This window comes from Kistimonas scapharcae (genome assembly GCF_039540975.1).
Taxonomy (GTDB): Bacteria; Pseudomonadota; Gammaproteobacteria; order Pseudomonadales; family Endozoicomonadaceae; genus Kistimonas; species Kistimonas scapharcae.
Genome location: NZ_BAABFL010000472.1, coordinates 1 through 53,232, shown reverse-complemented (window position 1 = coordinate 53,232; position 53,232 = coordinate 1). Strand labels below are relative to the sequence as shown.

51 protein-coding genes, 1 tRNA gene, 1 rRNA gene and 1 riboswitch are annotated in these 53,232 nt (G+C 52.5%); of the genes, 21 read left to right on the top strand and 32 right to left on the bottom strand.

Going from position 1 to position 53,232, the window contains the following annotated elements; translation table 11 throughout:
• Positions 1–170 precede the first annotated feature (170 nt).
• From ABD892_RS24045 to ABD892_RS24030, 4 genes are read left to right on the top strand one after another with little or no spacing between them, the layout of a single operon-like run.
• Complete coding sequence (locus ABD892_RS24045; RefSeq protein WP_345198800.1) at positions 171–563, top strand: ABC transporter substrate-binding protein; 393 nt, start codon at positions 171–173, stop codon at positions 561–563.
• A gap of 3 nt (positions 564–566) precedes the next feature.
• A complete protein-coding gene (locus tag ABD892_RS24040) occupies positions 567–1,586 on the top strand; it encodes a FecCD family ABC transporter permease (protein ID WP_345198798.1) in 1,020 nt (339 codons plus the stop codon).
• Positions 1,583–2,614, top strand: coding sequence for a FecCD family ABC transporter permease (locus tag ABD892_RS24035; RefSeq protein WP_345198797.1), 1,032 nt, complete (start codon positions 1,583–1,585; stop codon positions 2,612–2,614). The genes ABD892_RS24040 and ABD892_RS24035 overlap by 4 nt, the downstream gene beginning before the upstream one ends.
• Entirely contained in the window at positions 2,611–3,411 is an 801-nt protein-coding gene (locus ABD892_RS24030) for an ABC transporter ATP-binding protein (protein ID WP_345198795.1), read from the top strand. Before ABD892_RS24035 ends, ABD892_RS24030 begins: the two co-directional genes overlap by 4 nt.
• Positions 3,412–3,516: 105 nt before the next feature.
• Here ABD892_RS24030 and ABD892_RS24025 read toward each other — a convergent pair whose 3' ends face one another.
• On the bottom strand, positions 3,517–5,493 hold the full coding sequence (locus ABD892_RS24025) for a BCCT family transporter (RefSeq protein ID WP_345198794.1): 1,977 nt from the start codon (positions 5,491–5,493) through the stop codon (positions 3,517–3,519).
• A gap of 349 nt (positions 5,494–5,842) precedes the next feature.
• The gene (locus tag ABD892_RS24020; RefSeq protein ID WP_345198793.1) at positions 5,843–6,097 is read right to left on the bottom strand and encodes a DUF406 family protein; all 255 of its coding nucleotides are present in this window, start codon (positions 6,095–6,097) and stop codon (positions 5,843–5,845) included.
• A gap of 415 nt (positions 6,098–6,512) precedes the next feature.
• On the opposite strand from ABD892_RS24020, the gene ABD892_RS24015 reads away from it, so the two are divergent.
• Entirely contained in the window at positions 6,513–6,809 is a 297-nt protein-coding gene (locus tag ABD892_RS24015; protein WP_345198791.1) for a hypothetical protein, read from the top strand.
• 17 nt (positions 6,810–6,826) lie between these two features.
• On the opposite strand, the gene ABD892_RS24010 is transcribed toward ABD892_RS24015, so the two are convergent.
• Positions 6,827–7,285 (bottom strand): YcgN family cysteine cluster protein, encoded by a 459-nt coding sequence (locus tag ABD892_RS24010; protein ID WP_345198790.1) that lies wholly within the window; start codon positions 7,283–7,285, stop codon positions 6,827–6,829.
• A gap of 65 nt (positions 7,286–7,350) precedes the next feature.
• Positions 7,351–8,676 carry an amino acid permease gene (locus ABD892_RS24005; protein WP_345198789.1) on the bottom strand — a complete coding sequence of 442 codons (1,326 nt, stop codon included), beginning with the start codon at positions 8,674–8,676 and terminating at the stop codon, positions 7,351–7,353.
• Between the two features lie 211 nt (positions 8,677–8,887).
• On the opposite strand from ABD892_RS24005, the gene dauA reads away from it, so the two are divergent.
• Both dauA and ABD892_RS23995 read left to right on the top strand, forming a co-directional pair.
• A complete protein-coding gene (gene dauA, locus ABD892_RS24000; RefSeq protein ID WP_345198788.1) occupies positions 8,888–10,597 on the top strand; it encodes a C4-dicarboxylic acid transporter DauA in 1,710 nt (569 codons plus the stop codon).
• A 232-nt stretch (positions 10,598–10,829) separates the two neighbouring features.
• A riboswitch (glycine riboswitch) is annotated at positions 10,830–10,947 on the top strand.
• A gap of 133 nt (positions 10,948–11,080) precedes the next feature.
• Complete coding sequence (locus ABD892_RS23995) at positions 11,081–12,445, top strand: alanine/glycine:cation symporter family protein (RefSeq protein WP_345198787.1); 1,365 nt, start codon at positions 11,081–11,083, stop codon at positions 12,443–12,445.
• A gap of 63 nt (positions 12,446–12,508) precedes the next feature.
• On the opposite strand, the gene ABD892_RS23990 is transcribed toward ABD892_RS23995, so the two are convergent.
• Positions 12,509–13,036, bottom strand: coding sequence for a DUF2058 domain-containing protein (locus ABD892_RS23990; protein ID WP_345198785.1), 528 nt, complete (start codon positions 13,034–13,036; stop codon positions 12,509–12,511).
• Positions 13,037–13,170: 134 nt separating this feature from the next.
• On the opposite strand from ABD892_RS23990, the gene ABD892_RS23985 reads away from it, so the two are divergent.
• Positions 13,171–13,626 carry an acyl-CoA thioesterase gene (locus ABD892_RS23985; protein ID WP_345198783.1) on the top strand — a complete coding sequence of 152 codons (456 nt, stop codon included), beginning with the start codon at positions 13,171–13,173 and terminating at the stop codon, positions 13,624–13,626.
• Positions 13,627–13,628: 2 nt separating this feature from the next.
• Here the strand turns inward: ABD892_RS23985 and ABD892_RS23980 are convergent, their stop codons facing one another.
• On the bottom strand, positions 13,629–14,435 hold the full coding sequence (locus tag ABD892_RS23980) for a crotonase/enoyl-CoA hydratase family protein (RefSeq protein WP_345198782.1): 807 nt from the start codon (positions 14,433–14,435) through the stop codon (positions 13,629–13,631).
• 297 nt (positions 14,436–14,732) lie between these two features.
• Between ABD892_RS23980 and ABD892_RS23975 the strand changes: the two genes are divergently transcribed.
• A complete protein-coding gene (locus ABD892_RS23975) occupies positions 14,733–15,650 on the top strand; it encodes a LysR family transcriptional regulator (RefSeq protein WP_345198781.1) in 918 nt (305 codons plus the stop codon).
• Here the strand turns inward: ABD892_RS23975 and ABD892_RS23970 are convergent.
• Both ABD892_RS23970 and ABD892_RS23965 read right to left on the bottom strand, forming a co-directional pair.
• Positions 15,633–16,604: an AEC family transporter gene (locus ABD892_RS23970; RefSeq protein ID WP_345198780.1), complete on the bottom strand. Its 972-nt coding sequence runs from the start codon at positions 16,602–16,604 to the stop codon at positions 15,633–15,635. The two genes, ABD892_RS23975 and ABD892_RS23970, sit on opposite strands and share 18 nt — an antisense overlap.
• A gap of 147 nt (positions 16,605–16,751) precedes the next feature.
• Complete coding sequence (locus ABD892_RS23965) at positions 16,752–17,246, bottom strand: GNAT family N-acetyltransferase (RefSeq protein ID WP_345198779.1); 495 nt, start codon at positions 17,244–17,246, stop codon at positions 16,752–16,754.
• 54 nt (positions 17,247–17,300) lie between these two features.
• Between ABD892_RS23965 and ABD892_RS23960 the strand changes: the two genes are divergently transcribed.
• Positions 17,301–17,753, top strand: coding sequence for a hypothetical protein (locus tag ABD892_RS23960; RefSeq protein ID WP_345198778.1), 453 nt, complete (start codon positions 17,301–17,303; stop codon positions 17,751–17,753).
• 8 nt (positions 17,754–17,761) lie between these two features.
• On the opposite strand, the gene ABD892_RS23955 is transcribed toward ABD892_RS23960, so the two are convergent.
• On the bottom strand, positions 17,762–18,832 hold the full coding sequence (locus ABD892_RS23955) for a patatin-like phospholipase domain-containing protein (RefSeq protein WP_345198777.1): 1,071 nt from the start codon (positions 18,830–18,832) through the stop codon (positions 17,762–17,764).
• Between the two features lie 131 nt (positions 18,833–18,963).
• Positions 18,964–19,206, bottom strand: a complete 243-nt coding sequence (locus tag ABD892_RS23950) for a GrxA family glutaredoxin (protein ID WP_345198803.1) — start codon at positions 19,204–19,206, stop codon at positions 18,964–18,966.
• 247 nt (positions 19,207–19,453) lie between these two features.
• Here ABD892_RS23950 and ABD892_RS23945 point away from each other — a divergent pair, with 247 nt between their 5' ends.
• The gene (locus ABD892_RS23945) at positions 19,454–20,596 is read left to right on the top strand and encodes a saccharopine dehydrogenase family protein (RefSeq protein ID WP_345198776.1); all 1,143 of its coding nucleotides are present in this window, start codon (positions 19,454–19,456) and stop codon (positions 20,594–20,596) included.
• Positions 20,597–20,686: 90 nt separating this feature from the next.
• On the opposite strand, the gene ABD892_RS23940 is transcribed toward ABD892_RS23945, so the two are convergent.
• From ABD892_RS23940 to alaE, 6 genes are all read right to left on the bottom strand, one after another.
• A complete protein-coding gene (locus tag ABD892_RS23940; protein WP_345198775.1) occupies positions 20,687–21,658 on the bottom strand; it encodes an ABC transporter permease in 972 nt (323 codons plus the stop codon).
• Positions 21,655–22,635, bottom strand: a complete 981-nt coding sequence (locus ABD892_RS23935; protein WP_345198774.1) for an ABC transporter permease — start codon at positions 22,633–22,635, stop codon at positions 21,655–21,657. Before ABD892_RS23935 ends, ABD892_RS23940 begins: the two co-directional genes overlap by 4 nt.
• Before the next feature lie 107 nt (positions 22,636–22,742).
• Entirely contained in the window at positions 22,743–24,299 is a 1,557-nt protein-coding gene (locus ABD892_RS23930; protein WP_345198773.1) for an ABC transporter substrate-binding protein, read from the bottom strand.
• Between the two features lie 59 nt (positions 24,300–24,358).
• Positions 24,359–26,140, bottom strand: a complete 1,782-nt coding sequence (locus tag ABD892_RS23925; RefSeq protein WP_345198772.1) for a dipeptide ABC transporter ATP-binding protein — start codon at positions 26,138–26,140, stop codon at positions 24,359–24,361.
• Positions 26,141–26,571: 431 nt separating this feature from the next.
• A complete protein-coding gene (locus ABD892_RS23920; RefSeq protein WP_345198801.1) occupies positions 26,572–26,775 on the bottom strand; it encodes a nucleotidyltransferase family protein in 204 nt (67 codons plus the stop codon).
• Positions 26,776–26,945: 170 nt separating this feature from the next.
• Entirely contained in the window at positions 26,946–27,410 is a 465-nt protein-coding gene (gene alaE / locus ABD892_RS23915) for an L-alanine exporter AlaE (RefSeq protein WP_345198771.1), read from the bottom strand.
• A gap of 485 nt (positions 27,411–27,895) precedes the next feature.
• On the opposite strand from alaE, the gene thiM reads away from it, so the two are divergent.
• Together thiM and ubiT are read left to right on the top strand one after the other, a co-directional pair.
• Entirely contained in the window at positions 27,896–28,705 is an 810-nt protein-coding gene (thiM, locus tag ABD892_RS23910; RefSeq protein WP_345198770.1) for a hydroxyethylthiazole kinase, read from the top strand.
• Entirely contained in the window at positions 28,705–29,187 is a 483-nt protein-coding gene (gene ubiT, locus ABD892_RS23905) for a ubiquinone anaerobic biosynthesis accessory factor UbiT (protein WP_345198769.1), read from the top strand. Before thiM ends, ubiT begins: the two co-directional genes overlap by 1 nt.
• A gap of 19 nt (positions 29,188–29,206) precedes the next feature.
• On the opposite strand, the gene ABD892_RS23900 is transcribed toward ubiT, so the two are convergent.
• Together ABD892_RS23900 and ubiU are read right to left on the bottom strand one after the other, a co-directional pair.
• Entirely contained in the window at positions 29,207–30,097 is an 891-nt protein-coding gene (locus ABD892_RS23900) for a U32 family peptidase (RefSeq protein WP_345198768.1), read from the bottom strand.
• A gap of 32 nt (positions 30,098–30,129) precedes the next feature.
• Positions 30,130–31,125, bottom strand: a complete 996-nt coding sequence (ubiU, locus tag ABD892_RS23895) for a ubiquinone anaerobic biosynthesis protein UbiU (protein WP_345198767.1) — start codon at positions 31,123–31,125, stop codon at positions 30,130–30,132.
• Between the two features lie 250 nt (positions 31,126–31,375).
• Here ubiU and ABD892_RS23890 point away from each other — a divergent pair, with 250 nt between their 5' ends.
• Positions 31,376–31,672: a hypothetical protein gene (locus ABD892_RS23890; RefSeq protein WP_345198766.1), complete on the top strand. Its 297-nt coding sequence runs from the start codon at positions 31,376–31,378 to the stop codon at positions 31,670–31,672.
• Here ABD892_RS23890 and thpR read toward each other — a convergent pair.
• The 7 genes from thpR to ABD892_RS23855 form a co-directional block, all read right to left on the bottom strand.
• Positions 31,666–32,262: an RNA 2',3'-cyclic phosphodiesterase gene (gene thpR, locus ABD892_RS23885; protein WP_345198765.1), complete on the bottom strand. Its 597-nt coding sequence runs from the start codon at positions 32,260–32,262 to the stop codon at positions 31,666–31,668. The genes ABD892_RS23890 and thpR overlap by 7 nt on opposite strands.
• Positions 32,263–32,376: 114 nt before the next feature.
• Positions 32,377–33,828 (bottom strand): o-succinylbenzoate--CoA ligase, encoded by a 1,452-nt coding sequence (gene menE, locus ABD892_RS23880; RefSeq protein WP_345198764.1) that lies wholly within the window; start codon positions 33,826–33,828, stop codon positions 32,377–32,379.
• Positions 33,804–34,838, bottom strand: a complete 1,035-nt coding sequence (gene menC, locus ABD892_RS23875; protein WP_345198763.1) for an o-succinylbenzoate synthase — start codon at positions 34,836–34,838, stop codon at positions 33,804–33,806. The genes menE and menC overlap by 25 nt, the downstream gene beginning before the upstream one ends.
• The gene (gene menB, locus ABD892_RS23870; RefSeq protein WP_345198762.1) at positions 34,838–35,680 is read right to left on the bottom strand and encodes a 1,4-dihydroxy-2-naphthoyl-CoA synthase; all 843 of its coding nucleotides are present in this window, start codon (positions 35,678–35,680) and stop codon (positions 34,838–34,840) included. The genes menC and menB overlap by 1 nt, the downstream gene beginning before the upstream one ends.
• Positions 35,681–35,683: 3 nt before the next feature.
• Positions 35,684–36,496, bottom strand: a complete 813-nt coding sequence (gene menH / locus ABD892_RS23865) for a 2-succinyl-6-hydroxy-2,4-cyclohexadiene-1-carboxylate synthase (RefSeq protein ID WP_345198761.1) — start codon at positions 36,494–36,496, stop codon at positions 35,684–35,686.
• A complete protein-coding gene (gene menD, locus ABD892_RS23860) occupies positions 36,496–38,217 on the bottom strand; it encodes a 2-succinyl-5-enolpyruvyl-6-hydroxy-3-cyclohexene-1-carboxylic-acid synthase (RefSeq protein ID WP_345198760.1) in 1,722 nt (573 codons plus the stop codon). The genes menH and menD overlap by 1 nt, the downstream gene beginning before the upstream one ends.
• The gene (locus tag ABD892_RS23855) at positions 38,217–39,566 is read right to left on the bottom strand and encodes an isochorismate synthase (RefSeq protein ID WP_345198759.1); all 1,350 of its coding nucleotides are present in this window, start codon (positions 39,564–39,566) and stop codon (positions 38,217–38,219) included. Before ABD892_RS23855 ends, menD begins: the two co-directional genes overlap by 1 nt.
• A 183-nt stretch (positions 39,567–39,749) precedes the next feature.
• On the opposite strand from ABD892_RS23855, the gene ABD892_RS23850 reads away from it, so the two are divergent.
• The 3 genes from ABD892_RS23850 (at position 39,750) to ABD892_RS23840 (ending at position 41,086) form a co-directional block, all read left to right on the top strand.
• Positions 39,750–40,094, top strand: a complete 345-nt coding sequence (locus tag ABD892_RS23850) for a hypothetical protein (protein ID WP_345198758.1) — start codon at positions 39,750–39,752, stop codon at positions 40,092–40,094.
• A 180-nt stretch (positions 40,095–40,274) separates the two neighbouring features.
• A complete protein-coding gene (locus ABD892_RS23845; RefSeq protein ID WP_345198757.1) occupies positions 40,275–40,817 on the top strand; it encodes a hypothetical protein in 543 nt (180 codons plus the stop codon).
• 17 nt (positions 40,818–40,834) lie between these two features.
• Positions 40,835–41,086: an acetyltransferase gene (locus tag ABD892_RS23840; protein WP_211829083.1), complete on the top strand. Its 252-nt coding sequence runs from the start codon at positions 40,835–40,837 to the stop codon at positions 41,084–41,086.
• On the opposite strand, the gene ABD892_RS23835 is transcribed toward ABD892_RS23840, so the two are convergent.
• Positions 41,077–42,036: an AEC family transporter gene (locus tag ABD892_RS23835; protein ID WP_345198756.1), complete on the bottom strand. Its 960-nt coding sequence runs from the start codon at positions 42,034–42,036 to the stop codon at positions 41,077–41,079. The genes ABD892_RS23840 and ABD892_RS23835 overlap by 10 nt on opposite strands.
• Positions 42,037–42,360: 324 nt before the next feature.
• Between ABD892_RS23835 and ABD892_RS23830 the strand changes: the two genes are divergently transcribed.
• Entirely contained in the window at positions 42,361–42,495 is a 135-nt protein-coding gene (locus tag ABD892_RS23830; protein WP_345198755.1) for a hypothetical protein, read from the top strand.
• 42 nt (positions 42,496–42,537) lie between these two features.
• Here ABD892_RS23830 and rocD read toward each other — a convergent pair whose 3' ends face one another.
• Positions 42,538–43,755, bottom strand: coding sequence for an ornithine--oxo-acid transaminase (gene rocD, locus ABD892_RS23825; RefSeq protein ID WP_345198754.1), 1,218 nt, complete (start codon positions 43,753–43,755; stop codon positions 42,538–42,540).
• Positions 43,756–43,874: 119 nt separating this feature from the next.
• Complete coding sequence (gene putP / locus ABD892_RS23820; protein WP_425559344.1) at positions 43,875–45,368, bottom strand: sodium/proline symporter PutP; 1,494 nt, start codon at positions 45,366–45,368, stop codon at positions 43,875–43,877.
• A gap of 254 nt (positions 45,369–45,622) precedes the next feature.
• Between putP and ABD892_RS23815 the strand changes: the two genes are divergently transcribed.
• Positions 45,623–46,687: a sialidase family protein gene (locus ABD892_RS23815; protein WP_345198752.1), complete on the top strand. Its 1,065-nt coding sequence runs from the start codon at positions 45,623–45,625 to the stop codon at positions 46,685–46,687.
• A gap of 101 nt (positions 46,688–46,788) precedes the next feature.
• On the top strand, positions 46,789–47,835 hold the full coding sequence (locus ABD892_RS23810; RefSeq protein ID WP_345198751.1) for a hypothetical protein: 1,047 nt from the start codon (positions 46,789–46,791) through the stop codon (positions 47,833–47,835).
• A 55-nt stretch (positions 47,836–47,890) separates the two neighbouring features.
• On the opposite strand, the gene putA is transcribed toward ABD892_RS23810, so the two are convergent.
• Positions 47,891–51,058 (bottom strand): bifunctional proline dehydrogenase/L-glutamate gamma-semialdehyde dehydrogenase PutA, encoded by a 3,168-nt coding sequence (gene putA, locus ABD892_RS23805; protein ID WP_345198749.1) that lies wholly within the window; start codon positions 51,056–51,058, stop codon positions 47,891–47,893.
• Between the two features lie 278 nt (positions 51,059–51,336).
• Here putA and ABD892_RS23800 point away from each other — a divergent pair, with 278 nt between their 5' ends.
• Entirely contained in the window at positions 51,337–51,981 is a 645-nt protein-coding gene (locus tag ABD892_RS23800; RefSeq protein WP_345198748.1) for an START domain-containing protein, read from the top strand.
• A 69-nt stretch (positions 51,982–52,050) separates the two neighbouring features.
• Here ABD892_RS23800 and ABD892_RS23795 read toward each other — a convergent pair whose 3' ends face one another.
• From ABD892_RS23795 to rrf, 3 genes are all read right to left on the bottom strand, one after another.
• On the bottom strand, positions 52,051–52,827 hold the full coding sequence (locus ABD892_RS23795) for an OmpA family protein (RefSeq protein WP_345198747.1): 777 nt from the start codon (positions 52,825–52,827) through the stop codon (positions 52,051–52,053).
• A gap of 200 nt (positions 52,828–53,027) precedes the next feature.
• A tRNA-Thr gene (locus ABD892_RS23790) sits at positions 53,028–53,103 on the bottom strand.
• A 44-nt stretch (positions 53,104–53,147) separates the two neighbouring features.
• Positions 53,148–53,232, bottom strand: a 5S ribosomal RNA gene (rrf, locus tag ABD892_RS23785); the annotation flags it as partial.

The window sequence follows — 53,232 nt, the reverse complement described above, 5'->3', positions numbered from 1 at the left end:
TTCAGGCGGTAATGGGAACATGGGGATGAGCTTAGGCGGCAGAACGTGAAATCGCCTTATGTACCGGTTTTTGAGTACTTACTCAGCAACTCCTCGCCAAACTTGACCAGCATATCGCTTCACTTTCCACTCGGTTGGATGAAGCAGGCTGGCTGGACCAGCAGGTTGCCGTGATCCGGTTCCAGGTCACCGGCGCACGCTTCTATTACAACGACAGCTTTGCAGCCAATCTGATCAAGGCGCTGGGATTTGAACGACCCAGCCTGCATGACACAACCGGTTTTGCCGAACCCCTGACCCGGGAGCGCATTCCCGAAGCTGACGCAGACATTCAGTTCTATTTCACCTATGCCTCGGCAGACCCGGCGAAAGGCAAACAGAATGCCCGAAGCTGGCTCAACAATCCGCTCTGGAAATCCCTTCGCGCCAGTCAGAAAGACCAGATTTTCCAGGTCAACAACGATATCTGGAACAAGTCCTACGGCATCATTTCGGCCCATGAAGTGCTTGATGATATTGAAGAGCAGCTATTGAAAAACACGTCCAACGGTGCCAAAGGCTAATCCATGACAGCCATCACGCTGGAACATACTGCCAACACTCTCCAGCGCAATGCGATCATTGTGCCGGGACTGCTCGTCGCCGTATGCCTGCTGGCTATCGCCAGTATGGTACTGGGCTATACCGATATCACGGGAAAGCACGCGATTGAGGCGCTGTTTTCTTACGACGGGAGTCGCGAGCATATTGTTGTTATCGATATGCGCCTGCCCAGGGTCATCATTGCCCTGATGGTGGGCGGCAGTCTGGCAGTAGCCGGCACCCTGATGCAGGGGCTGACCCGTAACCCACTGGCATCGCCAGCCATTTTCGGGATCAACAGCGGTGCCTCCCTGGCTATCGTTATTGCTACAGCGGTGTTTGGCATCACAAGTCTGGAAGGTTATACCCTGTTCGCCATGGTCGGTGCGGCCCTGGCCGCGTTGGTCGTTTACTGGCTGGGCATGTCAGGCGGTTCCCAGTCACCACTGAATCTTACTTTGGCGGGCGTTGCTATCAGCGCTTTTTTATCCTCATTGACGTCAGGACTGTTGGTGTTCAATGAGTCAGCACTGGAAGAAGTCCTGTTCTGGTTATCCGGTTCGGTGGAAGGCCGTCGACTTGATCTGGTCATGCCTCTGGTTCCCCTGCAACTCGCCGGATGGCTGGGCGCACTGGCCCTGTCTTCTGCCATGAACGCTCAGGCGCTGGGTGATGATGTCGCTAAAGGGTTGGGCCAACGCACCCTGCGGGTCAAGCTGCTGGCATCCCTGGTCATTGTATTACTCGCTGGCACATCAGTCGCAATGGCCGGACCCATCGCCTTTGTCGGGCTGGTTGCGCCACACCTTGCCCGAGGACTGGCAGGCACCAATTTTCGCTGGACGACACCTGTCTCGATTTTGCTGGGCGGCGGTCTGCTACTGGTAGCTGATATTCTGACTCGATTCATTGTCTGGCCCCGTGAGGCCCCGGTTGGCGTCACCATGGCGCTGATCGGCGCACCGTTTTTCATCCTTTATGCACGACGGAACCTGAATACATGACCGCCGGCTACCTTGTACTGCGTAATGCCTGGTTATCACACCTGATTCCCCGACAGGGACTGACACGTCTGGGGCTATTATTACTGGCTACCGCCACGCTCGCCATTCTGGCTATGGCGGCAGGCTCCATGCCGATACATCCCCTGCGAGTAGTACAGACATTATTGGGACAGGGCACGTCCACCGAGCAGCTGATTATCCAGCAATTTCGTATGCCACGGATGCTGATGGCACTCCTCGTCGGCACAGGCCTTGGTATCGCAGGCGCCATTCTGCAGGGACTGGTGAGAAACCCGCTAGCCTCGCCGGATGTACTGGGAGTCACCGACGGTGCCAGTGTCGTGGCTGTATTTGCCCTCACGGCATTTGCCGGACAATTCGCCATTATCTGGTTACCGGCGTTTGTCTTTGCTGGCGGACTGGTCACCGTGCTGATCATCTATGCCATGGCCTGGAAAGGCGGTGTCGGACCACGACGGATGATTTTGATTGGCATCGGCCTCGGCGCCCTGCTCGCAGCGGCACGCACCGTTGTTATGATACAGAGCTCCATCCAGCACACCGCTCAGGCCCAGGTCTGGCTAAGCGGCAGTCTGAATGCGGCCAACTGGCAGCAGGTTCAGATTCTGTCATTCTGGTATTTGTTGCTGTTGCCATTCCTGATACTCGCCATGCGCAGCCTTTCTGCACAAACGCTTGGTGATGATCTGGCAAAGAGCCTCGGCAGTCGTCTCAATCATGAACGATTTGGTTTGATCATGCTCAGCACCGCACTGGCCACTGCAGGTGTCGCATTCTGTGGCAGCATCGGATTTGTTGGATTGATGGCACCCCATATCGCCAGACGACTGCTGGGCAATATGCCGGAACTCCACCTGCCCGGCTCCGCACTGGTGGGTGCATTACTGGTACTGGGCAGCGACCTGGCCGGACGCATGATTCTGGCGCCCATGGAAGTTCCCGTCGGTATCTTTACCGCGCTGATTGGCGCGCCTTACTTTATTTATCTATTGGTCAGTAAAAAATGACGTGTGCCGTTCTGCAAAACCAGCAACTGTCACTGGGTTATGGCGGTGAGGTCATTATCGACAATCTCACCCTGGATATTCCTGGAGGAAAAATCACCACACTGATTGGTGCCAATGGCTGCGGCAAATCGACACTGTTGCGCGCCATGGCTCGGCTATTGAAACCCATGACAGGCACGATCCTGCTGGACGGCAAAGATATCACGCGTAGCGCGACCCGTGACATTGCCCGCAAAATGGCCATCCTGCCGCAGTCCCCTGTAGCTCCCGAAGGGATGACCGTATTGCAACTGGTTCGTCAGGGACGCTATCCGCATCAGAGCTGGCTGAAACAGTGGTCAGAAGAAGACGAGCGTTGTGTGAAACAGGCACTTGAAGCCACGCAAATGGCCGCTTTGAGTGAACGACTGGTGGACTCCCTGTCCGGCGGACAACGACAGCGGGCGTGGATTGCCATGACGTTGGCCCAGAACACCGATGTGATTCTGCTGGATGAACCGACCACCTATCTCGACCTGAGTCACCAGATCGAGATCCTGGATTTGCTGTTTGACCTGAACCGACACTCCGGGCGTACCATTGTCATGGTTCTGCATGATCTGAACCTCGCGTGTCGGTATGCGGATAACATTGTTGCCGTCAAAAAAGGGAAGGTATACGCCCATGGCGCACCTGAAGATGTGATTACCCGCGAGTTGGTTCGCCAGGTATTCGGACTGGAATCACGTATCGTGCCCTGCCCGCTGTTTGGTACTCCCACCTGCGTGCCTGAAGGAAAAGGCAGACAGTCGTTGTAAGACTAAAGCATCGATTTATACGGGACAGATCAAACCTATAAAAAAGCCCGATTGTTTCAGCAACCGGGCTTTTTTCATAGCAGAGGATAAAATGGAGTACCGTTGTTAGCGAACCATATGCAGGAAGTACATATGCTTCTCATACTGGTCAATAATGTCGCCAATCACCTGGTCGCGGGTCCAGCCCATGATGTCATAATCCTGCCCACCTTCTCGCAGGAAGACCTCGGCCCGGAAATATTTGCGTTCGTCATCATCTTCATCATCCATCATGAAGCTCGGCTGCAAATAAGCCCTGGGATAGACCTGATAAAGAAAATCATGCTCCTCGCCATGAAACACCTTGAAGCTTGGCATGCTTTTCTCTTCATCAAACACGATATTGCTTTCCACCCCCTGCTTCTGCAGCTCAACCGAGACTGACTCCATCGCCGGCAACACCACTTCCTTCAAGAAACGGTTGACATCAAACCGACGGGGAAAATGCACCATGTTATTGAGCCGATGCTGCCACGGTATCGGATTGCGTCCTACTTTAGGTGTCAGGGTTGCCTGCGCCAGACTGTCTTTCTTGGTGGCATCAACCGCGAGCGCTTTGAGCAAACCATAACTCGCCATCAGAAGAATCATGGCAAAGGGCAATGCGCTGGCGATGGTGGCAGTCTGCAACGCCCCCAGACCTCCGGCCATCAACAGGACAATGGCCACAATACCCACCAGGCAGGCCCAGAATACCCGCTGCCAGACCGGTGTCCGGCTTTCGCCACCAGAGGCAAGCATATCAATCACCATGGCGCCGGAATCCGATGAGGTGACAAAAAACACCACCACCATCAGAACCCCGACAAAGGAGAGAATATCAGCCATCGGGAAATAGCCCAGGAACTGGAACAGCGCCACAGAGACATCCTGCTGCACCACCTCACCCAGGGCAACTTTATCCTGATGCATGATCATATCAATGGCCGTATTGCCAAACACGGTCATCCAGAGGAGAGTAAAGCCGGTTGGCACAAAGAGCACACCAGTCACAAATTCACGAATCGTTCTACCCCGAGAAATACGCGCAATGAACATGCCGACAAACGGTGACCAGGATAACCACCAGGCCCAGTACAACAGCGTCCAACCGCCCATCCAGTCAGAGGATTCATAGGCGTACAAGTTGAAGGTTTTGCTGACAATCTCAGACAGATATCCGCCAGTGTTCTGCAAGAACATCTGCAATAACAGGACAGTCGGCCCAACAAGAATCACCAGCCCCAGCAACACCAGTGCCAGTATCAGGTTAAATTCAGACAGTCGTCGTATGCCTTTTTCCAGCCCGGTGGCCACAGAAAGTGTCGCCAATGCACTGATAACAACGATCAACACCACCTGCACCTCACGGCTCACGGGGAGATCAAACAGGTAATTCAACCCGGAATTCACCTGGAGTACACCATACCCCAGCGAAGTAGCGACACCGAAAACGGTTCCGAGAATGGCAAAAATATCAATCGCATGCCCGATCGGCCCATAAATACGATCGCCGATCATAGGATATAACGCGGAACGCAGCGTCAGGGGCAGCTTATGTCGATAACCGAAAAACGCGAGAATCAGGGCGACAATGGCATAAATCGCCCAGGCATGAAGTCCCCAGTGGAAGAAGGTCAGCTTCATGGCCTCACGGGCCGCTTCCACCGTCCCCGGTTCGCCGACAGGCGGCGATAGGAAATGCATGACCGGTTCCGCCACACCGAAAAACATCAGGCCGATCCCCATGCCAGCGGAGAACAGCATGGCAAACCAGGAACCGAAACTGAAATCCGGCTCAGCATGATCCGGTCCGAGCTTGATATCCCCATAACGGGACAACCCGAGAAACGCGACACAGATCAGGATCAGTGCAACAGCGGCAACGTAAAACCAGCTGGCATTGGTGACGATACTGCCCTGAATATGGTTAAACCATCGATCGGCATGATCAGGAAACGCCGCCGTCATCCAGACCAGCAGACAGATAAGGAAAGCAGCACCAAAAAAAACGGGAGGATTGATCGTGTGTCTTGACGGCTGTTGATTCGCCGGATTGGACATAGGGCAGGAGGCTCCTAGCTTATGTGAAGGTTAACTCAGCTGATTTGAAGCACAGTAAAGACAGTGGGCGACAGGAAGCAGCAAGCAAACGTGATACAGGAAACCCTGTCTAGTCTAGACAGTCATTCCAGGCAGGGCTGGCACCCTGTCTCGTTGAACGAGACAGACTGTAGCATTTTAGACGTCTGAATTCACGGTAAGTTCCCCCTGCCACAAGGGGGAAGCATGTCCGCAATCCCTTGGCTAACGGCCAGTACCCTGTGGTGTGAATGGGTTCAGCTGAAAAAATAAATACAATAGATCCACCAGCAGACCAGTATGAAAACATTAAAATGATTCATCAGGGGCTTTAACATACGATTCCCTTCAGCTGGCATTTCATTTGAAATATCCATTTCTCAGCACAGCACTCAAAATCAAATCGGGCCGTTAATCGAATGCCTTCAAGCGTTGTCGCAAAATCTGCATTGATACGGCATTGATCCTGCGAAATCACCGCCGCAATGGCAGAGAAAACGTTCAATTGTTCATTGGCATGATCCTGACTCGTCGTATGAATATCAATGACGACACTCGTCGATTCATTGCCTGCAAACGTCAGCATGTTAACCCCCAGGAACATTATTGGAATCTATCCTGTAATAATCCCTGGCCGGCAATAAGCCAGCCTGTTTTTTACTATAGGTTTTGTCATGTTTGATTATATGGACATAAATCAACAAGCCGGAGATAAAATAAAGCCAACCAGACAACAAGCCTTAAAATGTTTGAATAGCGCGTAAACAAATCAATTGTCGTGTGGTTTTTTATGCATGCATTTGATTGCGACAACTGCACAGCATCCCGCCTGATCGCGCGCTCTAAACCGTAAAAACCCCTGAAACCTACGCACTTTTAATATGTCCTGATGTCATAAAAAGCACTGTCTGCTAGACAGACAGGTACTGTAACTGATACAAAAAGGACGACAGACACAGTACAAACGTCTGTTTTAGACAATAAAAGAAAAGGTGTGCTGTATGGTAGTGAGTGAGATGTTCCCCGCAGAAAACCTGAACGCCCGCGTAGAAGATATCCTTACCCTGTACAACGCCAGCCTGATGGCTCGTATGACCGATTACTTCACCTGCCCGACCGACTGGTCCGGTGCGGCGGAAACAGCCGCATTCCAGTTGGGCAAAGACTTTGGCCTCAAGGCTCAGGATGCCCATTTTGGCATTACAGACCTGGACAAGGCGTTGGATCGCGGCATCAAGCAACACATCCAGCATGCCGCCGCCATGCAATACGGCGCTAACGCCATGATGCGCGCCTGAATCGACCCGATTAACGATTATTCCTCGACAATCCGGATGATGTATTCATGCCAGTCATCCGGATTGGGCACTGCCTCTTCTGAGACAGCCATACCACGAACAGAAAACCCTGCCTCATGGACACTCTCGGCATCATCGGTCACCAGCGGATGCCACTCCGGCAGATCATAGCCTTCTACCAGCAAGCGGTAGGCACAGCTATCGGGAAGCCAGCCATAGTCTGCGATTGTCTCAGGCGTAAAACGAATACAATCAGGCACGTGTCGTTTTCTACCGACATAGTCTTTACAGCGGCAACTACTGGCGTCTAGCAGCTTGCATGCGACGGCGGTTGTGTAAATGACATCCGTTTCCGGATCAATCAACTTATTCAGGCAGCACCGACCACAACCGTCACAGAGGGACTCCCACTCTGACAGAGTCATTTCATCCAGGGTCTTGGTTTGCCAGAAAGGCAATGGCGGTTGAGCGATCATGGGCAACTGACAAAGCAAAAGAGCGGCATCATACGCCCCACAGTAGCCGACGCCAACCGAGAGAACTACTCACGCGTGATGGAAATCCCTTGACGGATATGCCAGCGCCGCATGGCTGCATAAACAACGGCGCTGGACAACAGGGCGATTCCACCATAGAACAACACCGTTTCGCCGGCACCGATCACCGCCCAGAAGCAATAGGCCACCCCCAGAACACTTAACAGCGTTGTACGACGCCCATACGTCGTCCGCAGGCCTTCTTTTTCCATGACAACCAAGGCAGACAGCAGCGTATAGATATAAGCCATTAATGTCAGCAGAACAGCCATCAGCGCAATAATTTCGTATTGTCGGTTCAGGGTCGGCGAAAGGGTCAGCAACAGTAGCAGCGACATCAGGATCGCCGTCACAATCAACCCGTGAACAGGCGCATTATGACGATTCACCCGCGAAAAAAGCTGGGGAAACAGGTAATCGTCTGCGGCGGCCTTGGCAATCTGGCCCTGCATCAGGATCCAGCCATTCAGGCAACCAAAACAGGCAATAATTGCCAGTACACTGACCAGCCCCCCAGCCCAGTCTCCCAGGATATGCGATGCCACCAATGAGAAGGGGGCCGTTGATTGCGCCAGTTCTGACGCCGGCACAATGCCCATAAGAACTGTCGTACTCAGAATATAGAGAGCCGCGGCCAGCGACGTCCCGACAACCGTGGCTATCGGCACATCCCGCTCCGGTTTTTCAGCCCGGCCGGCAAGGACGCAGGCTGATTCCAGCCCCAGAAATGACCACAGCGTCAAGGAAGCCGCAGCCGTAATAGTGGCCAGTGTCGAGTGGCCTGATGTATTACTTGCAGCCACCAGCACGCTTCCGTCAAACCAGAACCAACCCAACAAGGCGATTGCCACGACAGGTATCAGCATGCAGGTGGTTGTCACCGTCTGGAACTTCCCAATCAGGCGTATCTGCCGCGTGTTGAGTATTGTCAGCAACCAGATGACGCAGACGGCCATCACACAGGCTGGCAACGGTTGTGCAAGCACAGGAAAAAAATGGGCAAGATAACCGACGCCGGCAAGTGCGATGGCGGTATTGCCACCCCAAATCGCAAACCAATAGCCGTAGACCACCTGGAAACCGGCAAAATTGCCAATGCCGGCACGGGTGTAGGCATACATCCCGCCCGCACGAGGCATCAGGAAACCCAGCCGGGCAAAGACCATGGCCATGATAATGGCGCCACCGGCTGTCAGCAGCCAGCCCAGCAGGCTTACTGAGCCCAGTGCGGCAAGACTGGAAGGCAGTAGAAAAATACCGGATCCCATCATATTGCCGGTCACGATTACCGTCAGCGGTAAAAGTGTCAGTTTTTTTTCGCTACCCCCCATGATGACGCTCCATGTACTACCTTGGGTATTTATTGAGAAAGTCTAGTAGCTGAGACCTGCGAAATGGTTCGTCAGTTCCAGCTTAATGTCAGGAATCGCCCAAACGCTGTAGAAGTGGCAATCGTCCCCCTGTAAATCCTTATTTTCCGCTATATGCAAAAGCGTATAATCTCACGCTTTCTCATATACCCTATCTATCAAGTTCCCTGAGATGTTCGCAACTGCCATCAGACAAAGCCTGCAAGAAGGCTATCGCGCACGTGATCTGCGCAAGGACTGTGTTGCCGGCATAACCGTCGGTATTGTCGCCGTACCCCTCTCGATGGCGCTCGCCATCGCCAGTGGCGCTGCACCGGAAAACGGCCTTTATACGGCCATTATTGCGGGTTTCCTGATCGCCCTGTTCGGCGGCTCGCGATTCAATATCACAGGGCCAACGGCAGCGTTTGTCGTCATCCTGCTACCCATCACGCAGCAGTACGGACTGGGTGGACTGATGGTGGCAACGATTATGGCCGGCCTGATCCTGCTGGCCATGGGTCTGTTAAAACTGGGCAAACTGATTGAGTTTGTCCCCTACCCCGTCACCGTTGGTTTCACGGCCGGTATCGGTGTGGTCATCGCCACCCTGCAGCTGAAAGATTTTTTTGGTCTCACTCTCCACGAAATGCCGGAGTTCTACCTCGCGAAAGTCCAGGCACTGGTGCTGGCACTACCCTCACTCAATATCTGGGATACCCTGACGGCTTCCGTGACACTGGCCACTTTCCTGCTCTGGCGAAAGTTCAGCCGCAAGCTTCCCCCGCACCTGCCCGCACTGATCGCGGGCTCGCTGTGTGCGTGGATCATCACCCAGCTTGTGGCTAACCCCGACATCGCCACTATCGGCTCCCGCTTCAGCTGGTCCATTGAAGGTATGAGCGGACAGGGCATTCCTCCCCTGCTACCCCACCTTGCCCTGCCCTGGAATCTGCCAGGCCCAGATGGTCAGCCCCTGGGCCTGTCCTATGGCCTGATCAAAGACCTCATGACCGCGGCTTTTGCCATTGCCATGCTTGGTGCCATTGAGTCGCTCCTCTGCGCCGTGGTGGCCGATGGCATGACCCGCACACGGCACAATCCTAACAGTGAGCTGATCGGCCAGGGTATCGGCAATATTGTTGCGCCGTTCTTTGGTGGCATTCCTGCCACCGCCGCCATTGCCAGAACCGCCACCAGCATCCGCAGCGGATCGGTATCGCCGGTCGCCGCCATGGTTCATGCGCTCTTTGTGCTACTGTCCGTCCTGTTGCTGGCCCCCGTACTCGCTATCGTCCCCATGGCGTCGCTGGCAGCCCTGTTGATGATGGTGGCCTGGAACATGAGCGAAGCGCCGCACTTCATCCGGGTGGTTCGTGTGGCCCCCCGGCAGGATGTCGCGGTTCTGTTGACCTGTTTTGTCCTGACCGTTGCTTTTGACATGGTCATTGCCGTCACCGTGGGCATGCTGCTGGCCGGATTGCTACTGATCAAGCGCATCAGCGACCTGACCCGCGCCGACCGGATTGAACATCATGCCCACGAGGACACCGTTTCACTGCCGGATCCGATCGAAATCTACGATATCAACGGCGCGCTGTTCTTTGGTGCAGCACAGCGGGCGCTCAGCATGATTCAGCGAATGGATGACCACATCAAGGTTGTCATCCTGGATATGAGCGACGTCAACATGGTCGACATGACGGCAATTATCGCCATGGAAAACATTCTGAACGATTTACAGAAGCGTGATATCGGCCTGGTGCTGAACAACCTGGAGCCGCGTATCATTCTGAAACTGCGCAGGGCAGGCATTCGCAAGCGTAAAGGTGACATTGACTTCGGGCGGAATATGCAGGAAAGCTGCCGCCACGCGATGGCGCAACTGCAGCTTCGGTCATAACCTCAAACACACTCGTCAGGAATACGGACATCACTGATGACACCTCCCGATGTTTTTTCCCGGTGCCATTGTTACAATGGCACCGCTTCATCATGAAGCCTTACCCGGATGAAGGTAGCAGGAGAGCGGTGAATGGTTATTCAGAGCCATCACCCACCGAAGAAGTAAATCTTTCAGGTGTCTCCCCCGGCAAACAGCCCTTGCTGTATGCCGGATGACGTGGACTGCTACTGGACGGGCCTCTGGAGAGATCCGGTGCAAAACCGGACGCCGAAGGAGCAAAAACGGTTTTTTAGCAATACTTAAAAAAACCGTTTGAAACTCTCAGGCAAAAGGACAGGGGACAGGCTTACTTCCGCTTTCGGGACCGATGCGCTTACCGCCAGTACTGGTGGTGTCGTCTAATCTTGCGCCCTTCTGGAGTACAACCTGCTTCTCCTTCTGAAAAAACGCTGCAGTATCAGTTTTTGACGGAGGATTTACATGCTCGACGCGTTACATACGGTACTTGAAACCGTGGACGACTGGGTCTGGGGACCGCCCCTGCTCATTATTCTGGTGGGTACCGGTGTCTACTTCACCCTCAGGCTGGGTCTGTTGCAGATCCGTTACCTGCCACGTGCACTCGCCTTCCTGTTCACCCGGGACAACACCGGCGCCAAAGGCGATATTTCAAGCTTTGCCGCACTTTGCACCGCGTTGTCAGCCACTATCGGCACCGGTAACATCGTGGGTGTCGCTACCTCCATCAAGACCGGCGGACCGGGGGCACTGTTCTGGATGTGGCTCGCTGCCTTCTTTGGCATGGCGACCAAATACGCCGAATGCCTGCTGGCCGTGAAATACCGCCGTACCGATGCCAAGGGCCAGATGGCCGGCGGCCCCATGTATTACCTGGAAGACGGACTCGGGCAACGCTGGCTGGCTCGCCTGTTCGCGTTCTTTGGTGTTGCCGTCGCTTTTTTCGGCATCGGCACTTTTCCCCAGGTCAACGCCATCACCGATGCCGCCGCCCTCTCCTTCGGCATTCCGGTCAGCGTTTCAGCAACGGTATTAACGCTGCTGGTCGCCATGGTCATCCTGGGAGGTATCACCAGCATTGCCGCCGTAGCAACCCGGATAGTCCCGTTTATGGCCCTGCTCTATATCGGCGCCTGCCTCCTGGTGCTTGGCAATAACATCACTGCCTTGCCGGATGCCGTTGCGCTGGTGATTCGCAGTGCGTTCACACCAACAGCTGCGGCCGGCGGATTCCTGGGGGCAACGATCATGCTGGCCATCCAGTCGGGTATTGCCCGGGGGGTCTTTTCCAATGAGGCGGGGCTGGGTAGCGCTCCCATTGCCGCAGCGGCGGCAAAGACGCATTCACCCGCGAAACAGGGGATGGTCGCCATGACCGGCACCTTTTTCGATACCCTGATCATCTGCACCATGACCGGCCTGACACTGGTCATCACCGGTGCCTGGCAGGGCGAACAGGCAGGCGCTGCCATGACCAGCGAAGCCTTTGCAACGGGACTGTCTGCCTTTGCCGGCCAGTATGTGGTCACCATCGGCCTGGTCTTTTTTGCGTTCACCACCATCCTGGGCTGGAGCTACTACGGCGAGAAGTGTTTCACCTACCTGTTTGGCGTTCGTGGGGTGAGGATTTACCGTCTGATCTATATCCTGCTGGTTGGCGCCGGCGCCTTCCTGACGTTGGATATGATCTGGATTCTGGCGGATATCGTGAATGGTCTCATGGCCGTGCCTAATCTGATTGGATTGATCGGCCTCCGGCATGTCGTCATTGCAGAAACCCGTGTTTTCCTTGACGGGCTGCGGGACGAAAAAACGGTCTCAGACTGAGACAAGCCCATAAAAAAACACCGGCGCCTGCCGGTGTTTTTTTTCAGGGTAGGATCTACGGCCTTACCACATAAGGTCATCCGGAATCTGGTAGTCCGCATACGGATCATCTTCATCGACTTCCTTGCGGGTATTCAGCACCAATATGGCCGACTCGTCACGCTCTGCAATCTTTTCTGCAATACGGTAAGGCACCAGGTAATACTGGTCATCCAGACCGATAACTGCCAGCTGCCCATTGGCAATCCGATCCAGTTGCTTCTCAGAGATATACCACTTTTTGATCGTACCGCGATCATTGAAACGATAAGGTGTTTCACCTTCTTCTTTGGCGACCTGGTGATCACTCGCCAGCTGACGGATCTGAGCCTGGATCGCCTTGCGGGTGCGCTCCTCTTCCCGCTGACGATTCAGTTCACGGTCACGAGCCGCCTGCTCTTCACGGGTTTTCTGCGCTGCAGCTTTGTTGGCCGCAGAACCATCGTCCTTACCGGACTTGCGATCCTTTTTCTTCTGGGTACGGGCTTGCTGGTGCTGCTTTTTGCTGACCGCACCGGCTTTCAGCAACTGGTCTCGTAATGACAGGCTCATAACTCTCAATCAATACCAATGAACAATTGGTGCGATTATACCCTCACAACCCGCAATCGCACCCCCAGGGTTGTACAGAATGATACCTCTCTCTAACATGCCAGTTAGCGTTCATAACAAACTAGGATGTATACGTGAGTCAAACGCAATGGACATGGGATTTACCGTCACCCTTTATCATGACGGTGTCGGCCGGATTCGAACATACTGACCGCCTGGGTCACGTGAACAACACCGTGTACCTGCAATGGATGGAACAGGCTGCCTGGCTGCATATCACGGATCTCGGCGCCCCCTGGTTTGCCTGGCAGCAGGCTGATCGCGCCATGGCAACCGTCGACACCCATATTCACTATCACGCTGCGGCATCATCTGGTTCGCTACTGAAAGTCGGCACCTGGCTGACCAGGGCAAACCGTCTGCATGCCAGCCGCCACTTCCAGATTATCCGCACCAGCGATGGCGCCACGCTGGTTACCGCGGATATTGATTACACCTGTATTGCCATCTCCACCGGTAAACCAGCCCGCATGCCGGCTTTTATGGTTAACGCTCACCAAGCCGGAGTAACCCAGCCAGCAACGCCCTGACACTATTGACCGGTAAATTGAGGCTTCCGCTTTTCCAGGAATGCATTGACGGCTTCACTGTGATCCCGGGTGCCATGCAACGTCGCCTGCAGGCTGGCGGATGCAGCCAACAGTTCAGGCAATGGCATTGTCTGCCCCTGCTGCAGGAGTCGCTTGGTCGCTTTTAAGGCCAGCGGGGGATTCGCAGCGATTTCCTGTGCAATTGCATTGGCGCACGACATCAGTTCATCCCCACGAACCACTTCCGAAACCAGTCCCCAGCGACAGGCCGTTTCTGCATCAATCGATCGTCCGGTCAATGCCATCTCTGTCGCACGACTGATACCGATAACACGGGGTAAAAACCAGGCACCGCCATCCCCCGGAATCAGTCCCATGTTGATAAAGCTTTCCGCAAACAGTGCAGTGTCTGAGGCAATACGAATATCGCACATACAGGCAAGGTCACAGCCCGCACCGACGGCCGCACCATTGACTGCGGCAATAAGCGGCACTTCAACCTGCGACAAAGCCAGGGGAATGCGCTGAATGCCCTGTCGATAATTCTCCATCAATGCCTTTTCATCGCCAGCGAACATGCCCTGCTTATCTCGCATATCCTTGAGATTGCCACCGGAGCAGAAGGTGCTCCCTGTGGCTGTCAGGATCGCCACACGAATCGAATCGTCTTCATTCAATCGATGACAGGCTGACACCAGGGCCTCAACCATATCAGACTCAGAAATGGCATGACGCGTTTCAGGTCTGTTCAACGTAATCGTGGCAATGTGATCCTGCTGCTCAAACAACAGTATTGGCTGTTCTGGCATAGTCGTATTCCGCTTCAAATCAAAAGACAATGACTGCGTATTTATTATTCATTACATAATGGTTCGCATGATGGCAGAGATCCTTGCCTGCTGCATCCTACAATCTCCTTGGGATATGGCATCGGTAATCCCTGTTACGTCGATGTGCTCAGGCAGACCGTAGAATAGTAAAATGTAGTGCTATTTCCAAAACACCCTGGCAAGCATTCCTTCTTATCGGTAACAGCCACCCATTGCTTTTTCGACGTTCTGGCGATAGGGTGCGCGGGTTTAATCGCAAGGATCAGTTTGCCCGCCATGCAAGAGGCCAGCCTGGAAGCGTTACAGGTATTCATCTCCGTCATTCGGGAAGGCAGTTTTACCTCAGCGTCTCGCTATCTTGGCATCCCCGCCTCGACCGTCAGCCGCAAAATCAGTCAGCTTGAGAAATGCCTTGGCTGCCGTTTATTAATACGTTCCACCCGTCGTCTGCAATTGACGGAAACGGGTCAGCGCTATTTCCACCAATGCGCTGCGGGGCTTGACGCGATTGAAGCCGCTAACCGGGAATTGCAGCAATCCCTGGAAACACCGGAAGGCCTGTTACGCATTACCGCCCCCATCAACCTGGCCAGCAGTTTCCTGTCACCACATTTTGCAGATTTCAGTGTCGAGTGGCCGACCATCTGCCTTGATATTGACCTGACCAATGACTTCCCTTCCTTTCTGGATCAGTCGATTGATGTGGCCTTTGTGGGGGGAGAACTGCCCGATTCTGATCTGATCGCCAGACCCATCGGCCGTCTGCGTTATGGCCTGTATGCCAGCCACCACTATCTCAGGGAACGCAGCATGCCGGAGCATCCGGACCAGTTATCCCACCATGACCTGATCATGACCTGGCCGTTGAAAGAGTGGCGCCTGACTCACCCCGGAGGCGCCTTTATCCGCGTCCAGAAACCGCCACGCATCAACGTCAACGAGATGTTTACAGCGGTGATCGCTGCGGGGCGGGGACTCGGGATAGTGAATCTGCCCCATGCCTATGTTGCCATGCACAAGGACAAGGTTCCCCTCACCCCGCTACTACCGGAATGGGAAGGGGCATGCCGCACACTCAGTATGATCTATCACAGCCGTGAACATCTGCCGAGGCGCGTTCGCCTGTTTATGGATTTCATGCAGGAACGCCTGCACCCGGTACTGGGCGACAGGCACTCAGGCTATTCGGGTTAACAGGATTTGAACCAGCGGCACGGTCAACAGCGTCAAGAGTGTCCCTACCATAATCGCCCGTGCAGCCCCTTTGGTGTAAATCCCATACTGTTCAGCGATTACGTACACATTGGCGGCCGTCGGCAAGGCGGCCAGCAAGGTTCCCATACGCAGCCACTGCCCGCTGACACCCAGGTAGCGCAGGCAGACCAGCGTTAACAGTGGTTGCAGTATCAGTTTGGCACCACTGACGACCAACAGACTGGCCACTTCCCGTGAACCACCAGGCACTGGTAAAGGTTGCTCCGCCGATCGTCCAGCCAGCACCATTCCAATAGCAAACAGAGCCACGGGGCAGGTAGTATCAGCCAGCATATGCAGAAATCGACTGATTGGTACAGGGATCGACAACTGCATCCAACTGATCAAAAATCCGACAACCGTCGCCAATATAAAGGGATTCATAAGGACGCGAAAAACAATACGCCCGACCAATTGATGGATGCGATACCCCTGCGTGGCGTAATGCAGCTCAATCTTGGCCAGGGCTAACGCCAGCATGACATTTGACAGAACCGTGGTGATCACCGCAGCAATAATGGCATCCGGGGAATCAGGGAACAGCCCCAGCAACAAGGGAATACCGATATATCCCGTATTCGCAAACGACGCGGTATACGACTGTATGCCACTTTCTGCTATCGACCGTTTCAACAGGCAGTGAGCAAACAGAAAAACCCCGATATAGACGCCCATTGCCGCCAGAAGGTAGCCGATCATGAAGTCCCAGCGAAGAATCTGATTCACGGACGCTTCCCCAAGCCCCGTGATCAGCAGAGCGGGCACCGCGAAATAATAGACGTAACGATTCAATGCCGTATCACCACCGGATGGCAGCAATGAATAACGGGCAGCAATACCGCCGGACAGCATCATGGCAAAGACGGGAAACAGTGCACTCAGGAGAACAGCCAAAACGAATACCATCTCATCATCAGGAATCATCCGATCATAAGACGTCGCCAACCTGCAGAAAAAGCCGCGTTATCGCAAAGAATCCCGTCGATTATGCCATGAGCGTAATGAATACCCCGATACGACGGGATTGGACTATTCCGTTGATTATTCAGCAGCGTGCAGCAGCCGTTGCCAATACCCGACATCCAGCCTGCGGCCAAACTTGACGCCGACCTCCCGCAAATGCGCAACCTGCACAAAGCCCAGTCGTTCATGCAGTCGGACACTGGCCTCGTTTGGCAGTGACACGATACCGATCACCGTATGCATGGACATGGCCGACAGTCGTTCACACAGAGTCTCATAGAGCTGCACTCCCAAGCCACGGCCTGATGCCTCTTTTGCAATATAAACACTGACTTCACAGGCATAGCGGTAAGCAGACCGATCTTTCCAGACACTGGCATAGGCATAGCCCAGGACATGCCCTTCCTCCTCAATCACTAACCAGGGAAACTGGGTCTGTATGGCAATAATACGATCAAGCATGGCAGCCTCGGTGAGCACCTGCTCTTCAAAGGTTGCTGTACTTTCTTCAATATAATAATTATAAATCGCGCAGACACGGGCAGCGTCTTCCGGAACACAATCACGAATCATACTCTCTCCTCCCGTGACAGGTATGCATTCAAGGACTTAACAGGCAAACCTTCCATGCAATGGCAAACCCTCTCCGCAACCGTGACACCCGGCCATGGTGTTGCATCCGGGCAACACCCGGACCCGCGCTTTCCAGAAGGCTCCGTGAATCGGCAGTTCCCTCTGTTCGAAGAACTCGGCCTTAATTTATCGGGATTCTACCAAGGCACACTGAATCTCTCTATCACGCCAGCAGCTTACCGGATTGTTACACCATATCGTTGTTTTCGCGGTGTTAAATGGTGTGACGCCATGCCACCGGAAGACTTCTCCTTTTTCCGATGCAAAGTCGGTACTCACACGGATCATCTGGCCGATGGCTACGTCTACTACCCGCATCCGGAAACCAAGCCAGACCATTTCCAGTCACCGGATATTCTGGAAATCATTACCCAGCCTCTGCCTGGTATAAAATATGGCTCAGCGATGATACTGCAGCTGAATCCCGGGGAGATCAGTGTCCTGTAACCAATCACTCATGCGAATGGCTGCACATGCTGTGCAAGATCCCCCTTTTCCAGTCGCTCAAGCAACTCATCCCCCAAACGCTGGCTTTCCCGAATCACGGTTTGCCAGTACTGGATGCGCTGCTGGTCATCCATGCGGACAAAATCTTTCCGGTCAGGAATTTTTCCATACGGCAACTGACTGACAAATGCCGGTGATGGCGCCACCATGACAACATTCCGGTAATTGTGCGCAGAGGGTTTGCGCCATTTTAGTGATTTGTCGAACCAGCCAGGTATCGCCCGGTCATAGAAATGCGGATAAAACACCAGCCCGTTACCCTCGTTAAATGGCAGGTCAAAATGGTAATCCGTGACACCGCCATCACGGTAGACACCGGGACCTGCACCGTGAATGTCACGCACCCCGGACAAGACCAGCGGGATAGAGCCTGACGCCACTATGGCATCCTCAATATTTTCTGCACTGATAGGCACCCGACGTGTCGGCAAGTCATTCAACGCCCAGAATGGCGGACGGGTATCCGGGTGATGAAACAAGACGCGCGTAAAAAAACGACCAAGATGGCGTCGGGACAAGGCATTTCCTGCAGCGCCCATCAAGAGTCCTGCCGCCTGCAGGTGGCGCTGTTCGTGGGCTGCCAACCCATGGCACTGGGTTGTGATGAGATTCAACTTAACCCAGGGATTAGCCACAATCTCGTTGGCTCCATTGTCTGCCAGCATCGCTTTGACAAGCTCACGACACTTCCGGGTGATTTCCTCAGCCGTTGCATGTTTTGAATACCGCTGGTACAGGTAACCCTGTTCAAAGCGTTCATGAGCCGATAATGGATCAGCCTGGGCAAGACAGGAAAACCGCCAGCAACCGGCAGAAGTGCCTAATAAGTGCAGTGGCTCTTCCCGGATCGGCAGAAGATGGGTCATGATGGCTTTGTCGAGTCCCGTCAGAACAAACCATTTAGGACCACCGGAAGCACCTGCCATGACCTCAACATCATGGAAAGAAAAACCATCGTTGCGTATTTTGCGAAGTGCGTCATCACCGGCACGGATGACGAGAGAGGAAGCTTTAGCCATGCATTTCTGAATAATTGTATTGAGCTGGCGATTGTTACAGATCGACACCAGAAAAAAAGCAGCAATAGGTGTCAATGGGTAGTTCATCGGTAACAGACACGCAAACGGTGTCTGTTACCAGACCACGACGATCAGAGGCCTTGTTCTTTTACGTAGGCATCCAGTTCGGTGAAACCACCAATATAATCCTGACCATGGAAAATCTGGGGAACAGTCTCTACCGGACGGCCAACCGTTTTTTCAAGGTCTTCTTTGGAGATACCTTCTTCATAAATATCAACATATTTGTAAGGCAGGCTTTTCTGCTCACAAAGCTCTTTCGCGCGGACACAAAAACCGCAACCAGGGCGACCAAAGATAGTAAACCGTTTCATGAAGTGCCTCAAAACTGTTAACACTGCAGGGACTGCCCTGCAGGCGGGGATACCCATTTTCTGCGCACCAGTATGCAACCAACCGCTACGAAAAAACAATTGCTTATTACAATCACGCACATAGATTGCCTGTATCGTATAAACCCTGCTCCCGCTCGCTGCCTATCAGCCGTTTAGCGTCAGAACCTCCCTATACTGAGGGTTATATCTCACCTTTGAGTTCACCAGTGGCGGGCAGAATACAGTAATGAAACAGATACTACTTATCGGTGCAGGGAAGATCGGCGCCATGATCAGTGAACTACTGGCCGGACAGGGCGGTTATGAGATCACGGTCGCCGACAGCCAGACGGCCGGGTTCGACCAGCTGCCGAAATACCCGGCTATCCATCCACTGCAGCTGGATGTCTACGATCATGGGGCACTCTCCGAGGCGCTCAAGGGTAAGTATGCCGTCATTTCTGCCGGACCGTACCATCTGAGTGCGATCATTGCAGAAGCCGCACTCAAACACCGCTGTCATTATCTTGACCTGACGGAAGATGTCGCCAATACGCGTCTGGTCAAGGCTTTGGCAGAAAATGCAGAAAGCGCCTTCATTCCACAGTGTGGTCTCGCGCCGGGTTTCATCTCAATTATTACGCATCACCTGGCCAGCCAGTTTGACCGCCTGGATAATGTCCATATGCGGGTTGGCGCACTGCCGACTTACCCATCCAACGGGCTCAAATATAATTTAACCTGGTCCACCGAAGGGCTGCTCAATGAATACAGCCAGCCCTGTGAAGCCATCGTTGAAGGCGAGCTGAAAGAGGTGCACCCCCTGGAGCAACTGGAACACTTTTCCCTTGATGGCATTAACTACGAAGCGTTCAATACATCCGGAGGGCTCGGCACCCTCTGCGAAACCCTGCACGGCAAGGTCCGTAACCTTAACTACCGTACCGTGCGCTATCCTGGTCACCGGGATGCCATGAAACTGCTGTTGAACGATCTTCGCCTGAAAGAGCGTCGTGATTTGCTCAAGGAGATTATGGAAGATGCTCTGCCCATCACACTGCAGGATGTGGTGCTCGTCTTTGTAACGGTCAGTGGCGAGATCAACAACCGTCTCGTTCAGGAGACCTGGACCCGAAAACTCTACGGCCAAAAGATCGGCGACCGTTTCTGGAGCGCCATCCAGACGACAACAGCCTCCAGCATCTGTGCCATGCTGGACTTACTTGCCGAGGGACGTTTACCCCAGAAAGGGCTGATCAGGCAGGAAGATACCAACTTCGAGGATTTTATAAACAACCGGTTCGGCCAGGTTTACTTGGGTTGTGAGAAGGTACTCAGTCAATCCCCCCTGCCGGGAGAACGGCTTGAAGCGTTTCGAACACAGAACTGAACGCACTCATTGCATTGGCGTTTTCATGGAAAATTGATTGAACGGGTCAAGAACCGTGTGTCCCGGCAACCGGGACACACTATACCCTGCTTATCCCTTATAGAGCTTCGGGTTCATCACATCACGTAACCAGTCACCCAGAATATTGATCACCATCACCAGCACAATCAACACCAGACCGGGAATAACGGTAATCCACCAGGAACCGGAGAAGATATATTCAAACCCACTGGAGATCAGTGAACCAAGCGATGGCTGGGAAACCGGCATCCCCAGCCCCAGGAACGAAAGCGCCGCCTCACTAATAATCGCATTGGCAATCTGAACAGTTGAGATCACCAAAATAGGCGACAGTGTATTTGGCAGGATATGGCGGAACATGATACGTCCGGAGCCGAATCCCATCACGCGTGCAGCCTCAACATACTCCTTTTTCTTTTCCGCCAATACGGAAGCCCTGACCGTACGGGCGTACTGCGGCCATTCCGCAATACCAATCACCAGGATCAGCATCACCATGGCCAGCTTGCTATAGAGCTCCGTACCAAAAGAGGCCTGGAACACCGCCAGCACAATAATGGCGACCATCATGGTCGAAAAGGAGAGCTGGATATCGGCTACCCGCATCAGGAAGCTATCGACCCGGCCACCCACATACCCCGCCGTCAGGCCAATCACCACGCCCAGGAACGCCTGCAGTAACACCGCACACAGGCCAATGGTAATGGAGATACGCATGCCATAGAGAATTGTGCTGTACAGGTCACGTCCCTGCGCATCGGTGCCCAGAAGGAACCGCTCATCACCCGCCTCATCCCAAATCGGCGGAATTTCTGAATCCATGATATCAATGGTGGAGATATCATAGGGATTAGTCGGCGCCAGCACGGGCGCCAGCAACGCTGCCGCCACCATCAGGGCAAAAATAGCCGCACACACCATCGCTACCCGATCGCGGGTAAAGCTGTACCAAAAAGTCGACTGACGAAAACGCTGCCAGCGGGATAAGGGAGCCGTTTCCTGGTCAGCAGCCGTCTGGCTGGCAATCATCGCATCGCTCATTGGCTGCTCCTTGTCAGTTTGACGGTTGGGTTAATCAAGCCGTAGATCAGGTCTACCAGGGTATTGACGATGACAAAGATCGCACCCACCACAATCAGGTAAGCGACAATCAAGGGTGTATCAACACGGTTGACCGCTTCCAGGAACAGAAAACCCATGCCCGGCCACTGGAATACGGCTTCTGTCAGGATGGTATAGGCAACCATGGTTCCGATCTGCACACCACCGACCGTGATGACTGGCAACATAGTGTTTTTCAGCGCGTGCAGGAAATAGATACGCGCTTTCTTCAGGCCTTTCGCCGTCGCAAACTTCACATACTCGGTGTGAAGTGCCTCTACCATTTCAGAGCGGATCAAGCGAATAAACAACGGCAGCATGATACTGGCCAGCGAAATGCACGGGAGAATCAGATGTAACAGCCCATCACGGGTGAGGTAACCGGACTCCCAGCCACCAAACACCGGCACCACATCACCACGACCATAGGACGGCAACCAGCCCAGTTCGATGGAAAACAGGTAAATACAGAAAATGGCGGTCAGGAAAACGGGCACAGAAATGCCCAGCAGACTGAAACCGAGAATGCCGCGGGTCAACCAGCTATTGGGTTTTATGGCACAGTAAACACCCGCAGGAATGGACAACAGGATAATGATCAGCGAGGCGCCGAATACCAGCTCAAGGGTAGCGGGCATCTTGCCAAGAATCACGTCCAGGGCCGGCTCCTTAAAGAAATAGGAGGTGCCCAGATCCCCTTGAACCGCTTTGACCAAGAAACGGCCATATTGCACCAGGAAGGGGTCATTCAGCCCCATCTCTTCGCGCAGCGCTTCACGCTCCGCTTCAGAAACCGCCTGGCCGACAAGCTCCCGCAACGGATCCCCCAGGTTATCCTGGATAGAAAAACTGATGATGCTGATCACAAACATCACTATGAGCGCCTGAATCAGGCGTCGGGCAAGAAATGCAAGCATGGAACCATCACTTATCTGTCAGGGTTCGGATGGCATAGACGCCACAGCGCATGCCTCCAGAAGGTCAGCCTGACTGCCTGCCACACCAGCAGGCAGCCAGTCACCTATTACTCTTCGATGACCAGGTCACCCAGGTAAGGGAAGTTCATCACGTTCACAACATCGGCTGCCTTCACCTTATTACCGGCACCCCAGGCCAGGTTCTGCCAGTGCAGTGGCACAAATGCCGCTTCGTCATACAGGGTACGCTCCACTTTCTGCAGCAAATCAGCCCGCTTGGCAGGGTCGGTTTCACTGCTGGCATCACGCACCATGCTGTCAACCAGCTTGTTGCAGTAGTTGCCACTGTTGTACTGCCCCCAGCCGGAATCAGCATCCGCACACGCGGTCAGGTACTCGGTGAAGTTGGCGGAGTCTTCAGTATCGGCATGCCAGCCAATCATCATGATGTCTGCAGCACGCTCATCAAATTCCGGCCAATATTGCGCCTTGGGCATGGTTTTCAGATCAACTTTGATGTTGATCTTCGCCAGCATACTGGCAACCGCCTGGGCAATCTTGTCGTCGTTGATGTAACGATTATTGGGCGCCATCATGGTGATGGTGAAGCCATCCTCATAACCAGCTTCCTTCATCAGAGCCTTGGCTTTCTTCAGGTCATAGCGCGGCTTGAGGTCTTCCTGGTAACCGGCATAGCCCTTGGGTCCCTGCTGTCCGGCGGCGGTGGCAAAGCCCTTCATGATTTTCTTGACAATGCCTTCATTGTTAATGGCATGCACAACTGCCTGACGCACCCGCTTGTCCTGAAAGGCTTCGACACGCTCCTGGTTCAACTGCAGGGTGATAATGCGGGTTCCCGGAAGGGTCACCAACTGTGTATTGTCGCTTTTCTTGATGCGTTCATGATCGGTAGGTGAAACCGGAAAGATGAAGTCCACATCACCGGAGAGCAGTGCCGCCACCCGGGTCGGGTCTTCCTTGATGGGGGTCATCACGATTTCATCAACATTACCAGGAGATTGCTTATCCCAGTAATCGTCAAACCGCTCAAAGTTAACCCGCACCCCCTGCTGGCGATAGGACACGACAAAAGGACCGGTGCCGGACACCATTTTTGAAGCAAACGTGTCCGAATGCTTTTTCAGCAGGTCCTTGGGCTGCCCCTTTTCATCGCTTCCGGTATAAAAGGCACTGTCCATCGGGAAGATATAGGTGGCTGCGTTGAGCACCAGCGGGTAGGGCTTTTCTGTCACGAGGTCAAAGGTCAGATCATCAATCACGTTCACCGCTGTGAAAGGTCCAAATACCCCTTTAAAGTCAGGGCTGGACTTCAAGCGATCGAAGGTCCATTTAACATCGTTAGCGGTCAGCGTATTGCCTGAGTGGAATTTCACCCCTTTACGTAAATGGAATCGCATGGTGCGGTCATCCACACGCGCCCACTTCTCGGCCAGCCGCGCCTCAAACTCCAGGTTCTGATCCCAGCGCACCAGGGGATCAAACACCATATGGGACATCTGCAATGTGCCACCGGAGAGCTGCTCATGGGGATCCAGCGATACAGGATCAGCGTCGTACGCCATCTTCAGGGTGGCGGCATTCGACCCCATCGTCAGTGACAGCGCCAGCATGGCGCCAGCCAGTTTTTTCACGGTTGTTTTCATTATTCCCCCGTTTTTTACGGATTGTTGTGTGTTGTTATTGCCTTGCTCTGTTTTTTTTCTTATCCAGCTACTGCCTGGCTGCCATTGCCCTGCATAACGGCAATGCTGGATTCAATCTCCAATCCATCCCGGGATAGCCCGTCAACATGCGGCATCAACCTGATCAGGTTGCGGGTATAGTCATGGGAAGGATGACTGAACAGTGTCTCGGTGTCGTTCACCTCAAGCAACGTGCCATGGCGCATAACACCAATGCGGTCACACATCTGCCGAATCACCGGAAGGTCGTGACTGATGAACAGCATGGTCAGACCCAGTTCATCCTGCAGGTCACGCAGCAGGTTGAGGATCTGGGCCTGCACCGACACATCCAGCGCTGATGTCGGCTCATCACAAATCAGAAAGCGCGGCCGGGTCGCCAATGCCCGGGCAATAGAGATTCGCTGGCGCTGGCCGCCGGAAAACTCATGGGGATATTTCACGCCCGCTTTGCTGCCAAGCCCGACATGGTCCAACAGATCCGCCACGATCTTGCGCGTCTGCTGTTCCGACTCCGCCAGACCATGAAAACGGATCGGTTCAGCAATGATATCGTTGATAACCATCCGGGCATTCAAGCTGGAATAGGGATTCTGGAACACCATCTGAATGTCACGCCGGAAAGGCTTGCGGGCTTTTTCACTCAGCTTCGTCAGGTCAGTGCCGGCGTAGTTCACCGATCCGGAATCTGCTGGATACAGACCCGCAATCACCCTGGCTATCGTTGACTTACCTGAACCGGACTCGCCCACCAGACCAAAGGTTTCCCCTTCACGGATACTGAAGCTGACATCGTTGGACGCCTGCACATATTGACGATTCTTTTCCAGAAACGCGGACCGGGTTTCAAACCGAAGACTCACATGCTGTACATCCAGCAACACATCATCAGGCAACCTGGCCTTGTCCTGCCCTGCCGGTAACGCTTCGCGCTGCCCTAACCAATGGTTTTTGACATCAATGGAACGGGTCTGAACCTTCTCGATATATTCCACCCTCGGAAAACGGCGCAGCCGGATGTCACTCCGGGGCACGGCGCTGATCAGGCTTTTGGTATAGGCGTGAGAAGGTGTCTGCAGGATTTGCATGGTTGGCCCAACCTCAACCATCTCCCCCATGTACATGACGGCTACCCTGTCGGTCACATTGGCAATCACGCCCATGTCATGGGTTACCAGCAGGCAACCCACCTGCAGCTCCTTACAGAGTTTGCGAATCAGGTTGAGAATCTGGTCCTGTATCGAGACGTCCAGCGCCGTGGTGGGTTCATCTGCAATAATCAGCTCTGGTTCACCGGACAAGGCAATGGCGATGACCACCCGCTGACGCATACCGCCGGAAAACTGGTGAGGATATTGCTTAATACGGACATGGGGCTCCGGAATACCCACCGACTCCAGCAGTTCAATCGCACGACGGTAGGCCTCTTCCTGGCTCACTTCAAGGTTGGCCAGAATGGTTTCCACCAGCTGGGTTTCTATGGTGAGCAGGGGATTGAGCGAGGTCATTGGATCCTGAAAGATAAATCCAATGCGTCGACCACGAATCTTGCGGATCGCTTCCCCATGCAAACCGCTGATATCCTGTCCATCCAGCGCCACACGACCACCGGCGACCCGTCCTGGCGGACTTAACAAATCAATGATGGCATTACCGATGGTGGATTTCCCCGCACCGGATTCTCCGACCAGCCCCAGGATTTCACCTTTTTCCACGGTAAACGACACATCCTGTACGGCAACCGCTGTACCGTGTCGCGACGGAAATTCGATACGCAAATCCTTCACGTCAAGCAAAGACATGCATTCCCCCTGGTGCTCATTGTTTTTTATTTCGAAATTAGTTATGAGCAGGCGACCGGTCCGGTGACAATACAAAAAAACAGGCTAAATCGGCCGACAGACAGCCAGAAAAAAGATCAGAGACAGGACCAGTCGCATACTTCTCTCTTGGACTGGAACCCGAATATAACAGGATGTAATGCGTAGTCAAACGAATGGTAATAGGTATAACTACCTATCGAGACCAGAAGTCAGGATTTCCATCTGAAGGAATAATTCACAAAAAACACATTAAGTCAGAAATTTCTGCGCCAACTGTTACAGGATCTGAATGATTACACTAACTGCCCGACCACCTCAAAGTGGTTATTATGAGGGCGAAAAGCTGGCAGTTAGGGAGCAAAAAGTACCATTATCCCTATTCTTTAATTAGCGGTCGCAGTCTGGCCAACTCACCTTAAGCCGCGGTCACAACCGATTCCACTGTTTTTTCCTGATACGGTCACGAAACACTCTCCTATTTCCCGACTCAAATCATCCAGACCAAAATACACCAGATCCACATTATTAAGTGGTGTTGCATCTGGGCGCCGATGCAGATGATCCCAAATGACATTGCGCAAAAACACTGCGCCAATAAACCAATCCAACAACATCAGTGATCGTGCCAAATTCCAGACAACGCATTCGCAGGTTGCCCTGACGGATTAACCATGCCATCTGCTGCTCCCAATCCGGCATGCAGCCCCCTTGGTACGCACAAAAAAGCCGCAGGTATCATCAGACACCTGCGGCTATTGTTCAATCATCCTGCCAGCATAGCAGATTAGGCAGAACGCTCCTGGACGGGCACCGGTGCCAGGGCTCCACCAAAACAGCGGATGGCAATCTTACGGCAATACTGCATGTAAACTCCATAAGGCCGAGCCAGGAATACCAGGCCGCCGATCTGACCGATACATGCTGTCACAATCTGGGAGACGGATGCTCCGGTGCTGGCCACCAGCACGATGTAAACCGGAATCTGGAACAATACGAATGCCACAACATCCAGAAACAGACGGCGGAAAAAACCACCGGCTTCCACACGCCCTACCTGCAACAGCCAGTCACGGAATACACCATAAGGACGTGCGATAGCAGCGTTCACTGGAATACTCAGCAAACGGGATTGCAACGACTGCTCAAAACTCAGACCCGACAGGCCAATTTCAATGGCCATGCCGGCAACCATGAAAAAGGTAATCATGGCAAAAGTATCTGCCAACGTTTCCCGCCGCTTGGTAGTCATCACATTCACCCTGCGAAAAAAAGCCATAACGCCCGGCCCCTGAGACCGGAATCCCTTTCACAAAATTTGTTGTCAATATTGCCCGAACGGGCACGCCAGAAATGGCCTGTCGTAGAAGGAGCCACCACAGTGAGGAACTGCAGTGTGTATTTCATACTTCTTGATGACGCGGGCACTGTAACGCCGCACTAGGCACTTCGCAATAGAGGAAATTGGCAGCAGTGTAAATGATTACCTTAAAAAACATGCCTAGTGTTTTACTCATATTCTCCTTTTTTGTTTTATCGATTCGTCTATTTTTTTGATTTTATTTAGCGGTTACAACTAACCCTGAAAAGTCAAAATCGTCACATCCCCACACGCCATGATCGAAATCAAGCGTGTATCCATGCCTACACTGCTAGAATATCGCGCACCAGAGTACAGACAGGTTTAATAACGGGTTAACACCACCCGCCAATTCAGCCCAGCTTCCGGAATCAGCCATGACAACCTCACCTTTTCAACAACGGATCACGACCACTCTGGACGCTGTTCGTCTACAACGCCCCCTGGTGCATAACATCACCAACAAGGTGGTCATGAATTTCACCGCCAACGGATTGCTGGCCCTGGGCGCTTCTCCGATCATGGCTGATGCCATCGAAGAAACCGCTGACATGGTCGACCTGGCCAACGCACTGGTGATCAATATCGGCACACCCAGCGACCGTACCGGTATGGTTATGCAATGTGCGGTCAGTCATGCCCATAACACGGGCAAACCCTGGGTACTGGATCCCGTAGGCGCCGCAGCCACCCGCTTTCGTCTGGACACGGCGCGCCTGATGCTGGAATATCGCCCCAATGTGGTGCGCGCCAATGCGTCTGAAATCCAGGCGCTGTATACCGGTGAGCTTGGCGGCAAAGGCGTCGACAGTACGGAAACACCTGAAGCTGTTGAATCCCTGGCCATGACGGCTGCCCGTGACTGGCAAACCACCATCGCCATCACCGGCGCCACCGACCTGATCACCGACGGTTACAAGCAAGTCCGCCTGCACAATGGCCACCCGATGATGGCACGTGTCACCGGTACAGGCTGTCTGGCCACGGCCCTGACCGGCGCATTCCTCGCCGTAGAAGGTGACGGACTGACGGCTGTCACGGCCGCCCTTGCGTTACTGGGTATTGCGGGAGAGCGTGCTGCCGCGGAGGTCGCCGGTCCCGGCTCACTGCATGGCAAACTACTGGACGAACTGTATCTTCTGACCCCAGACATAATGAACCAGCATCTCAAATTGGAAGAGCAATAATGCCGTTACCTGAAACACTCCGCCGGATTCCCCACCCACCGGTTGCCTGGTTGTTCAAACCGTTGCATGCCATCCCATGGTCGCTGCGAAACCGGCCACTGGCACAGGCACTGAATCACACCTTTCGCGAACCATTGTCTGACGGCGATTTCGATTGTCTGGAAGACCACTGGCTGCAGTTGTCTGTGACAGATTTCGGACTGGATTTCTACCTGACGGTCATTGATGAAAAGATCGTACTGGGCTCACCGCGACCCTGCGATGTCACTATTCGCGGTAACAGCACCGCCTTTCTGGCGCTAGCGTCACGCCGGGAAGACCCTGATACGCTGTTTTTCCAGCGACGACTGGTGATTGAAGGCAATACGGAACTGGGGCTGGCTATCAAGAACATGCTCGACAGCATTGACCTTGACCAGCTTCCCCAGCTGGTTAGGCAACTGCTTCAGACCAGTGACCGCCTGGTAGCACTGGCCAGCTAACGACCGTAACAGCACCTTGTCAGGACAAGGTGCTGTTCATCCCCGCTAGACAAAACCAGTAACCGTTACATTGATCAACGGACTGCAGCGGTAACTGCTCCGACGATTCGGAGGTCATGGATTCGCGGAGTTTCTGCACCAGCTCCCCGGTACCGGTTTCTCTTGGGGAAATACGCATGGCGTCCACGCCAATCTCTGCCATATTTTGCCATTGCGGCAACAAGTTACTGCACAGGCCTGACTGGGTCTGTATACCATTCAGGGTAAACAAACGCTCCCCTTCCTGGCTGAAGACAGCCAACCCGTCCGGATGATCAAGACAACGGAACTGACAGTCGTCCTTGGGCAGGTCATACGCCCTGGCAGTAAAACAGCGGGCTGACCAAGCCAGCGGCAGATAGCCATAACTAAAGACTTCCGTTGTGAATTTTTCCCTGATACCCAATGCATCGGACTGGGCAAGAATGGCAGTCAACGCCTCACCGGACAACTCAACCGGCATCACCCAACGCTGCATACCGGCATTAACCATCTCACGCAGCGTATAGGCGTTATAAATATTGATTGCGGGCCCCGCCACAAAGGGTACGCAGGCCTCAGAAAGCAGCTGTATTGCCCCGACATCGTTGGCCTCAACCAGAAACTCGCCATTACCGCAGATTTTTCGCAGTGACGCGAGTTCCGACGCCGCTTCCAACAACGTCAGTGTCGAAAGCACCACCTCCTTCCCTGCCACCTTCAAATTGCGGGCAATCGTCAACCAGTCATCCAGACGCAGTTCGCGACGCTTGGCACAGACCGTTTCCCCCAGGTAGATACGATCCACCGGCCAGTCTTCTGCTTCGCGGTAAAAATCCAGTACGTCCTGCTTTTTCCAGAAAGCCAGTACCGGCCCCAATGTAATTTCCATGACAGATCCTTGACCGTGTGATTGAAGGGGCATTACTGCCAGGCTCGCTGATAGGCACCCAGTGTTGTCTGACTACCTTCTGACAGATGAGCGAGTGATCGCATCCACTCATCCCTGGGCTGATAGCCGCCGGGGTTATGCCGATAACTGTCCAGCGCCTCACGCCAGACACGGGTCACTTCAGCGGTATAGGCGGGACTGCGCTGACGGCCTTCAATCTTCACGGCAGAAACACCCATTCGGGTCAATTCCGGGATTAACGACAGTGTATTCAGGCTCGTGGGCGTTTCCAGTGCATGACAGGTCTTGCCCTGCACCGAAAAGCGTCCTTTGCAAAGGGTGGGATAGCCGGCATTTTCACCGTCCTGGTAACGGTCAATAAGGACATCATTCAACCGTGACTCCAGACCTGCTGGCGTTTCTGACCAGCGTACAAAGCGTGCAGGTGAGCAGGCCCCGACTGTATTGGGCGATTCCGCCGTCAGGTAAGATGACAGGTAGCAACGCCCCTCCGACATGATACATAAGCTACCGAAAGCAAAGACTTCCAGCTCAACAGGGCTCTTCTCCGCCAGTGCCGCCACCTGCTTGACTGAAAGCACCCTGGGCAATACGGCGCGCTTGATACCGAATCGCTGCTGATAAAACGACAGGCTGGCAAGGTTGGTGGACGACGCCTGTACTGACAGATGCAACCCAAGATCCGGGTGGCGATCCCGTGCATAGGAGAGCACCCCCATGTCGGCTGCAATCACAGCATGCACATTCAAATCCGCCGCCATATCAACGGCACGTTGCCAGCGCGACCAGCCAGCAGGTTGCGGATAAGTATTGATGGCCACCAGGATCTTCACCCCTTTCATCCTGGCGTAGTCAAGCGCCTTGACGGCCTTGCTTTCATTGAAATTCAATCCGGCAAAGTGACGGGCATTGGTGTCGTCACGAAAACCGATGTAAACCGCATCCGCACCGTTATCAACGGCCGCCTTGAGGGCCGGCAGACTACCGGCAGGGCAAACCAGCTCCATGTTTCACTCCATTCTTCTTAAGCGAAGCATGGTAGCGGGCTATCCCGGCAGAAACCTTGATCCCCATCAAGCACTGGGAATCCAAACACTGACAACCAAAAGAGTGGCATATCAATTGCTTAAGCTTTGATAACGGAATCTGCGCGCTGTAACAAGAGGAAACAAAGAGGAACATAACGGCTACACCAATACGCCGCATCCGCGATTAAAGTCAAAGAAACGTACCGAAAGAGAGAGCAAGGAGCCAACCATGGGATCAAGAAAGCTATTCAACGTCGACGAACTTTCCGGCCGTCTAGCGGAACATGTCATGGCATCCACAGAAAGCCGTACATGGCGTGAGAGCCTGATGCAGGAAGGCATCTTCGAACACACAGAAATCGGCCAGCTGAGCGAACGGGAGCTGGCATTGATTCAACGCACATTGCTCACCACCCGTTTCAGAACCATGAGTGAAGATCAACTGCTTCAGGCCATGCAACAATACAGACTGCCCTGGCGAGTTGATCTCGACACCGAATACTCTGCAGCAGCCGTCGCTTATTGAGCGACGGCCGTCTTCAGGACTGACTCCAAAGGAAAGGTCTCGATTTCTGAATAACGCGCACCTTCGGGTGACAGGTCACTACGAATCAAGACAATATCCTTGACGGTCAAATGGAAACCCGGCAGGCGCCAGACAGACATGGAGAGACGGTGCGTATCCGCCGGGAATCTTGCCAAAGTGACATGCGGTCTGAAGTGGCGGGACTGACTCGGGATACCCGCAGCAACGGCCAGTTCGTCACATAATGTGTAAAGCCTTTCCATCACTTTGCCCGAGTGCACCATCAGCGCCATGACGCGCGGAAGATTTGTGGAAGGAAAGTAGTTGACCTCTCCGGTCATGCAACGAAAGCCGTCGACATCCTGCAGGGCTTCATGAAGCCCATGGGAGATCTGCTGTAACTGATCTTCCGTACAACTGCCGAGAAAGCGCAGTGTCAGATGATAATCCTGTGGTGCCACCCAGCGCAGCGTCTCGACCAGATCCTCACCAACATGGTGACGGGCCTTTTTATAGAGTGCTGCAGAAACATCCAGAGGCAAACGGTAGGCAATAAACGCCCGTACCTTGCCGGAATTCCCTGCTTTCATATCGTAAACCGCCTGATCGGATCAGCCGCCCCAGTGCTAACGGGCTATCAATAACAGCTGATACACATTTATAGTTTTTTGCCTGCAGACCAGCCCTGAACCATTGACGTAAAGTTACTGCTGATGCACATGCCAACTCTCTGCCAGTGCATAAAAAAAACGTCGATTGACTTTCAGTCCACCATTTATCGCTTCTGCAGGCCATGGATATATCCATTCTGGCATTTTAAAGCGCACAAGGCGCAACGCAAGTCCTGAACGTAAACAATTCAAATTATCATCCGGGATATTGCTGTCAACAAAGGCTACTGGCCGCTGTCCAAATTCCCGGTCAGAAACCGGCACCACAATAGCCTGACGAACACCAGGCAGCGCCAGCAACGCTTTCTCAATCTCTTCCGGCTGAATATTTTCTCCGCCAGAAATAAACATGCTGTCTCGTCTTCCGGTCACTACCAACTGCCCGTCATCAGTAAAAAAACCGAGATCCCCCGTAGCGAACCAGCCCTCATCAAGGGGCAGATCACATTGTCCACCACATTGGTAATACCCTTTGAAGAGCACCTCTCCGCGAACCTGAATTTCTCCCTGCTGACTGATTCTGACCTGTCGATACGGTAAGGACTGCCCCGAGGTTAACCGCTGATCATCAAGAAAAAACGGCGTGCCTGTACAAACTTGTGAGCTGGATTCGGTCAGCCCATAACTGGTCAGAATACGAACACCCTGCGTGTTGACGTCCGCAACCAGATCAGACGATACATAACCACCACCCATTAAAATGACCTTGACCGATGTATCTTGAAGCGATACCTGATCAGTCTGCAACAGTCGATACAACTGAGTATTCACCAGTGACAGGTGTGTCACCGGAAAATGGCTCAATGCCTGCCCCGCTACCATATCCGGTGCCAGCACAATGGCTGCACCCGCCAAAAGACAGCGGATGACTATCGCATAGCCCCCGACATGAAAAAGGGGTAATGACAGCAGCCATGCATCATGGCCATCCAATGGAATCTGCGCCTGCGACCCTACGGCACTGTAGTAATGGTTTCGATAGCAATGGCCGGCCGCCTTTGCCTTTCCGGAACTGCCTGATGTCAAAATAAGATCACACAAACCTTCAGCATCTAATCCTATTTCCTGCATCCCGGCTGGTGAATGATTCGGCGTAATAGCGGAAGAATCCAGCAGCGTGATTCTGACAACGCCAGACACGGAAAGTCCCTGCAAAGCCTCACGCTCTTCAACATAAAAGGCATCGCAATCCATCAACTTAATGAATTCTTCAAGCTGAGCAGCAGGGAAACGTGGATTTAACGGACAAAAGACGATACCTGATCTCAAACAGGCTAATAGCAACCTTAGCATGGTAAGACTGTTACCACTCACGACAGCAAGATGGCTACCTGTCTGCAGGCCTGCCGTTATCAATTGGCGTTGAATATCAACGACCTGATAATCCAACTCAGAAAAGGTGATACGGCTCTTTTCAAACCAGACTGCCACGGCATCCGGTGACAGAATCGCCTGATGCCTCAATGGGCAGCGGTGTAACGCCATACTTCCTCCAACATAGGATCCTGCTGACTAAAGGCCGTTAGCAGTAAACCTTCAAATCGTTCGACTGATGACGTACAAAAAGCACTGATCGTATCCAACCCTGGTAACTCATTCGGCGTTTCATTCTGTGCCAGACAAGCCAACTGCCTGATTCCGAGCGGACTTTCATAAGAGGCACTGACAATCACACGAAGACTCGCCGACCTTGCCTTCCGGATGAGCTCATGCGCTTTTACCAATCCCCCTGCCAGCATGGGCTTGATCACTACAGCCACCAACCCGGGAAACAATGAAAAGTCCCCGTCAGGCATCTGAAGAGACTCATCCAGCGCCAGCGGAAAATGGGTCAAATCACCCAGCTCAGGCAATCGCTGATAATCCGCCAGGGGCTCTTCCAGAAAAGCAATGCGCTCAGCATTGACTGAACGACAAAATCGCGCCGCATCGGCAAATGCCCATTGTCGGTTAGCATCCAGGCGAATTCGCAACAATGGTGAACCTTGTTCACATAACGTATTCACCACGGCAATGTCATCATCCAGCCTTGCCCTTCCAACTTTCACTTTCATCTCGGAATCGTTTGGCAAACGGGCAAACTGCGCCAGAACTTCATCAGGTGTCCCCATCAACAAAGGACAAACAGCGGGCGTCGTCGGTACGGCATAGAACCGTCCGGCAAGATTCAAGGCCGCACCTTCCACAGCACATGCCACAGAGGAAAACAGCATTCGATCAGTACAACAACCAGCTCCCGATTGAATAATAGAATCCAGACAATCTGGCTGACTGAGCAACACGCTAATCGCACCCTTTAACTGCCTGAAGGCATCATCGAGCGATTCATAGCTGAATCCCGGTAGCGGCGAACACTCGCCAAAGCCTAACTGTCCGTTTCTGGCGTTAAGCTGGAGAATCAACCCTTGTCGTGTTTCAAGTCGATGCCCCTTTAAGGACAAAGGCTGCCGAAGTGGCAGCCGAAAACGGTAGATCGTTGCCGATTCAAGCAGCATCAGGGGTTACGGCCAAACTTACTGAAATCCGGCGCCCGTTTCTCCACAAAGGCATTCCGCCCCTCCTGCCCTTCTTCCGACATATAGAAGAGCATCGTCGCATTACCGGCCAGCTCCTGCAGGCCCGCCTGACCATCACAATCCGCATTCAAGGCCGCTTTCAGGCAACGTAATGCCATGGGGGAATTTTGCAGCATTTCCCGGCACCACTGAACCGTTTCGAGCTCCAGTTGCTCCAGCGGCACCACGGTATTCACCAATCCCATGTCGAGGGCTGCCTGCGCATCATACTGCCGGCACAGGAACCAGATTTCGCGGGCTTTTTTCTGACCCACCAACCGCGCCATGTAGCTGGCGCCATACCCACCATCAAAGGAGCCTACCTTGGGCCCCGTCTGACCAAAGACGGCATTCTCTGCAGCAATGGTCAGATCACAGAGCATGTGCAGCACATGCCCACCACCAATGGCATAGCCTGCCACCATCGCCACTACCGGCTTGGGACAGGTTCTGATCTGGCGCTGCAGATCGAGAACATTCAGATGATGTACACCCTGATCATCACGGTAACCGGAGTCACCGCGCACCTTCTGGTCACCACCGGAACAGAATGCCTTACCACCAGCCCCTGTCAGGATGATGACGCCAATCTCACTGTCATAACGGGCATCGGACAGAGCCTTAGACATTTCCATCACTGTCAGGGGACGAAAAGCGTTATGCACCCGGGGCCGGTTAATCATGATGCGGGCGATACCTTCCGCCTTGTGGTAGAGAATATCTTCATAACCGTCAGAGCAGTCCTGCCAGTCAAGGGCCGGTTTGATTAGTACGTCATTCATTCTCTAATTCCGTTCTGTCATGGAGGAGTAAAAAGACAGGAAAGTGTCGGCGTAAGCCGCCGGGTAGGCATGATGGACATTGTGGCCAGCCTGTTCCTGTATATGTACCGTCATCGTCGGGCAGCGGCTGAACTGTTGCCCAATCGACTGGAATTTTGGGTCACGATCACCACAGATATATAACACCGGAAATGACAGTCGGCATAACGCATCCTGAAAGCAGGCTTGCCGAGATAAACTGGTCATCTCCAGCATATCTGCCAATGCGGAACCGTGGTTATTCAACCGGTGATCCACCATAGTCTGCCGATCAGCCGGTGAAAGATCAGAGAACACGGGCTGCCGATACCAGTCATCTAAAACGACCGCCAGAGGTTCACTGCGAAACCGCTGCGCCCAACAATGATCATGTTTTTGGCGCGCCAACAGCTCCGGCTCATCCGTTAGGCCCGGATGTGCTGATTCCAGTATTAATCCATGTAACCTAATTGCGTCAGGCTGTTCAAGATTACTCCGATAACGGCAGGCATAATGCATTGAAATTCGACCACCCAGTGAATAGCCTGCCAGCCAGAATGCGGGGACTCCGATGCATTTCAGCGTAGTGTCGATCTGAACACAGCAGTCGTCAAACCCCGAACCTGCACTAACAGCCGCACTATCTCCATGCCCGGGCAAATCAATGGAAACACAGAAAAACTGCCGTTTAAGCAGGGAAACGACCGGCGCCCAATCCTCAGCATTCCCCAAAAAACCATGCACAAAGACAAGCGCCGGATTTTGAGGATCACCTGCTGTTCGAAACGCCAGAGTCATCAGAGTTCACTCGCCATAATAAGTGCACGTCGCAACATATCCGTGGCTTCAGCAGGTGGTGTTTTTACCTCAATGATTACAGGTTTGTCAGATGCCTTGGCCTGTTCATAGCACTCAGCAAACGCCTGACATTCAACGGGTGATTCATAGTGGATATCGAACATGGCTGCTGCCTGTTCTGCATTCAGACCGTGGCTGACCTGAAAATAGCGTTTGAACAGATCGCCGTCACGGGAAACCGGCATCATACTAAAAATACTGCCACCATCATTGTTCAGCAGCACAATGGTCACGGGAAGATCGCGCAATAAGGCCAGTGAATTAAGATCATGGAGAAAGGAAAGATCGCCCAATAACAATGTCACCTGTCGACCTGAGGCAGCCACGCCCGACGCCGTAGCGATTAAACCATCAATGCCGCTGGCACCACGATTGGTAAAGATTTCACCATGAAGGCGGGCATCAGACAGGCTATCAATCAATCGGATCGGCATGCTGTTGCCTATGAACAGGCACCCATTTTTACGTTGCTGCTCAACAATATGACGGGAAACCCACATCTCATTGAGTTCTGACGGCAATAGCCTAACCAGCGCTGCACGGCATCGGATGCCATAGTCCATCAGCTGAGCATACCAGTCGCCCGGCTCACGTCGTCCAGGCAACGCTGCTTCTAGAAAACAACAAAGTTCATTGATATTTGCCTGTAAACGCAGACTTTGATTACAGGCCGGATCCAGTCGGCTAACGCCACTATCGACAAAACAATAGTGCTTTCGTCGTCCATTCGCCAACCACTGCGACAGTCGTTTACTGACCAGTCGACCGCCAAACTGCAGTACCGTATCCGCCTGATCAAGCAGTTCACAAACAGTGGGATGGTTCAACAGCAGATCAACGTGGGGTAAGGATAACGAGTGCCCATGCAGGTGAGACTGCACGTCCACCAGCAAAGGCCATCCCAGTTTTTCAGCCAGTCTCGCCACGGCCTGGGCTTCATCAGGTGCCAACTGCCCTGCGACCAATACGCCCTTTGGTGCAAACAAACGATCGATCATTACCTGGGCTTCATCCGGCAATCGCTGACCTGACAGGCAATAGTGTGTCCAGGGACGTTGTGTCTTCATCCAATCCATCACTGGTTCCATATAGGCTGACCAGTCAGGACATTGAGTCCCCGGATACAACGGATCTCGCAAATGCAGGTTGAGATGAACGACGCCCGATGTCCGTGCGCGCGAGATTCCCTGATCCAATGTTGATAACAGCCATTGCGGTGCGATGGCCATATCCGGACAAGGAAGTTGGACCTCAAGGACCGGATACTGACTGAAAATCGCCGTCTGATTTATTGTCTGGTTGGCACCCGTATCCAGTAGTTCAGCCGGTCGATCCGCAGAGAGAATAAGCAATGGAATGCCCGTCATGGCCGCCTCAATAACCGCCGGATATAAATTAGCCACAGCGGTTCCCGAGGTCGTAATAATGACAACCGGTTTCCGGGTAGACTTGGCAATTCCCAGCGCAAAAAACCCGAGACCTCGTTCATCAAAATGCACATGCTTATTCAGTCGGGTGTGTGCGGCTGCGGCATGGGTTAAGGGGGAGTTACGAGATCCTGGTGCGATACAGCAATGCTCTACCCCATTGCGCACCAGCTCTTCCATGATCAACGCACACCAGAGGCTGTTGATATCAGACAAATTACAATTAAAAGCCATTATCCATCCAGTAACGCCAAGGCGGTATTAATCTTGTTATCCAGTTCCTGCCACTCGGTATCCGGCTCTGAGCCGGCAACAATGCCAGCCCCGGAATACAGCGAGAGTTGGCGTCCACGGAGCAGGCCCGAGCGGATAGCCACCGCAAACTCGGTGTCATTCAGCCCCAGACTGCCGAAAACACCGCTGTACCAACCACGACTATGCGGTTCCAGTGTATGAATCAGGTGTCGTGCTTCATGCCAGGGGCTACCACCGACAGCCGGGGTCGGATGCAACGTGGTCAACAGGTCATAATCCGTGATCCCCGGGCGAATCACGCCTCTGAAACGATGAATCAGATGCTGGATATGCCTGAGTTTGATCACCGAAACTTCACGGTCACTTTCGAGACGTTCACAGAGTCCAGCCAACACATCGCGAATATGGTCCAACACCAGCGCGTTCTCATGCCGATTCTTGTCGTCGTTGATCAGCCGATGTTCAAACGCCTGATCTTCTGAAGCATCCATCCCGCGCGTCATGGTACCTGCCAGGGCTTCTGTCCAGAGCAGGCGCGACTGTCGTCTAAACAAACGCTCCGGCGACGTACCAAAAAAACAGTCACCACTCTCCACCTGCAATGCAAATTGGTAGCTGCGGGGGTTTTCACTGTGCCAGCGCTGCAGGAAATCCCACAAATGCAGAGGGTGTTCCAACTTCAGGCGTACTTCCCGGGAGAGCACGGCTTTATGCAACGTCTGTCCGGCAACAGCTGTCAGCACCTGCTCCACGCCATAGCGCCACTGCTGTTGATCCGGCACACAGTAGCGATCAGCAATACCGGGCGCCCGGTAACCGTCAGTGTCCTGTACTACGATCCGGCTCGCCTGCCTTTCCAGCCAGGCAGCCGCTTCATGGCACTTTCTCCGACTCTCTTCACCACCGGGTAAATACAGGTTGCAGGCCATGACAGTTTCGGCGCGCTGCTGTATCAGCTCAAAACGCGGCAGAATAAAGCGACCATAACCAAATGCACGCCACTGCGCTGACATCTGGTCGGTAAAAGCCATACCTCCGTAGAAATGAGCGCCGGGGATCGCCTGTAACACCTCGCGGGATAGTGCAAAGGTTTCGCCCAATGACTCAGCCCCTGCCAGCGTCAGATCGAGCTCTGGGCAGACACCGGCGACACTGCGGTTTCCGCTGCGTTCAGTCCAGTAGAGACGACAGGACGAATCCACCCCATGCAACCATGCCAGCGGTGCAACCGCAGGTAACGGTTGCTCCATACGATACCAGCCCTGTCTTGTCTGGCACTGTCTGAGTTTGTCAGCCAGTATCCGCATTGACTCGTCGTATGGCAGCATGATCCCTCACGGGGCTAATGGAAAAGGGCGCAATTGTAGGCATCATTACAGGGGGTTACCGATCGGTAATTACCGAAAAACACTATAGCTGCTTCCTGCGGGAAACCTGCCACTGTCAACGACGGCAGGCGGCAGGGTGTGGTAGAATCCGGCTTTTATTCTTGGACAGGTAAGCCCCATTACATGGCAACCAACGGTGAATCAGCCGCTCAATGGCTGAGCGAACACGGTGAAACAACACCGGTGGAACGGCTTCAGCAAATCCGTGACAACATTGCAGCCAAGCTCGAAGACAACATACAGGACGAACAGCATATCGGTCTGCTTGAAGCGCTGGATGTGATGGATAGTTACATCATCAGTAAAGAGGCCTTGACCACGGACAACAGCCCGATCGACATCAGACCCGACCTGTCGCCTCTGTGCGACAATCGTGCCGCTACCTCACCCGGTCTGTCAGAAGAAGAGAAAAAAAAGCGGTTCAATGAACTGTTAAAGACAGGAAAACTCCCTCCCGTTATTAGCTGATTACGTTAAGTACGTCAGCAAATGCATCCACACTGCAGCGTAAAGTATTGTGGTTGATGTCATACGTTCATGGCATCAGCCCTGTTCTTTATAGAAAGACTTGATCTAGGTATTTTTATCACACAAATCACTACATATACCTACAATTAGTCAGCACAGTGTGATCCGATGGAGGCAACCATGATCCGGTTGTATTACCTCACCCACTCTCTGGCACAAGCCAAGCGCGTAACAGACGACATGCACGCGGAAGGTATCAGTAACTGGCATGTGCATATTATCTGCAAAGATCAAAACAGCCTGACGCATCATCATCTGAATGAAGCTAACCTGCTGGAAGAGCGTGATATTATCCACTCCGGCGAACAAGGGGCGCTGATTGGCGGTACAAGCGGCCTGCTGGTTTCAACGGTTGCCGGCACGCTGGAGTTACTGCCCTTTACCTTTGCCCTGCCCCAGGTGGCATTACTGACAATTTTCTGTAGTTTGTTTGGCGCATGGTCCGGTGGGCTGGCCGGCATGGCAAAGCAAAATTACCGCCTGACACCGTTTAAACAACCCCTCGACCAAGGTGGCTGCCTGATTATGGTTGACCTGCACCCATTCCAGGTACACAAGATCAAACAACACGTGTTTCGCCATTACCCGGATTTACTGCTCGCAGGCAGCAGCTCATCCATCACGAACCCTTTCAGTAATCGCGTGCCTTTGCACCCAGCATGATCATTGAGAGCACAACCATGTTCCTGTCCTTAAAAAACAACGGCAAACTGGTCTCCATACTCAAGCCTGAGGAACTCTTTAACCCCTGCGAACCCAACGTGACAGGTTGCATTCAGTGGGGTGAAGATCCCGCCGAGCCAGAGCAGTTCCGGAAAAACAACCTTCGTTTTCTGTCCGGCGAAAGCCTGCCCCGCTGTTGGCTCAACGACCATTACCGTGATGCCGAAGTTCATAAACGCGCACCACAATCCATCCCGGATTACAGGTAATGCAGAAAACGCAGAACGAAAATGCCCACGCTGACCGTCACCATTGACATCAGCGTGGTCAGCACCACGATACTCGCTGCCAGCTGGGCATTCCCCCCCATACTGCGGGCCATAACATAACTCGCGACCGCCGTAGGGCTGGCAGACAAGAGGAAAACGACCCCTAACAGTGTCCCGCGATAACCAAGCCAAACAGTGCCCATAACCATCAATCCAGGCAAAACCAGCACTTTCGCCACCGTTGCCCACAATGACAGGCAACTGGCTTCCCGTAAGGCCTTGAGGCTCAGGGTGCCCCCGATACACAACAACGCCAGTGGCAGAGTAATAGAACTGAAATATTCCCCAACCCGAACCAGGACTGAAGGTAGTGGAAGTGCCAGGCGGTTGATCACCAGCCCAACAGCAATGGCAACAATCAACGGGTTGCCAAACAGATTCCTCGCCAACCTCGCCCATTGCAGGGATGGCTCATCGTCATGTCCACGCTGAGCCCCTACCAGCACCAGCACTGACAGTACATTGTAAAGCGGCACCAGAAACGCCATCAGCAAAGACGCGATGGATACCCCTTCCTGACCATACATATTGGCAACCAGTGCCAGACCGGTAATCGCCAGATTGCCCCGGAAGGCCCCCTGAACAAATACCCCTCGATCCAGCGCCGCCGGGGCAATCCGACCGGACAAGAACCACAAGACACCGACGGAAGCCACCGTCATGACGACGGTGAATAGGATCAGCGGTCGGTCCAGTGCCAAACCCAGGTCCATGCGCGCCGTCCCGAGGAACAAAACGGCGGGGAGGCCAAAATTCACCACTAATCGGGAAGCGGTATCCATGAAAGGGTCATCAATGACCTGGAACCGGCTCAAAACCAACCCCAGGAACATCATGACAAAAATCGGCAGGGTGACACCCGCCGTGAAATTCAGTGCCTCCAGAACCATTCATCGCCCCTGACAACGCTATGTCCAGTCCGGACACACAATATCGACCTACAAACCCCATGTGTCGCTGGCAATATACCTCACCACGACACCGAATAGCCTACGACAATACAAGGAAAAAATATTTGATCCAGAGCGTTTCAGGAACTCAAGCTACGGGTTCGCAGACCGATATGTCTTCAATCGGAATTTTCGAGCAGCAAGCTTATGCGATGAGTCATGGCGGTTAGTAATATGCAGATGCCTGACGATGAATAAATAATCTTGCCCCGACGCCCCGTATTCCGACCCTTTTCATCAATACTGAATACCAATGGATCTGAAATGCACAAGGAACAGGACGTGACCCGCAAGCACTGGCGCCGGCTGAACAGACTGGAGAAGCGAATCGGTGATATCGCGCTATGGATTTTCATTGCCACAGCCTTTTATCTTCCTTTTCATATGCTGCAGCAGTAATCAGCCTGAGCATCCCGGGCACGCCCAGGGATGCTCCTCTCTTTAAAACGTTTTCAACGCATCCTCAATAATGGACAGACTCTGGCTGACCTGGGCGTCATTGATGACCAGTGGCGGCGACAGGCGGATAGTGTCGCGGTGGGTAGGTTTGGCCAGCAGACCATTTTCTGCCAGCTTGAGACAGACATCCCAGGCTTCAGCACCATTCAGCGGTTCAATGTCGATAGCATTCAGCAACCCCTTGCCCCTTACGCGCCTCAGCATCGGATGCCGAATCTGCGCCAGACCATCCCTGAAGACCTGACCCAGACGATCCGCATTGTCAGCCAGCTTTTCATCAAGCACCACCTCCATGGCGGCGGTGGCCACACGGCAGCCAAGCGGATTGCCACCATAGGTCGAACCATGCTGTCCCGGCTGGATACAGAGCATCACCTCATCACTGGCCAGCACCGCAGAAACAGGCAATACACCGCCGGAAAGCGCCTTGCCCAGAATGAGCACATCAGGACGTACCTGTTCATGATCCACAGCCAGTAACCGACCAGTTCGGGCAATGCCTGTCTGGATTTCATCCCCAATAAACAGGACACCGTATTGATCACATAAGGCTCGAACCTGCTGCAAGTAGCCGTCATCCGGTACAATCACACCGGCTTCACCCTGGATCGGCTCAACCAAAAAACCCGTAACATGGGGCTGACTCAGGGCCTGCTCGAGACTGGCCACATCATTATAAGGAATGGAAATAAATCCTGGTGTATAGGGACCATATTCATTCCGGGCATCAGGATCATTGGAGAAAGAGATAATGGTCGTCGTCCGGCCGTGGAAATTCCCATCACAAACTACGATGGTGGCTTTTTCCGGGGGGATTCCCTTGTTCTGATAGCCCCACTTTCGGCAGAGCTTTATGGCGGTTTCAACCGCTTCAGCCCCGGTATTCATTGGTAGCATACGCTCATAGCCAAACGTCTGGCAGAGATAGGCTTCGAACGGCCCCAATTCGCTGCTATAAAAAGCCCTGGACGTCAAGGTCAGCGCAGATGCCTGATCAACCAGCGCCTTTATAATCCTCGGGTGACAATGCCCCTGATTAACGGCGGAATAAGCGGAGAGAAAATCAAAATAAACCTTGCCGTCAACATCCCACACCTCTATTCCTTGGCCTTTTGCCAGCACCACGGGCAAGGGGTGGTAATTGTGGGCACCATGTTCAGCTTCCAGCTGCATGATGGCATCTGCGGATAATCCCTTCACCAAAGTCCCCCTCTCCGTCCTGTTACAGTGTCACTTAGAACGCCATGCTAACCACTTGCCCTCTCTAGGAGAGTAATGGCATTTATCATGAAGCGCCAAATTCAGGAAGGCAGGCCGACTTAGCCAGATTCGATATCAGCGCTACCAAAATCCACCAACGGATGTCTTGACAGGCACCCGTCCAGCAGGCTGACCGCCACAATAGCGATTGATGAAAAGGCAAAGCCCGGTATTATTTCGTAAAGATCGAACCATCCCCCCGTCAACTGCTTCCAGATAACGACGGTAATCCCCCCCACCAAAATACCGGCCAAAGCGCCATTACGCGTCATTCGCTTCCAGAACAGACTGATCAACAGAGCAGGACCAAATGCAGCACCAAACCCGGCCCAGGCGTAGGAAACCAGCCCCAGGACATTGCTGTCAGGATTCATTGCCAGCAAACAGGCTATGATTGATATCACAACGACCGAAACCCGCCCTACCTGCAAAATTTCCTGCTGAGTTGCCTCACTGCGGAAGATGTCATGATAAAGATCCTCAGCAAACGCTGTCGAACAGACCAGTAGCTGCGAGTCTGCCGTACTCATAATTGCCGCCAGGATTGCCGCCAACAGGATACCGGCCACCAGCGGATTAAACAGGCTGCTGACCAGCAGCATAAAGATCTGTTCCGGGTCTTCCAGAATAATCCCGGGGTGTGCATCGACATAGACCATGCCAGCCAAACCGACCAAGAAAGCACCGAGAATACAAAACCCCGTCCATGTCACCGCGATTCGTCTCGCTGCCGGCATATCATCCACCGACTTAACCGCCTTGAAACGTGCCAGAATATGCGGTTGCCCAAAGTATCCCAACCCCCATCCCAACAAGGACAGAATGGTGATCGAACTGAGTGGATTACCATACACATCCGTCATGATATTCAGTAATTCGGGGTTTTTCATCTGCATGGTCGTGACGACATGCCCAATGCCTCCACTGAAATCCAAGGCAACCAGCGGCACAATGACCAGTGCGGCTGACATTAACAATCCCTGAACCAGATCCGTCCAGCAGACCGCCAAAAAACCACCAAACAAGGTATAGGAGATGACACTGACGGCACCCAGTATCACCGCCCACCGATAATCCAGCCCAAAGGCTGTCTCAAACAGTTTGCCTCCGGCAACCAGGCCTGAGCTGGTATAGAAAAGGAAAAAGAGCAAGATAAACATCGCAGAAAGGCGTTGTAGCACTTTGCTGCGATCATTGAATCGATTGGAGAAATATTCCGATAAGGTCAGGGAATCACCCAGCGCTTTGCTATAGATTCTGAGGCGTTTCGCCACAAGCATCCAGTTCAGCCAGGTACCCAGTAACAATCCTGCGCCCAGCCAAAACGCCTCTAAGCCGGCCATAAAGGCATAACCCGGCAATCCCAGTAGTAACCAGCCGCTCATATCCGAGGCACCGGCACTCAGGGCAGCTGTCCACGGCCCGAGTGAACGTCCTCCAAGAAAGTAGTCTGAGGACGTGGCAGTGCGTCGATAAGCTTCATAGCCTATTCCCAGCATAACGATGAAATAGGCTACGAATGTGATAGTTACGGTGGTATTTCCCTGCATCAATCAAACTCCTTTAGAAACTTTGACAGTCAATCAGCACAATAGTTTCAGTACTGAACTAATGACAGAACAATGTAGCCACAGTTTGTTATACAGGTGCGATAATTACGGAAAATACTGACAAATTTTCTCATTATATGGAAATAAAACAACATTTTGCTTAGCAACTGCTAATTTATTTGAACTCAATACAAAATAGGTTTGAGAAAACTATAACGTACTGTTAATTCAACCTATTTGCGATTAGGAGTATAGAGATGTCCACAAAAAATCAATATATATCAGCATTACTCAGTATTCTGTCACACCGCACATTTCTGCTGATTATCTGTTTACAGGGTTACGCGCTGACAGCATCTAGTGACGTAAAACTTGAGTTACGCAGCAAAGCATTTGTCGTATCGCCAGAGTCACTTCCTACGCGAATCAGCCATGCAGTAACACTGACAGAAGTCAAGCCTGGTCTACTCATGGCGGCTTGGTATGGTGGCAACCAACAAGGGAGTGGAGACGTTCGGATCTGGGGTGCTCACTATGAAAATGGCCAGTGGCAAGAACCGGTACAATTAACCTATAACGCACCTAACCACTTGCCTGATCCACATTGGGACCCTGTACTTTTTAATGATGACTCCCTTCTACGCCTTCATTACAAGGTCGGACATTCACCACGAGAATGGCAAGGATTTCATATTTCATCCTCTGACGACGGACAGACATGGTCCTCGGCAAAACCTGAGCCAGAGGGATTTTGGGGTCCTATAAGAAATACACCAATCAAACTGTCAGATAACAACGTGCTCTATCCATCGAGCACCGAATTTCACGGATGGCAAATACACTTCGAACTAGAAACCAATAAAAAACGGCTATACATCCCTGTTGAGGATCCTCATATGCTAGGAGCCATACAACCCGCATTACTTACACACCCAGATGGGCAATTACAGGCATTATGCCGAACCCACTCCGGCGTTATTGCGGAAACATGGTCTCATGACAATGGCCTGAACTGGTCACCACTCCAAACTACGCAGCTCCCAAACCCCAGCTCAGCCATTAGCGCTATTACACTCCGTAATGGTATTCATCTGCTGGTATACAACCCAGTGCCTGCTGGACGCACCCCTCTTGTTATTGCACTTAGCAATGATGGCAAACAATGGCGTCAAGCGATGATATTGGAAGATACTGACGGGGAGTATTCCTACCCCTCAATTATTGAAGGCAGTGACAACACAATACACATCGCTTATACATGGCAGCGCAGAGCAATTCGTCATGTTCAGCTCAAAATTAAAGATAGAGTAATGATTGAATAAGCAATTGAGCAAACCTTATAAGCAACATTGTACTTGCGATAGCGGCACAAGGACTGTGCTAATATTCCAATAATAAATAATAGATTGATCCAATAAATATTATGCAAACAACGCCCACCTTTTCACAACAACAATTATTCCCAGCTATCTTTGGCGATTACTTGTTTGTTTATTTCATTCCGCTCATTGCCATTACTTGCGGTTTCTACGCATATTTTGTTCCCGAGCGGTTTGAATGGATATTAATTGCTGACCTTTGGCTTCTTGGGTACCACCATGTCATTTCAACGTTTACACGAATAGGCTTCGATAAAAAAAGCGCCAGAGAACACTGGTTTTTCTTAGTACCTTTACCTTTGATGATCATTACAGTTGTTTGCCTGATCTATTCATTCACGAACGCGGCATTGATCGGCAGTGTTTACCTCTATTGGCAGTGGTACCACTACTCCCGTCAGAGCGAAGGCGTGGCGAAATCCTACGGAATGAAAGGCCAGTGCAAAGTATTCGCAACAAATTCCGGGCAACGTATTGCATTTTACCTAGTGCCTCTTACCACATTTGTTTACATGATCAGCGCAGGACATAGCCACTTCCTGGGTATCCCCATATGGACAATTATCTTTCCAGACAGCGTCCGCCTAGCATTACTGGCCATCTGTTTTGGCGCAATTATTTACTGGATGATTAACGGCACCCGAGCATTACTGAGGAAAGAAATAACGCCGTTTTACTTCGGTTATGTGCTGACCCACTTTGTTATTTACACCGTTTCTTACGTCGTGATTAATGACATTAACTGCAGCTGGCTCACCATAAATATCTGGCATAACGCGCAATATATTGGATTTGTCTGGCTATTTAACCGCAAGCGTTATGCAGCTGGCATTGAAAAAGATCACCATGCAATTTCTTTCTTAAGCCAACCAGGTCGACTTCTGATCTACCTGGGAACCTGCCTCACTCTCTCCACGGTAGTATACTTCAACTTGGAAACCATTGTTACGGCAACAACGCTGAGTACTGGGCTGCCTCTGGCTCTGCTGATATACGCAACCATCAATTTCCATCATTATATCGTGGATTCACAAATCTGGAAACTGAGAAAACCGTCTATTCAGAAAAACTTACTGGAAACGCAGGGGTAACGGCGTCTGAACAGACGGCTTACCCCTTTTTTACAACGTTGAAGACTCTATTTTTTTAGCCACCGGCTCCCAATGACAAAAGGGTGGCGTTCCCTCCAACGGCAGTTGTATTAATCGAACGGGTACGTTCCGTCGCAAATCGAAGCAGATAATGGGGACCACCTGCTTTAGGCCCCGTCCCCGACAACCCCTGCCCGCCAAATGGCTGCACACCGACAACAGCGCCTATCTGGTTGCGGTTAATATAAACATTCCCCGCCCTGACACGACGGTCAATATAAGCCGCTGTCGCTTCATTACGCGTATGAATACCCAGCGTCAGCCCAAAGCCTGTTTCATTAATCTCATCAATCACCCGATCCAGCTCACTCGCAGCATAGCGGATTACATGAAGCACCGGACCAAAATGCTCTTTTTCGAGTTCCTTGATCGACTGTATTTCAAAAGCCACCGGAGCCAGAAAACAGCCGTGGTGACAATCCGCAGCCAGTGGTGTTTCAGCCAGCAAGACCGCCGATGCCTTCATATTGTTAACATGCGCCTGTAGTTGGTCTCGCGCTTCAGCATCAATAACTGGACCAATATCCGTTTCATGCAGCACCGGGTTACCAACAGCCAACTCAGCCATTGCCCCTTTCAACAGGTCGATCATTCGGTCTGCCACATCCTGTTGCAGGTATAACACCCGAAGAGCGGAGCAGCGCTGTCCGGCACTGGTAAAGGCAGAATGGACGACATCAATCACCACCTGTTCCGGTAGTGCGGTAGAGTCTACGATCATTGCATTCTGGCCACCCGTTTCAGCGACCAGGGTCGGAATCGCCCCCTCTCTGGCAGCCAGTGTTCGGTTAATCTGTTTCGCTGTATCCGTCGAACCGGTGAAAGCCACGCCAGCAATCCGCTCATCCGCTACCAGTGCAGCACCCACGGTGTAGCCATCACCTGGCAGGAACTGTATAACATCCTCAGGTACGCCAGCCTCCAGCATTAACTGTACCGTTCGCCAGGCAACCAGACCTGTCTGCTCTGCGGGTTTGGCGATCACCGTATTACCAGCCACCAGGGCTGCGGTAATCTGTCCTAAAAATATCGCCAGCGGAAAATTCCAAGGGCTGATGCAGGCAAACACACCTCGACCCGTCAGATAGAGTTCATCCAGTTCACCGGTCGGGCCAGTCATGACTCTGACAGTAAAATGTTCTCTTGCCTGCAGCGCATAGTAACGGCAGAAATCAACCGCCTCACGAATTTCGTCAATACTGTCCTGTATGGTCTTCCCAGCTTCACGATGGCACAGAGCGACCAATTCCTGTTGATTGGACTCCAGTAAATCCGCCAGTCGTTCTAGGTAGATTGCCCGTTCATCGACGGGCCTATTGCTCCAGGCCGGAAAAGCACTGGCCGCGATCTCAATCGCCTGTTGGACATTTTGTGTATCCGCCCAATAAATCTCACCCACTTTTTCCTGCAACTGATAAGGAGAATGTACCGCATGGCAATGACCACTCATGACCCGTTGACCATTGATGATGGGGCTCCCCGAATACACTGTCTGTAAATAGTCGGTGACGCCTGCATGAAATGGCTGCCACTGGGATTCAATGTTAATGTTGATGCCTGCCGAATTAAGGCGGGAATCTCCAAAAATGTACGGTGGAAGTGGAATACGCTCATTAGCTAATGATGCATAACCACGCAACACAGTGACGGGATGCTTGACCAGATCCGCAACAGGCGTTTTGGCATCCACCAATCGATGCACAAACGATGTATTGGCGCCATTTTCCAGCAAGCGCCTGACCAGATAAGGCAAAAGGTTTTGATGACTACCAACCGGCGCATAAATCCTGACAGTCACCGATTCCTGCTCCATCAAGGTGTTGTAGAGTGCATCCCCCATACCATGGAGGCGCTGAAACTCAAACTGCCGGTGGGTGGCCATGGTTAAAATACTTGCGACAGTATGGGCGTTATGGGTAGCAAACTGCGGGTACAGCAACCCTGAAACGGTATCGTTTAAAAGAAAACGGGCACAGGCAAGGTAAGAGACATCAGTCGCCTCCTTGCGTGTATACACTGGATAGTTTGATAGCCCCAACTGTTGCGCCAGCTTGATTTCAGTGTCCCAGTAAGCCCCTTTCACCAGCCGGACAGGAATGCAGTCACCAACGTCACGGGCTAATGCCGCCAGCCAGGAGAGAACCGGGAGCGCTCGCTTGGAGTACGCCTGAACAACCAGCCCAAATTGATTCCATCCTGCCAGGGACGGATGACGATACAGTTTTTCAAACAGATTCAGTGATAATTCCAGACGATCCGCTTCTTCAGCATCTATGGTTATCCCCACATTGCTCGCACGGGCTTTGTGAAGCAATGCCAGCAACGCATCAAAAAGCTCGGTCATTACCCGCTTATCCTGGGACACTTCATAGCGGGGATGTAATGCCGAAAGCTTGATGGAGATCGTAGGTGCAGGCACATTGCCATCGCTATTCTGGCTGTTACTGATGGTTTCTATTGCCTTGGCGTAGGCATCATAATAAAGACGGGCATCGTTGGCGGTTAGTGCGGCTTCACCCAACATATCAAAGGAATAGGTATAGCCTTTTTCCTGATACTCCCGGGCATGCTTCAGGGCTTCCTGAATGGTACGCCCCAATACAAAATGCTTGCCCATTATTTTCATGGCCTGGTGCATGGCCTTCCGGATGACAGGCTCTCCCAGGCGGTTAACCAAGCGATTGATTACGCCAGCAGGTGATCCATCCACAGAGGCATCCATCGTCACAACCTTACCGGTCAGCATCAGCCCCCAGGTTGAGGCATTGACCAGTAGGGACTCACTCTTTCGCAGGTACTGCTCCCAATCTGCCACACTCAGTTTATCGCGAATCAGGGCATCGGCAGTCTGAGCATCCGGTACGCGCATCAGGGCCTCTGCAAGGCACATCAGCAAAATACCCTCCCGGGTATCAAGGCTGTACTGAAGCAACAGTGCATCAATCATCAGTATGGCGTCATCACGACTCCGCACCTGCTCGATCAAGCGGGCTGCACGGACAGATACCGCAGACATTTCCTCTGAAGACGGCTCCGCCAATGCCATCAGATGTGAAAGCCACTCGGATTCATCCAGTCCATAACAACCGGATATCATCGCTTTCAATGCATCTGAGTCTTGCTGGAGAAATTCTGGCGTAAGGACGTCTTCTGTTTGGTACATACTGTTTCTTACCCCGGGTCAGTGAGTCTACTCTGGCTCCTGCTGCAACGCAGAACCAGCCCTTATCTATGATGGTTATATATTCAACCGCCTAATTATTCTAGAAAACTCTTACAGATTGTGCTGTACAAGTTCGGTTTAGCTATACCTGCTCTATGTACAGGTTCTGTTCAATAACCTCATTGTCCATTAAGCTAACCAAAAATTACCTATCCAATGTATATAATTGGACAGTCATATCCATACGTTGGTTCTGATAAGAAGAATAAAAAATAGCAATGAAAGCGTCGATTAACATTCTGTTTCTGTGCCAATTTCTCAGCATTTCGCCATCACTGATCGCATGGCAACTGGTCAGGGAGCAAGAAGGTATCTCTGTTTATACGAGATATGTTGAAAAATCCCCCCTCAAGGCATTCAAGGCCGTCACCACGATCGACAGCACACTGACGGCACTCGTGGCATTATTAGAAGATACCAAGGCAGGGCCAGACTGGTTATACAGCTGCCTTTCACTGAAACGGATTCACAGCGATTCGCCGACTCAAGTGTACAACTACACCATTAATGATCTTCCCTGGCCAGTCAAAGACCGGGATGCCATCATTTACAGTGAACTGGAACAGGATCCACAAACGAAGACCGTGCGAATTACCATGAAGGGACTCCCCCATTACCTCCCTGATAAAAATGATTATGTTCGTGTTCCTTACCTGACCGGTGAATGGACCATTGTTCCCATTAAAAACCACACAATGGAAATAAGTTATACCGCACACATTGAACCCGGCGGAAAAATCCCTGACTGGCTGGTTAACACCCTGTTGGTAGATACTCCCCTCAAAACCTTTATACAAATGAAAAAGTTATTACCACAGGAAAAATACCAGCTGGCCACACGCGCTTATATCAAGTCCCCCTGAGCCTATGCAAACGACTGCCGGGGAACCTTATCCCCGGCAACAATGAATAAGAATGGCGTCGATAATTGTTTAACGATTCACCATTTCGATTTCAACCCGTCTGTTTTTCATACGCCCCTCAAGTGTGGCGTTGTCAGCAATAGGGTCTTTCGGCCCCATCCCAAGCGTACTCAAACGCTCACTCTTAACCCCCTGCCGAACCAGATAGTTCATCACGGAATCAGCACGCTGTTTGGAAAGCCAGACATTGTACGTCGCATTACCCGTTGAATCGGTATAGCCAACCAATTGATAGTGAGTATTCGGGTATTTTTTCAGGTAAGCCGCTTCCTTATCAAGAATTGTTTTTGCCTGGTCAGTCAAGTCACTGGAATTAAACTTGAAGGTCACATCATGGAGCACACGCTCTGGCGGCACAGGGCAGCCATACTCATCGACAGGAACACCGGGAGGTGTATTCAGGCAACGATCATGCTTGTCCATCACACCATCTTTATCAGCGTCCTTATCAACAACCATCGGACAGCCATACTGATCAACCGGGACACCTGCCGGTGTGTTCTTACAGCGATCACGGGTGTCAGCAACACCGTCTCGATCATAATCAGTCACCTTAGGCTCTTCATTACCACTTAACGCACAGATAAGGCCACCTATCAGGGCACCCCCAACTGCGCCCCACGTAGCGGCTTCCTTATCTGACATCGCGCCACCGGCACCGCCCACTGTGGCGCCCGCAAGAGCACATTGCCACCATGACTGTTTTGTTGATGTTGTCGAGCAGCCGGCAATACTGGCGGCAAGGAGTACTAGCGCCATACGGCCGCTTATAGACTTCAATCTCATAGCTTACTCCGCCTGTTTAGGATTTCAGCATGAGCAAGTGTAGGCAGTGATAGTAAAAGTGTCGTATGAATCGGAGGGAAATACATGGCCTTACGGTAAGAAGGAGACTTAACCGGCGGCAAGATATGCAGCTTTTAGATGAATGATTAATGTTTGTTGGCAATAAAAAAAGCCCTGAAGATATCTTCAGGGCTTTTATCTGGAGCTCTTGGGCGGATTTGAACCGCCGACCTCACCCTTACCAAGGGTGTGCTCTACCAACTGAGCTACAAGAGCGCTTTTTGCATTGATTAACTCATGAAGAGTTAATCGAAATTAAAGTCTGGCGATGACCTACTCTCACATGGGGAGACCCCACACTACCATCGGCGATGTATCGTTTCACTGCTGAGTTCGGGATGGGAT

Bases quoted from the DNA above. Each gene is read 5' to 3' on its own strand.
- ABD892_RS24040 (WP_345198798.1), top strand. From the start codon at position 567: ATGACAGCCATCACGCTGGAACATACTGCCAACACTCTCCAGCGCAAT.
- ABD892_RS24035 (WP_345198797.1), top strand. From the start codon at position 1,583: ATGACCGCCGGCTACCTTGTACTGCGTAATGCCTGGTTATCACACCTG.
- ABD892_RS24030 (WP_345198795.1), top strand. From the start codon at position 2,611: ATGACGTGTGCCGTTCTGCAAAACCAGCAACTGTCACTGGGTTATGGC.
- ABD892_RS24025 (WP_345198794.1), bottom strand. From the start codon at position 5,493: ATGTCCAATCCGGCGAATCAACAGCCGTCAAGACACACGATCAATCCT.
- ABD892_RS24020 (WP_345198793.1), bottom strand. From the start codon at position 6,097: ATGCTGACGTTTGCAGGCAATGAATCGACGAGTGTCGTCATTGATATT.
- ABD892_RS24015 (WP_345198791.1), top strand. From the start codon at position 6,513: ATGGTAGTGAGTGAGATGTTCCCCGCAGAAAACCTGAACGCCCGCGTA.
- ABD892_RS24010 (WP_345198790.1), bottom strand. From the start codon at position 7,285: ATGATCGCTCAACCGCCATTGCCTTTCTGGCAAACCAAGACCCTGGAT.
- ABD892_RS24005 (WP_345198789.1), bottom strand. From the start codon at position 8,676: ATGGGGGGTAGCGAAAAAAAACTGACACTTTTACCGCTGACGGTAATC.
- dauA (WP_345198788.1), top strand. From the start codon at position 8,888: ATGTTCGCAACTGCCATCAGACAAAGCCTGCAAGAAGGCTATCGCGCA.
- ABD892_RS23995 (WP_345198787.1), top strand. From the start codon at position 11,081: ATGCTCGACGCGTTACATACGGTACTTGAAACCGTGGACGACTGGGTC.
- ABD892_RS23990 (WP_345198785.1), bottom strand. From the start codon at position 13,036: ATGAGCCTGTCATTACGAGACCAGTTGCTGAAAGCCGGTGCGGTCAGC.
- ABD892_RS23980 (WP_345198782.1), bottom strand. From the start codon at position 14,435: ATGCCAGAACAGCCAATACTGTTGTTTGAGCAGCAGGATCACATTGCC.
- ABD892_RS23975 (WP_345198781.1), top strand. From the start codon at position 14,733: ATGCAAGAGGCCAGCCTGGAAGCGTTACAGGTATTCATCTCCGTCATT.
- ABD892_RS23965 (WP_345198779.1), bottom strand. From the start codon at position 17,246: ATGATTCGTGATTGTGTTCCGGAAGACGCTGCCCGTGTCTGCGCGATT.
- ABD892_RS23960 (WP_345198778.1), top strand. From the start codon at position 17,301: ATGCAATGGCAAACCCTCTCCGCAACCGTGACACCCGGCCATGGTGTT.
- ABD892_RS23955 (WP_345198777.1), bottom strand. From the start codon at position 18,832: ATGGCTAAAGCTTCCTCTCTCGTCATCCGTGCCGGTGATGACGCACTT.
- ABD892_RS23950 (WP_345198803.1), bottom strand. From the start codon at position 19,206: ATGAAACGGTTTACTATCTTTGGTCGCCCTGGTTGCGGTTTTTGTGTC.
- ABD892_RS23945 (WP_345198776.1), top strand. From the start codon at position 19,454: ATGAAACAGATACTACTTATCGGTGCAGGGAAGATCGGCGCCATGATC.
- ABD892_RS23940 (WP_345198775.1), bottom strand. From the start codon at position 21,658: ATGAGCGATGCGATGATTGCCAGCCAGACGGCTGCTGACCAGGAAACG.
- ABD892_RS23935 (WP_345198774.1), bottom strand. From the start codon at position 22,635: ATGCTTGCATTTCTTGCCCGACGCCTGATTCAGGCGCTCATAGTGATG.
- ABD892_RS23930 (WP_345198773.1), bottom strand. From the start codon at position 24,299: ATGAAAACAACCGTGAAAAAACTGGCTGGCGCCATGCTGGCGCTGTCA.
- ABD892_RS23925 (WP_345198772.1), bottom strand. From the start codon at position 26,140: ATGTCTTTGCTTGACGTGAAGGATTTGCGTATCGAATTTCCGTCGCGA.
- ABD892_RS23920 (WP_345198801.1), bottom strand. From the start codon at position 26,775: ATGTTGTTGGATTGGTTTATTGGCGCAGTGTTTTTGCGCAATGTCATT.
- alaE (WP_345198771.1), bottom strand. From the start codon at position 27,410: ATGACTACCAAGCGGCGGGAAACGTTGGCAGATACTTTTGCCATGATT.
- thiM (WP_345198770.1), top strand. From the start codon at position 27,896: ATGACAACCTCACCTTTTCAACAACGGATCACGACCACTCTGGACGCT.
- ubiT (WP_345198769.1), top strand. From the start codon at position 28,705: ATGCCGTTACCTGAAACACTCCGCCGGATTCCCCACCCACCGGTTGCC.
- ABD892_RS23900 (WP_345198768.1), bottom strand. From the start codon at position 30,097: ATGGAAATTACATTGGGGCCGGTACTGGCTTTCTGGAAAAAGCAGGAC.
- ubiU (WP_345198767.1), bottom strand. From the start codon at position 31,125: ATGGAGCTGGTTTGCCCTGCCGGTAGTCTGCCGGCCCTCAAGGCGGCC.
- ABD892_RS23890 (WP_345198766.1), top strand. From the start codon at position 31,376: ATGGGATCAAGAAAGCTATTCAACGTCGACGAACTTTCCGGCCGTCTA.
- thpR (WP_345198765.1), bottom strand. From the start codon at position 32,262: ATGAAAGCAGGGAATTCCGGCAAGGTACGGGCGTTTATTGCCTACCGT.
- menE (WP_345198764.1), bottom strand. From the start codon at position 33,828: ATGGCGTTACACCGCTGCCCATTGAGGCATCAGGCGATTCTGTCACCG.
- menC (WP_345198763.1), bottom strand. From the start codon at position 34,838: ATGCTGCTTGAATCGGCAACGATCTACCGTTTTCGGCTGCCACTTCGG.
- menB (WP_345198762.1), bottom strand. From the start codon at position 35,680: ATGAATGACGTACTAATCAAACCGGCCCTTGACTGGCAGGACTGCTCT.
- menH (WP_345198761.1), bottom strand. From the start codon at position 36,496: ATGACTCTGGCGTTTCGAACAGCAGGTGATCCTCAAAATCCGGCGCTT.
- menD (WP_345198760.1), bottom strand. From the start codon at position 38,217: ATGGCTTTTAATTGTAATTTGTCTGATATCAACAGCCTCTGGTGTGCG.
- ABD892_RS23855 (WP_345198759.1), bottom strand. From the start codon at position 39,566: ATGCTGCCATACGACGAGTCAATGCGGATACTGGCTGACAAACTCAGA.
- ABD892_RS23850 (WP_345198758.1), top strand. From the start codon at position 39,750: ATGGCAACCAACGGTGAATCAGCCGCTCAATGGCTGAGCGAACACGGT.
- ABD892_RS23845 (WP_345198757.1), top strand. From the start codon at position 40,275: ATGATCCGGTTGTATTACCTCACCCACTCTCTGGCACAAGCCAAGCGC.
- ABD892_RS23840 (WP_211829083.1), top strand. From the start codon at position 40,835: ATGTTCCTGTCCTTAAAAAACAACGGCAAACTGGTCTCCATACTCAAG.
- ABD892_RS23835 (WP_345198756.1), bottom strand. From the start codon at position 42,036: ATGGTTCTGGAGGCACTGAATTTCACGGCGGGTGTCACCCTGCCGATT.
- ABD892_RS23830 (WP_345198755.1), top strand. From the start codon at position 42,361: ATGCACAAGGAACAGGACGTGACCCGCAAGCACTGGCGCCGGCTGAAC.
- ABD892_RS23815 (WP_345198752.1), top strand. From the start codon at position 45,623: ATGTCCACAAAAAATCAATATATATCAGCATTACTCAGTATTCTGTCA.
- ABD892_RS23810 (WP_345198751.1), top strand. From the start codon at position 46,789: ATGCAAACAACGCCCACCTTTTCACAACAACAATTATTCCCAGCTATC.
- putA (WP_345198749.1), bottom strand. From the start codon at position 51,058: ATGTACCAAACAGAAGACGTCCTTACGCCAGAATTTCTCCAGCAAGAC.
- ABD892_RS23800 (WP_345198748.1), top strand. From the start codon at position 51,337: ATGAAAGCGTCGATTAACATTCTGTTTCTGTGCCAATTTCTCAGCATT.
- ABD892_RS23795 (WP_345198747.1), bottom strand. From the start codon at position 52,827: ATGAGATTGAAGTCTATAAGCGGCCGTATGGCGCTAGTACTCCTTGCC.